Raw genomic sequence first — 44,326 nt, 5'->3', positions numbered from 1 at the left:
ACCCCCGCCCTCGGCACCATATGCGCCCGTAGCTCAATTGGATAGAGCGTTTGACTACGGATCAAGAGGTTAGGGGTTCGACTCCTCTCGGGCGCGCTTTTATTAACGGGAAGTGGCTCAGCTTGGTAGAGCACCTGGTTTGGGACCAGGGGGTCGCAGGTTCAAATCCTGTCTTCCCGATATTACAAAAAACATGGGGCCTTAGCTCAGCTGGGAGAGCGCCTGCCTTGCACGCAGGAGGTCAGCGGTTCGATCCCGCTAGGCTCCACTTTATTTAATATATGTCTCGGAGGTATACCCAAGTTCGGCTGAAGGGATCGGTCTTGAAAACCGACAGGCGGTGAGAATCGCGCGGGGGTTCGAATCCCTCTACCTCCTCCATTTTCTTTTAAATGGTTTAGACATATAATAATAAAATATTTATTTTTCCTTCATGGAGGTATACCCAAGTTCGGCTGGAGGTATACCCAAGTTCGGCTGAAGGGATCGGTCTTGAAAACCGACAGGCGGCGAGAGTCGCGCGGGGGTTCGAATCCCTCTACCTCCTCCATTTTTTAAATTTAATATTGTCGCGGGGTGGAGCAGTACGGTAGCTCGTCGGGCTCATAACCCGAAGGTCGCAGGTTCAAATCCTGTCCCGGCAACCAAATGGTCCCGTGGTGTAGTGGTTAACATGCCTGCCTGTCACGCAGGAGATCGCCGGTTCGACCCCGGTCGGGACCGCCATTTATGTTGGCTCGGTAGCTCAGTCGGTAGAGCAGAGGACTGAAAATCCTCGTGTCGGCGGTTCGATTCCGTCCCGAGCCACCATTTTTTTTATGCCGGCTTAGCTCAATTGGTAGAGCAACTGACTTGTAATCAGTAGGTTGGGGGTTCAAGTCCTCTAGCCGGCATCATTTAGGGGCATAGTTTAAAGGTAGAACTGAGGTCTCCAAAACCTCCAGTGTGGGTTCGATTCCTACTGCCCCTGTAAGTATATGGGCCTATAGCTCAGCTGGTTAGAGCGCACGCCTGATAAGCGTGAGGTCGATGGTTCGAGTCCATTTAGGCCCACCATATATTATTCCGCAGTAGCTCAGTGGTAGAGCTATCGGCTGTTAACCGATCGGTCGTAGGTTCGAGTCCTACCTGCGGAGCCATGGCCCGTTGGTCAAGTGGTTAAGACACCGCCCTTTCACGGCGGTAACACGGGTTCGAATCCCGTACGGGTCATACAAAAAAGAGTCAGCATTATGCTGGCTCTTTTTTATTTTGTTAATCCTTTTTATAATGTTACTTTCCAGAAATAAATAAAGGAATTTTGGAAAAGCTATGGTATGTATAAAAAGGAGGAAATAAATAATGACACAAGTTAGAGACTTAATGAGTACCCATATTGTACATTGTACACCACTAGACAATGTATATGAGGCAGCTGTAAAAATGAAGGAAGAATCGGTTGGATTAATTCCTGTTGTTGAAAATGAGCAAGTTGTTGGGCTTGTTACTGATCGAGATTTAGTTGTTCGAGGGATTGCTGAAAAACATCCTGGATCTAATAAAATTACAAATGTAATGACAACAAATATTATCTCAGTTTCTCCAAATGATTCTATTGAAAAGGCTACAGAGCTAATGGCACAGTATCAAATTAGACGGTTACCAGTAGTTGATAGTGGTCAGCTTATTGGCATGTTAGCACTAGGAGATTTAGCTATAAGGGAATCGGCAGATGATCAAGCTGGATTTGCCTTGAGCGAAATCTCAGAGCATACAGAATAAATTGAAACTTTAATTAACCGAGATTTTAATGGTCACTCATAAAGAGCTAAATTATATATAAAGTTCAGATGCATTATTCTAGTATATATGGATTAAACTAATATATTAGCGTGATGTATCTGAGGCATTATATAATAAGTATATGGTGAATAATTTCGACAGTTTTTTAAAATTTGTTATTCTTAATTTTTAATAAGAGAAAAGATGATATACTGATAGATATAAGTATTATGAGAGATTTTGAATATAACAATATTAATTTTTAATGGTTCGATATTAAATTAATATTTCCTACATAGATGAAAAGGGAAGGGGAATTATATGAAGGCTGTACAGGGCGATCCAAATTGGAATTTGGTTACAGATACATATATAGAACCAAATAATTTCGCTGAATTATTTTCTTTGCTTGTACCTTGTCACCCAAAAGGTGAGGGGAAAGAACGAACTATATTAGTATGGAAAGAGAAAGAATTTTATAAAGAAGAAAATTTAGCGGCATTTATCGTATATGGCATGAATAAAGTAAAGAATTTACCGCAGTTTCATAAAGATGAAATTCCAACTTTAGTGCGTATTCTTCGCTTATGCCAAGAGATTGGTTGGTATGAAGAGGCAAATGCTTTTATGATAGCGCAAGGATTAGCTGAGTTTGTTCATACTTCATTGGAATATGAAACATGGGATCTTTTGACGCAATCAGTTGCTTTAAACTATTTAATTATTAAATATCGTATAGGTGAACTGACAGATAGGGATATTGAAATTTGGGATAGAGTTAAATTTAATGAGAAATGTATAACCGATTGTAAACATTTATTATCTCATAAAGAAGTATTGGAGTTTACATTCTTTTATATGTGCAAGAGAGCGAAATCATTATCAAAAGAGCAATTAAATAGTGATATGATGAGTTTAGCAATGTATTGTAATACTTTCGTATATGATTTATATACACATGATTTATTACGTAAATATCGTAAGTGTACAGATTTCCTATCATATTATGGACCTAGTCAGGCAGTTTTAGCATGTCAAAGAGCTGTATTATCTCAAATTTCCGATCGCTTAGACCCGTTAAAGACAACTCATGTAGATGATTATTTATATGTGATGAAAGAAATGATGGAGCATATGACGCTAGGAGTAATGGATCGATACGGTCATTTTATTGGAAAGCTACTATCTTATGTGCCATTTTTCGAAATGATACAAGTTCCACAGCATGCATATTATTGTGAAGAATTACTGTATATTTGTAAGGGCATTGAATATAAAGAAGAAACACTACGCAATTATATATTTATACAATTACATGATTGTTTACCATCATTCTTTAGGCTATTTCTTAAAAATAAGCGTTACGCAACGATTCATGATATTCTTTTCTATTGGTGCGATGACGAACAACGAATGAGCTTAGAGAAAAAATATAATCTGAGCTTTATTTATGAAAAATATGCTTGTGGATAAACAATATTTTCGATATGAAAAATTAATATAAATTAAAAAGGATCTCCAGTTTATGTGAGATCCTTTTTTGTTAGTAAAACAAGGAGAAAGTGATTAAGACAAGAAACAACATTCCATATAGGAGAAGTTGTGCAGTATAACTTCCTTGTATACCAAAAAAAGTATTGGCTTTCTTATACAAATTCAATATGTATTTTATTGGAGTATCTTTGAAAGATTGGTACACAGTGTCTCCTCTTTCTAAGCTTCTTGTTCTTGTTTTTGGTTATAAGGGACATTAATATATCTAGCTACAAATAATAAAACAGCCATAAAGAATATTGGAAATACAGTAGATAAATAAAAGCCATTACTAATTATATTTGTTATGAGAGCACTCAAAAGAAATATAGCGTTATAAATATGGGCAATTTTTTGTTTTAGTTGCACTTGAAATGATTCCATCATAATTTCTAATGCAACAAAAGCAATAATAATAGATAAAAATACAATGTTTGTATTGTAAATGATTAAACAACAGATTAAACCTAAAAAGGCTACGTATTCAATTATAAGAGGTATATTGCGTGGCATACAACTTACCTAACTAAATATGGCAGTGGATTTACTGCATTTGTTTTTTCAAAATTCCATTCTCCATTATGTAATTCAAAATGAAGATGTTGCCCGTATGAATGACCGGTGTTTCCCATATGACCTACTAATTGTCCAGTTTGTACTTGATCACCAGCTTGTACAGTGCGATCCTTCATATGAGCATAAACAGTTGTATATAATTTCCCATTGATTTGATGCGCAATGAAAACAACATTGCCATAGCTAGCTGAATAATAAGATTTCACAACTTTACCTGCAGCAGCAGCTTGGATAGAGACGTTCCCTGGAGCGGCAATATCTATACCATAATGCATTTGTTCCCAGCGTATATCAAAGGTTGAGCTAATTCTTCCTTGAGCAGGGAATTTGAAAGCAGCTGGAATAGATGAAGGCTGATCTGTTTTGGCTTGTGGTTGATTTTGTACTACATAGTGTTTTGCTACATATCCGTATCCTGTGCCAAAACGAATTTTATACCAAGTTCCTGCAGTTTCTACTACTTGTACTTGTGTACCTTTTTGTAATGAACCGAGTAGAGCGCTACTTGTACTAGTGTTGCTACGTACATTCAGATTAGGTGTTGCAACAGTATATTTTGTATTATTTTGAACGGTGATTCCTTTTACTAAGGGCTGTGAACCATTAGAGATGAATGCTTTTTGTACGTAACCTGTTTGGCCATTATGTGATATTTTATACCATTCGCCTTGATCTTCTTGAACGGTAATGAACTTGCCATTTGGTAATACATCTAAAATGGAAGATTCTAAATTAGGTTCGGAGCGAACGTTCAATGCATTAGCATTGACGATGTATTGATCATTAGATCGAAGTTTGTTTTTTAGTAAAATAGCATCTTTTTGTACATAACCTACTTTATTATGAACAGATACTTTATACCAACCATTAGTTATTTCAAGGATGTTCACTTTTGTATTAAAGCGAATTGTATCAATTGATGTGCTTTTTACGCTATCTTCTGTATGTAATGCTACTTGATCGACTTTGACATACCCAGTTTTAATATTAGATAATTGTTCAGCGTTTGCTTTTTGTACATTTGTTTCACCCATAGAAGGAAGTAAAGAAGCAATCGCTACAGTAGTTGCTGTTAAAGCAGTAGCTTTCATATTCATATAATAGAGACCTCCTCTAGTTGTATAGTTGTAATTTTATTATAGTATAAAGATATAATATAGTGGGTGTATTCACATAAATGTAATATGAAATCAATATAAAAATAAATTTTTTGAGGATAATGATTCCTTATTATCCAATTAATTAGGATAATAATTTCTAAGATAGAATATAAGTATTATATAGTTTTGTTATTTTGTTGACAATTGAGAAAATTAAAACAGTTGATGATGTCTTATTACGATGTTATACTGACAGTGATAATTTCATAGTTTGCTAGGAGAGCTGGTGTTGCCAGCTGAGAGTAGGCCGTAAGCCTTTGATCCTTTTCATTACCTGATCTAGATTATGCTAGCGTAGGGAAGCAATTCGGACACTAATAATAAGTCCCCGTTTCTTTGCGTATAGAAACGGGGCTTTTTTGTTTAAAAATTTCATATTGAAACCACTAGGGGTGCTTGTTGTGCTGAGAGAGGAATAATCCTTAACCCTTACAGACCTGATCTAGGTAATACTAGCGAAGGGAAGTGGAGCAACGAATAAATTATAATTTTATTTGCTGTAACCACTTCTTATTTAGAAGTGGTTTTTTATTTAAATACACATACCGGAAGGGGATAGCGAAATGAAATTTTGCGATAGATTATTAGAAACTGTACAACCAGTTTGGGAGATGAGTCATAATCATCCGTTTGTAGTAGGTATGGGGGATGGCACGTTAGAAAAAGATAAGTTTCAGTATTACATTATTCAAGATTATTTATATTTGTTAGATTATGCAAAGCTATATGCGATTGGTGTTGTAAAAGCAACAAATCCACAAGTAATGGGGAAATTTGCTGAACAAATTGATGGCATATTAAATGGAGAAATGACAATCCATAAACAATATGCAAAAAGACTGGGAATTTCTATAGAGGAGATAGAGTCTGCAAAGCCATCTGCTAAAAATTTGGCTTATACAAATTACATGATGTCTGTATCTCAAAATGGCACACTTGCGGAATTAATAGCAGCACTTCTTCCATGTATGTGGAGCTACTGGGAAATTGGAAAGCGTTTAAATGATATTTCTGGAGCAAGAGATCATGAGTTCTTTGGTGAGTGGATTCAAGGATATAGTTCTGAAGAATACGGTAACCTTTGTATTTGGTTAATCGATTTATTAAATGAAATGGCAGTTGGAAAGTCTGAAAAAGAGCTAGATCAATTAGAGGAGATTTTCCTATATTCCAGTCGATTTGAATATTTATTCTGGGATATGTCCTATCGTAAGGAGATGTGGGGATTTGAGGAGCAAGAACATACTACAGTTTCATAATGTTTCTTTTCATTATGATGAGAAACCAATCATCAATGAATTAAATGCTTCTATACAAGATAAAGAGTTTGTAAGTATTATCGGACCGAGTGGATGCGGGAAAAGTACTCTATTTCGCCTTATTACAGGTTTAGAAGAAGTAAGTACTGGGCAGATAGAGCTGACAGAAACGAAGAGCCATCCTGTAGGGTATATGCCCCAAAAAGATATGCTCCTGCCGTGGCGAACGATTATTGAGAATGCTGCTCTGCCGCTAGAGTGTCAAGGTGTACAGAAGAAAGAAGCACAAATAAAGGCCAAGGAACTGCTACATAAATTTGGCTTACAAGGGTATGAGACAAAATATCCGAAAGATTTATCTGGTGGTATGAGACAACGCGTATCTTTTATTCGGACTTTATTAACAGGTGGGGAGGTATTGTTGTTAGATGAACCGTTTAGCGCGTTGGACGCTTTAACGAAGGCATCTTTGCAAGAATGGCTGTTTGAACAATGGAAAGAGTGGGAAAAAACAATTTTATTTATCACTCATGATGTGGAAGAAGCGTTGTTTCTTTCTAATCGAATTTTAGTAGTAGAGCAGCAACCGATAACTACTTTAACCGAGAGGGTTGTACCGCTTGATTGTAATCGAACAAGAAAAGATTTATATAAACCTGAAGTGTTAGCGCTTAAAGATGAGCTTCTTAGTATGTTACAAAGGCAGGTACTCGTATGATGAACCGGTTGAAGGAGCTATTACCTGCCCTTACACTTTCTAGTATTTTACTTGCCTTTTGGGAAGTAGGCGCAAGGATCGTAGATGAAATGTACATTTTACCGTCACCGTCTGCGATTGTAATGAAGATATGGAAACTAAAAGATATATTATTTACGGTTCATTTGCCGGCAACATTATATGTCGTTTTAATAGGTGTGGCAATTTCTATCGTACTTGGGGTAGGGCTAGCGATGTTAATGAACGCGAGTAATTGGATGGAGAGAGCATTTTATCCATTATTAGTCGCTTCACAAACGATTCCTATTACAGCGCTTGCTCCGCTCTTCGTTTTATGGTTTGGATATACGATTTGGAGTAAAGTCGTTATTACGGTTTTAATTACGTTTTTCCCGATTGCGGTCAATACGTATGATGGACTACGCAGTACGAAAAAAGAATGGGAAGAGCTTTTAGTTACATACGGGGCAACGAAAAAAGATGTTTTTCTTAAATTAAAATTGCCGTCTGCTCTTCCTTATTTTTTCTCAGCTTTAAAAATCGCAGTTCCGCTTAGTGTTATCGGAGCAGCAATTGGCGAATGGCTCGGTGCGCAAGCTGGGTTAGGATATTTCAGTAAAAGAATGATGACGCAGTTAGACGGAGCAGGTGTATTTGCACCCATTGTATTGTTATCATTACTAGCTATTTTCTTCGTCATCCTTATTTCGATATTAGAAAAGAAATTCATTAGTTGGAGGAAGCATTCATGAAATTATTAAAACGCATCTTTGTGTTTACATTATTAGTTGCAATGATTGCTGGATGTTCTAGTAATTCAGCATCAGATAAGAGTAAAAAAGAAAAAGAAATAACGGTCATGCTTGATTGGTACCCAAATGCGGTACATAGCTTTATTTATGCAGCAATTGAAAAAGGCTATTTTAAAGAAGAAGGAGTAAAGGTGAATATTAAATTCCCTTCTAATCCGACTGATCCATTAACTTTAGCAGCTGCAGGAAAAGTAACGGTTGGCTTATATTATCAACCAGATGTTGTTATGGCAAAAGCAAACGAACAAATTCCAGTGAAATCAATTGGAGCTGTCGTACGTTCCCCATTAAATCATGTTGTATCACTGAAGTCAGCAGGCATTCAATCGCCAAAAGATTTAGAGGGGAAAACAGTTGGATATTCTGGAACACCTTTAAGTGAGATGTATTTAAAAACGATGGTAAAAGAAGCTGGTGGTAATCCAGATACAGTGAAAGTAGTCGATGTTGGCTTTGATTTAGTACCAGCATTAATTACGAAAAAAGTGGATGCGGTAACAGGGGCATACATTAACCATGAAGTACCTGTTATGCGTCATGAAGGTCATGAACCAGCGTACTTTAATCCAGCAGATTATGGTGTACCGAATTATCATGAGCTTGTATTTGTAACAGGTGATAAAACGTTGAAAAAAGATAAAGAAGCGTTGCAAGCCTTCTTACGTGGTACGAAAAAAGGCTATGATTTCATGAAGAAAAATCCAGATGAAGCATTAAATATTTTATTAAATCATCAAGAAAAAGAAAACTTCCCGCTTGTGCCAGAAGTTGAAAAAGAAAGTATGAAAATTTTATTAGAGAAGATGGAAACGAAAGATGAGCCATTTTTATCAGATTCAAAAGAATCATGGGAAAAACAAAATAAATGGCTGAAAGACAAAGGAATGACGAAAGAAACCGTCCCAGCCGATGAACTATTCGAAAATATTTTAAAGTAGGCGAATGAATATGAAAAATGAGCTCCACGTAATCTCAAATGGCCATATGCCATTCGAAGAGTTAGTGAATGTAGCGATGCAAATTGAGAGTGAGATTGATTATTTGCATATTCGTGAGCGTGAGAAGAGTACGAAGGAATTATATGAAGGTGTGGAAAGTCTATTAATGGAGGGCTTTCCGGCTTCTAAAATTGTCATAAACGATCGAATTGATATCGCCATTTTATTAAATATTCCTCGTGTTCAACTAGGATATCGAAGTACAGATGTAAAGTCAGTGAAAGAAAAGTTTTCGTATTTGCATGTCGGTTATTCTGTGCATTCGCTAGATGAAGCAATAGTAGCTTTTAAAAATGGAGCGGATTCACTCGTTTATGGCCATGTATTTCCGACAGATTGTAAAAAAGGTGTGCCAGCGAGAGGGCTTGAAGAAATTTCAGACATTGCAAGGTGTTTATCTATACCGATTACAGCAATTGGAGGAATTACTCCTGAGAATACAAAGGATATTCTGGCAAGTGAAGTAAGTGGAATTGCTGTTATGTCTGGAATTTTAAGTAGTAGTAACCCGTATAGCAAAGCGAAGTCTTATAAGGAATCAATAAGAAAGTGGGCGGAAAAACATGTGTGAGAAGTATGATGTAGCGATTATTGGTGGTGGTGTAATTGGTAGTTCAGTTGCACATTTTCTAGCAGAAAGAGGACATAAAGTAGCGATTGTAGAGAAGCAAAAAATTGCATCGGAAGCTTCGAAAGCAGCTGCTGGTTTACTTGGTGTTCAAGCAGAATGGGATGCGTATGATCCGCTATTTGAACTTGCTAGAGAAAGCCGAGCTATATTTCCACAACTTGCAGCAGTTTTACGTGAAAAGACGGGTATTGATATTGGATATGAAGAAAAAGGAATTTATCGTATTGCTCAAAATGAAGATGAGAAGGAAAGAATTCTTCACATTATGGATTGGCAGCAGAAAATAGGTGAAGATTCTTATTTTCTAACGGGAGACCATGTGCGGGAAAAAGAGCCATATCTATCCGAATCTATTATAGGAGCAGTATATTATCCGAAAGACGGTCATGTTATTGCACCAGAGCTTACGAAAGCATTCGCACATTCTGCAGCGATTTCCGGTGCTGATATATATGAACAGACAGAAGTATTTGATATCCGTATTGAAAATAATAAAGTGACTGGAGTTATTACAAGTGAAGGTATTGTCACATGTGAGAAAGTCGTTATTGCAGGAGGTTCATGGAGCACGAAGTTACTCAGTTATTTTCACCGCGATTGGGGTACATATCCAGTTAAAGGAGAAGTGGTTGCGGTAAGAAGTAGAAAACAACTTTTAAAAGCACCTATTTTTCAAGAAAGATTTTACATTACTCCAAAGCGCGGTGGACGTTACGTAATTGGGGCAACAATGAAGCCACATACGTTCAATAAAACTGTGCAGCCAGAAAGTATAACTTCTATATTAGAGCGTGCTTATACAATATTGCCAGCTTTAAAAGAAGCAGAATGGGAAAGCACGTGGGCAGGATTAAGACCACAATCGAATCATGAAGCTCCTTATATGGGAGAGCATGAAGAAATAAAAGGTTTATATGCTTGCACGGGCCATTATCGAAACGGTATTTTATTAAGTCCTGTTTCTGGCCAATATATGGCTGATTTAATAGAAGGAAAGCAAGAGAATCATTTGCTAGATTCATTGCTTTCTAGAAGAGTTTAGAAAGGGGATGGAAGTTTGAATTTAAAAATTAATGGTAACCAAATTGAAGTGCCAGCGAGTGTAAAAACAGTAGCTGAGTTACTTACACATTTAGAGCTAGATAACAGAATTGTTGTAGTAGAGCGTAATAAAGATATTTTACAAAAAGATGATCATACAGATACATCTGTTTTTGATGGAGACCAAATTGAGATTGTAACTTTCGTAGGAGGCGGTTGATTATGTTGAACATTGGACCATTTTCATTTCATTCTAGACTTTTATTAGGAACAGGTAAATTCCCTGATTTTGACGTACAGCAAAAGGCAATTGACGTTTCTGAAGCTGAAATTTTAACGTTTGCAGTACGTCGTATGGATATCTTTGATGCAAAGCAACCTAATTTATTAGAGAAACTTGATGTGAAAAAATATACGTTATTACCAAATACAGCAGGGGCAAAAAATGCTGAAGAGGCTGTTCGCATTGCAAAATTAGCAAAAGCGTCTGGGCTTTGTGACATGATAAAGGTAGAAGTTATTGGTGATGATAGAACGTTATTACCGGATCCGGTAGAAACGTTAAAGGCATCTGAAAAGTTACTGGAAGAAGGATTTATCGTACTTCCGTACACATCTGATGATGTTGTATTAGCACGTAAATTACAAGAGCTTGGCGTGCATGCGATTATGCCAGGAGCATCTCCAATCGGATCAGGACTTGGTATTGTAAATCCATTAAATTTGGGCTTCATTATTGAACAAGCGACAGTACCAGTTATCGTTGATGCTGGTATTGGTAGCCCAGCTGATGCGGCATTTGCAATGGAATTAGGAGCAGATGGTGTGTTATTAAATACAGCTGTATCAGGAGCAAAAGATCCTATTAAAATGGCACAAGCAATGAAATTAAGTATTGAAGCAGGCCGTTTAGGATTTGAAGCAGGTCGTATTGCACGTAAGCGCTGTGCAACTGCAAGTAGTCCTTTAGAAGGAATGAGCGTAGTTGAATAATCGATATTCTCGCCAAGAACTATTTTCTCCAATTGGAGCAGAAGGGCAGCAAAAGATAAGAGAAAAGCATGTACTTATTATCGGTGCAGGTGCATTAGGTAGTGCAAATGCAGAGATGTTTGTAAGAGCGGGTGTGGGCAAGATAACAATTGTTGACCGTGATTATGTAGATTGGAGTAATTTACAAAGACAACAATTGTATGCAGAGAGCGACGTAAAGAATAATCTCCCAAAAGCTATAGCGGCTAAAAAACGTTTAGAAGAGATTAATAGCGATGTAACAATAAAAGCTCTCGTTCAAGATGTAACAGCTGAAGAGCTAGAAGAACTTGTTACAAACGTTGATGTAATTATTGATGCGACTGATAATTTCGAAACACGCTTTATTGTGAATGATATAGCACAAAAATATTCTATTCCATGGATTTACGGTGCATGTGTAGGTAGTTACGGTCTTTCTTACACAATCCTTCCTAGTAAAACACCATGTTTATCATGTTTATTACAGTCGATTCCGCTTGGCGGGGCAACATGTGATACAGCGGGTATTATATCACCTGCTGTATCTCTTGTCGTTTCTCATCAAGTAACAGAAGCTCTTAAACTGTTAGTAGAAGATTACGAATCACTTCGAGATGGGCTTGTATCGTTTGATATGTGGAAGAATGAGTATTTATGTATGAATGTACAAAAGCTTCGCCAGCATAATTGTCCTTCATGTGGAGAGAATGCATTGTATCCATATTTAAATAAAGAGAACACATCAAAAACAGCAGTTTTATGCGGACGAAATACAGTTCAAATTAGACCACCTCATAAAGAAGAAATAAATTTTGAACAATATAAAGAGTTGCTGGAAGGTCGCGTGAATGATTTAAATGTAAATCCATATTTATTATCATTTTCTGTTGAAGACAAGAGGTTAGTCGCCTTTAAAGATGGCCGTGTGCTCGTACATGGAACGAAAGATATAAGCGAAGCAAAAACGATTTATCATCGCTATTTTGGATAGAAAAGGATGAGTGGGATGAAAGTGAATAAAGCTTTAACAATTGCAGGGTCTGATAGCGGCGGTGGTGCTGGAATTCAGGCAGATTTAAAAACATTCCAAGAGCTTGGTGTATACGGAATGACGGCTATTACGGCAATTACTGCTCAAAACACGCTTGGCGTTCAAGGGGTATATCCTGTTCCTTTAGAAGGTATTACAGAACAGCTGAATTCAATTGGTACGGATTTAACACCAGATGCAGTGAAACTAGGAATGTTATTTAGTAGTGAAATAATTCAAATTGTTGCAGAACAAATTAAAAAATTTGGCTGGAATAATATTGTGCTAGATCCCGTTATGATCGCAAAAGGCGGTGCATCATTATTACAGCAAGAAGCAGTTCATGCATTACAAGAATATTTATTACCAGTAGCAACCGTTATAACACCGAATGTTCCAGAAGCAGAAGTGTTAACTGGGATGGAGATTCATAATGTTGAAGATAGTAAGGAAGCTGCAAAAGTATTGCACAAATTAGGTGCTAAATATGTGCTTATGAAGGGCGGACATGCAGAATATCAAGGTAATGAAGTAATTGATTTCCTCTTTGATGGAGAAGAATTTATTGAGTTTAGAAGCGAGCGAATTCCTTCAAAGCAAACGCACGGAAGTGGGTGCACATTTGCTTCAGCGGTTACAGCAGGACTTGCGAAAGGATACTCAATTGAAGATGCTGTTCAAGAAGCAAAACGATTTATTAGTATAGCAATTGAAGAGCCATTGAATATTGGTAGTGGTCATGGACCGACGAATCATTTTGCGTATAAAGTGAATAGAACGCGTGTATAGATAAGTGAAAAGCCAGTTTTATAACTGGCTTTTTTTCTGTTTACTTTTTCAAAATACAGGAGTAATATATCAGCCAGAATATATTTTTTTGTAAACGCTGAGTCCAATTATATGGAGCGGAGGAACCAATTTGTGCGTCTGCACTAGGGGTGAATCTTTCAAATTTGAAAGTAGGGCTACTCTCAAAGTCCGAATCCGACAGCTAACTTCGTAAGCGTCTTGAGAGAGGACGGTGCCATGATGGATACATCACTTCATCGATCTGATTAGTATAGGGGAATATCAATCTATGTTTGATTTCTTTTATACTAAGGAGGATGAGGTACATGGAACTAACACTTATTTGTGTTGGAGAAGAAAGTAAGGTAGATAGTTTAAGAGATCTAGTATCATTTCAACATGAGTTAATTATTTTTACGGCAAATGAAGAGATAGCGGCTGAAGTTAGGAATTGTGGGTTTGATTGGACTTATAGTTGCAGTAAGGAGCAGGACTTTACTAGTATTTTTGAGTGTATTAAGAAGGTGATTTTACTAGGGGATGAGCTTCCAATCGTTAGTTTTTTCACAGAACACATTCGCTTTTCTTTTCAAGCACCTATTACTGTTGTTACAAGGAATAAACGATATCCAGCGAGGCTCTATGAAACAATTGGAGCTAAGTTTGTCGTGTTTACAAATTGTGATAATATTTCTTTTTTATTTTTTGAATAGAGCGGGGGAAGAAATGATGAAGGTACTATTACTTGGAGATATAGCAAATCGTTGGGCAGTATCGGTAGAGCGAGTTCAAGAATTGGTTCAGATCGATCCCCTTTTTCCAGGGCCGTATATTATATTACCATCAAAAGATGCTTTGTATTTAGAGGTGGATATTACCGAATATGAGCAGCTACATGCAGAATTGTCACAGGTTTATATTCGCGGGAGAAATTTACGTGCTTTTTTACGAGGAGAATAAATAGTGAAATAAAAAGAGCGAATGCTAAGTGCAACAAGCTATGCACTTTATGTCATTCGCTCTTTTTATTTCGTATTGAAAAGATCATTTCTGTGAAAATGAAAGAAAAGACGAGTAAATAGATGAAAGAATATTAATAATACTCAATGTAAGCGTTTAAATAGATGGATATTTTCTTATTTTCAGTAATTTACCCCTTTACAAGTGAAATATAGAGGAGTATATTTACTCTCATAAATCATTCATAAAATTTCCAAAAAAACCTAAAATCGCTGAGTTCCAGAAATGGAGCGGGGGAACCAATTTTGTGCATCGTCACTTGGGGTGAATCTTTCAGTTTTGAAAGTAGGGCTACTCTTTAGGCCCGAATCCGACAGCTAACCTCGTAAGCGTTTAGAGAGGAGGTTTACTTTTTGTTGTTCATTTTTTGAACACTGAGTAGAGCTCAGTGTTCTTTTTTAATATTTAAATGGTAAATTTTAACAAAATGAAGAGAGGGATAGTTATGTTAGATGTTGTAATGGTCGGGATTTTTATTTTATTAGTTGCATCGATGGCAAGTCTTGCAAGTTGGTCAGATAAAGTTGTGAAAGAAGGAAAGCAATCATGATGATTGTCTTATCGGTTATAGTCGCAGCAATTACAGTGTATTTAGTGTATGCATTATTAAATCCAGAGAAGTTTTAATTAGGGGGAATCATTCATTATGATTTGGGTTGCAGTCATTATTACAATGCTCTTGTTTATTTTAGTAGCAAAGCCAATGGGGATTTATTTAGAAAAAGCTTTTCAAGGTAGCAAAATGCTAGATAAAGTATTCGGCCCTTTTGAAAAACTTATTTTTAAAATTACGGGTGTAAAAGAATACAATCAAACGTGGAAACAGTACGCATTATCATTAGTTTTACTCAATGGATTTATGATTGTTGTCGTATATTTCATTTTCAGATTACAAGGTGTGTTGCCGCTAAATCCAGCACATATTGAAGGAATGGAGCCTACGCTCGCTTTTAATACAGCAATTAGTTTTATGGCTGATACAAACTTACAGCATTATAGCGGTGAAAATGGTTTATCTTATTTATCACAATTAATCGGAATTACATTTTTAATGTTTGCAGCACCGGCAACGACATTAGCACTCGTTATGGCATTTATAAGAGGGCTCGCTGGAAAAGAACTTGGTAACTTTTTCGTTGATTTTACGAGAGCACTAACGAGAGTGTTTCTTCCTATCGCATTTATTGCGGCGCTAGTCTTTGTCGCACTTGGTGTACCGCAAACGTTAGATGGAGCGGTTACAGCACAAACGATTGATGGGGCAAAACAAAGTATATTACGTGGGCCTGTTGCATCATTCGTTTCCATTAAGGAACTTGGAAATAACGGCGGTGGATTTTTCGGAGCAAACTCTACGCATCCTTTTGAAAACCCAGGACAAATGAGTAATATTTTGCAAATGATGCTTATGATGTTATTGCCAACAGCACTTCCATTTACGTACGGACGAATGGTAGGAAATAAAAAACAAGGTCGTATTCTCTTCGTATCACTATTCATGGTGTTTCTACTAGGATTTATAACAATTACGACATCTGAACTAAACGGGAATCCGGCATTAAATGGAATGGGTATCGAACATGTACAAGGAAGTACAGAAGGGAAAGAAGTACGATTTGGAACAGTATTTTCTTCACTATACGCAACGGTAACGACAGCTGCTGAAACAGGCGCCGTTAATACGATGCATGATACGTTAACACCAATTGGCGGTTTAGTTCCACTTGTAAATATGATGTTAAACACAGTATATGGCGGCGTTGGAGCAGGTTTTGTAAATATTATTATGTATGCAATTATTGCAGTGTTTATATCTGGGTTAATGGTTGGACGGACACCAGAGTTTTTAGGTAAAAAGATTGAAGGTAAGGAAATGAAATTAATTGCGGTCACGATACTATTTCATCCATTGCTCATTTTAGGCTTTTCGGCATTAGCTCTTTCAACAAATTTAGGGACGGATGCTATTTCTCATTCCGGTTTCCACGGTTTAACGCAAGTTGTATATGAATATACATCGTCAGCTGCGAATAACGGATCTGGATTTGAAGGATTAGGAGATAATACACCGTTTTGGAATATTACGACTGGTTTAGTTATGTTTTTAGGACGTTACTTCAGTTTAATTACGATGCTAGCTGTGGCAGCTTCGTTGAAAGAAAAAACGGTAGTGCCAGAAACAGTCGGAACGTTCCGTACAGATAATAGTTTATTTGGTGGTATCTTTATCGGAACAATTGTAATTGTTGGTGCATTAACATTCTTCCCGATGTTAGTACTCGGACCAATTGCAGAATTTCTTACATTGAAGTAATGGAGGGTAAATGATGAGACCGGTAGTAGTAAAAGAAAAACAATTAAATGAGTCACAAATACATGCTGTAGAAGATGAAGTTAGACAAGCGAAAACGATGGATCGTGATATCGTAACACATGCGATGAAGCAATCCATTGCGAAATTGAATCCGAAAGTCATGATAAAGAATCCGATTATGTTCGTTGTGGAAATTGGATTTATCATTACGTTCATTTTATCTTTTCTTCCAAGTAGTTCTAGTAGTATACCAGGTTGGTTTAATATAACAGTTTCTCTCATTCTATTATTTACAGTTTTATTTGCGAATTTTGCAGAAGCATTAGCAGAAGGTCGTGGTAAAGCGCAAGCCGATTCTTTAAAGCAGTCGAAGAAAGATGTGTTTGCAAATGTTGTAAAAGAAAATGGAGACATTGTCCAAGTTTCAGCAACTGATCTGAGAAAAGGTGACGTTGTTATCGTAAAACAAGGAGAAATGATTCCGAATGATGGCGAAGTAATCAAAGGGTTAGCATCTGTAGATGAATCTGCAATTACAGGGGAATCAGCTCCTGTAATAAAAGAAGCGGGCGGCGATTTTTGTTCCGTAACAGGCGGGACGATGGTCGTAAGTGATGAGATTACAATTGTCATTACGAGTAATCCTGGTGAATCATTTATTGATAAAATGATTTCGTTAGTAGAAGGAGCTGCTCGTCAAAAAACGCCGAATGAGATTGCTTTAAATACAGTATTAACGAGTTTAACGCTTATTTTCTTAATCGTTGTTGTGACGTTGCCGATTTTTACAAACTATTTAGGATTTCAAATTGATACAGCTGTACTTGTAGCGTTGTTAGTTTGTTTAATTCCAACGACAATTGGTGGTTTATTATCAGCAATTGGTATTGCCGGGATGGACCGCGTGACAAAGTTCAATGTGTTAGCGATGTCGGGTAAAGCAGTAGAAGCTGCGGGTGATATTAATACAATCATTTTAGATAAAACAGGTACGATTACTTTCGGGAACCGAATGGCACATACATTGCTTCCTGTAGGAAATGAGACGATTGAGCAAGTAGGGAAATGGGCCGCGATTAGTTCAGTTTTAGATGAAACACCAGAAGGTCGATCAGTTATAGAATATGTAAAAACGAAAGCTATATCATATAATCGAGAAATTGCAGAGCAAGGTGATTTTGTTCCGTTCAAAGCAGAAACGAGAATGAGTGGTGTGGATTTACAGGACGGAACGAAAGTGAGAAAAGGTGCTGTAGGTAGCGTAATTGAATGGGTTAGGTCACAAGGTGGAACGATTCCGAAAGATGTAAATCAAAAAGCAGATTCCATTTCCAAAGAGGGCGGGACACCACTTGTAGTTGCAGTGGATAATCGTATTTACGGTTTAATTTATTTAAAGGATACAGTAAAGCCAGGTATGCGTGAGCGTTTTGAACAATTGCGCCAAATGGGGATTAAAACGGTTATGTGTACAGGTGATAACCCGTTAACAGCAGCAACGATTGCAAAAGAAGCAGGGGTAGATGAGTTTGTTGCTGAGTGTAAGCCAGAAGATAAAATTGCGGTTATTAAAGCAGAGCAAGATAAAGGGAAACTTGTAGCGATGACAGGTGATGGTACAAATGATGCGCCGGCATTAGCGCAGGCTGACGTTGGATTAGCGATGAATAGTGGTACGACAGCTGCGAAAGAAGCAGCGAATATGATTGATTTAGATTCGAACCCGACAAAAATTATTGAGGTTGTAGGGATTGGTAAGCAATTGTTAATGACGCGTGGTGCGTTAACGACGTTTAGTATTGCGAACGATATTGCAAAATATTTTGCAATCATTCCAGCGATGTTTACACTTGCGATTCCGCAAATGGAGGCATTAAACATTATGAAACTAACATCACCACTGTCAGCGATTTTATCAGCATTACTATTTAATGCAGTTATTATTCCATTACTCATTCCATTGGCGATGAAAGGTATCGCATATAAACCAATGAGTTCGAATGCACTACTTGGCCGAAACCTACTTATTTATGGACTTGGCGGAGTGATTGTACCATTCATTGGAATTAAAGCAATTGATATAATTGTCGGCTTGTTCATATAAGGAAGAGGGGAAAAAGATGGCGAAGAAACAAAGTATACTATCACCAATTATCCGTATTACTTTTACATTTTTAGTGTTGTGCGGGCTTGTATATCCGCTTATTGTTACTGGTATTGCACAAGCAGTAATGAAGGATAATGCGGATGGAAGTCTAATATATAATGATAAAAATGAAGTGATTGGTTCTAAATTAATTGGTCAAAACTTCACGGATCCACGTTATTTTCAAGGGCGTGTTTCTAGTATTGAATATAAGGCTGAAGCATCTGGTTCAAATAACTATGCACCATCTAATCCAGATTTAGAGAAACGAGTAGAGAAAAGTATTGAAGAGTGGAAGAAACAAAATCGGGCTGTTCCGGTAACAGAAGTGCCGATTGATCTAGTGACGAATTCAGGTTCAGGGCTAGATCCTGATATTAGTCCGCAGGCAGCTTCTGTGCAGGTGGATCGTATCTCTAAATTAACGAATATTCCGAAAGAAACGCTAAATCAGTTGATTAAAGATCAAACAGAAGGTGCTGCACTTGGCTTATTTGGAGAGAACCGCGTAAACGTTTTAAAGTTAAATTTAGAATTGCAGAAACTACTGAAATAGAAACAACGCTACCTCAATCTAACGGATTGAGGTAGCGTTGTTTCGAAAGAAAGGTTGTGAGTGTTTTGTATGCGGATGACTATAAACCAACTTTTCAAAGGCGAACACCAGAAGAGTATTTAGAATATATTCGTCAGCAAAACCGCGGGAAGTTAAAGTTATATGTAGGAGCGGCTCCAGGAGTAGGAAAAAGTTATAAAATGCTCTTTGATGCAAGAGAAATGAAAAAGGATGGTACGGATATTTTAATTGGTTTAATTGAAACGCACGGTAGAAAAGAGACGGAAGAAGCAATTGCTGATTTAGAAAAAGTTCCTTTAAAAGAAATAGAGTATAAAGGGAAAGTATTTTATGAACTCGATGTGGAAGGAATTATAAAACGTGCACCGCAAGTCGTTGTTGTGGATGAACTTGCGCATAGCAATATTCCTGGATCTAAAAATAAGAAACGTTATATGGATGTACAGGAATTGCTAGATGCCGGTATATCCGTCTTATCAGCTTTTAATATTCAACATTTAGAAAGTGTTCATGACATTGTTGCTCAAATTACGAATGTTAAAGTGCGAGAACGTATTCCAGATTTTATTTTACAAAAAGCAAATGAAATTCAGCTCGTTGATGCAACGCCGGAAGTATTAAGGAAGAGGTTAATAGATGGAAAGATATATAAGGAAGAAAAAATAGAGCAAAGCTTACAAAATTTCTTTACGCTTAATAATTTAGGGGCACTAAGAGAATTATCACTTCGGGAAGTGGCAGATGATATGGACGAGAAAATTAGCCAAACAGTAATAGAACCGATTGGTGTAAAAGAAAAAATTCTTGTTTGTGTACAATACAGTTCGACAGCGGAGAAATTAATACGACGGGGATGGCGCATGGCTGATCGGTTAAATGCTGAATTGTACGTATTAAACGTTGAGAGGGAAAATATAGATTCTATTTCAGCTGGGAAAAAGCAGACGATTGAAGAGTGGAAGTCGTTAACGAATCAATTTGATGCGAGTTTTGTTTTAGAAGAGGCAAAAGGAAGAAAGCCAGCGGATGTTATTATTGAAGTTGCGAAAAGACTACAAGTAACGCAAATTTTACTCGGACAATCAGCAAGAACAAGGTGGGAAGAAATTCGAAAAGGTTCAATTGTAAATGAAATTATGAGAGAAACGAAGTATATTGATATTCATATCGTTGCAGATCAAAGAGTTTAGAATAGAGACCATCTATAGGTCTCTATTTTGCTTTTTGTACAGCCTGAAAACGTAGCATTTTCAGTGCGCATAAAATGATAAATAGAAATGTAATTGCACCTAGGAAGAAAATCCAAAAGTAATTTTGATTAAATACAAGAAATCCACCTACAAGTGGCCCTGTGCCCATACCGAGATAGCGTATGAAGTTATACATACCGATGGCTGTTGCGCGTTCTTGTACGAATTCTTCCGTTAATAAAGTAGTGTGAGTTGGCATAGAAAGTCCCATACTAAAACCGTATAAAGATGTAACGATAATGGTGAATGGGATATTGATGCTATATGTGAAAGAGAATAAAGTGACACATATAATATTGAAGAAACTAGTGATGAATAAAGCTTGCTTTGTTGTGAGGCGTTTTTGCAAAAGCTTGTAGCAATAACTTCCTAGCATGATAGAAAGAGACATTGGTACAAACATAAGACCAATTGCATTTGCAGCTAAATGAAATGAATTTGCTAAAATGCTCGGTAAAAAAACGAGAAAGCAAAAGTAAATACAAAATTGAATGAAGCCAATAAGAGTAATAGAAAATCCAGTTTTATTTTTTAAGATAAGAGAGTAATTCTTTTGTTCTTTAGACCGCTTAATTACATTTGGCTTTGTTTCTGGAAGTAGTGAAATGTTTATAATTAATAAGATAATGCCAAGTGTAGATAAAAAGAGAAATACAGATAAGTGACCATGTATACTGCCAAGATAACCACCTATGAGTGGAGCCATTGCAGGTGCGAGAGCAAGTAACATTTGATACAGGCTCATCGCTTCTCCGCGTTCTTTTCCTTCAAATAAATCGCCGATAATCGTTGCTGAAACTACAGGTATAGCCGCTATTCCTATAGCTTGAACAGCTCTAAAAAAGAGAAATAAATAAATGTTTGCCGAAAAAGCACATCCGATTGAACCAATTGTACTAATGACTAAACTAGGGATAAGGACAGATTTTCTCCCTTTTGTATCAATTAAAGGTCCATATACGAGCTGCATAATTGCAAGAACGAATGTGAAAAGTGAAACTGTTACATTTACAAGATAAAGAGAAGTGTGAAAAGAATTTTGAATCATCGGTAAGATAGGTGTGTAAATATTTTGAGCGAAGGAACCGAGTAAGGCACTAATACAGACAACATATAAAATGAAAGTTAGTTTAGATTTTTTCATCTTGTTAACCTCCTTGTATTTTAGTTTCCTTGGAAACTAAAATTATTTTAACATGATTTTCTCACTTGTAAAGATGAAAAAATAATTTTAAAATGGTATATAGTTAAATTGTTTCTTTGGAAACTTAGGAGGCGAATGGATTGAAGCATACAACGAAGCAAATGGAAATACTGTCGGACATTCGTACACTTTTGCATAAAAAAGAAGAACATTTAAAACGACAAAACGAGAAGTTTTTTTATGAGACAGGTGTAAGTAGTATGTCTTTATCTGAGTTACATGTAATCGAATGTATCGGAAAAAATGGTTTGATGAATGTAACGGCAATCACGATAGAAATGGGCATGACGAAGGGAGCGATCTCTAAAATTTGTACAAAGTTGTTTCAAAAGCAATTCGTTGAGAAGATGCAAATGTTAGATAATCAAAAAGAAATCTTCTTCCGCTTAACGGAAAGTGGGAATGAAATATATATAGCTCATGAAAAATTGCATAAGCAAGCTGAAGAAAAGTGGCTGTTACTTTTAGATGGTTATACGAAAGCAGAGCAAGACTTTATTCAAAGGTTTATAAAGGATGTCTCAGATCATTTGGAAATATAATTGGAAGAAAAAACTCCTTTTTCTCAAGTCTTTTGAATATAATTTCTGAAAGAACTCATATATAATAGAAAAAGATACTTAACATGGTGAATAATTAAAGAGTCAATATATATAGAGGAGAGAGTAACATGCTTGAAAATACGGGGTTAGTATTAGAAGGCGGCGGTATGCGTGGTGTATATACGGGCGGGATATTAGAATATTTTATGGAACAAGATTTATATTTTCCATATGTAATCGGTGTATCAGCTGGTGCTTGTCATGCAGCGTCGTATCTTTCCAGACAAAGAAATAGAAATAAAACAGTAAATATTGATTATGCATCACACCCGCAATATTTATCGTATAAAAACTTATGGAGAAAACGCCAATTATTTGATATGGAGTTCATTTTTCATGAGATTCCAGAAAAGCATGTACCGTTTGATTTTGAAACATACTTTAATAGTCCAGAGCGTTTCCTTGTAGGCACAACAGATTGTGAAACAGGACAGTCTGTTTATTTTGAAAAAGAGGGGACAAATGATGATGCACTAAATTTATTACAAGCATCTAGTTCATTACCTTTCATTGCACCTGTAGTAAATTACCGTGGTAAGCAGTTATTAGATGGAGGAATTTCTGATCCGATTCCAGTTCGTAAAGCGCAAGAAGATGGATTTAAAAAATCAGTCGTTATTTTAACGAGAAATCACGGTTACGGGAAGAAAAAATCAAAGTTTGGATGGATTGCAGCGAAAGCGTATAAAAAATATCCGAACCTTGTTAACACGATGCTGAATCGTTATGAAGTGTATAATGAAACACTTCACTACATTGAAAAAGAAGAACAAGCTGGGAATTTATTTGTTATTCGTCCAGAAGTGCCGCTTCAAGTAGATCGTATGGAAAAAGATACAGCAAAACTACAAAATCTATATGAGCAAGGCTATGAAGATGCAAAGAGACAGTTTGCAGATTTGCAGGCGTTTTTGCAAAAATAATAATTAGGCTGTGGAGATGGAGTTCTCTGCAGTCTTTTTATTATTGGTTTCAATACCGAATGTTGGTTATACACGTTTTTAGATTATGGTATAATATGGATAAAAGTATGTGAAGAGGTGATACATATGGAAAATGTATATAAAGGACTTAGACATACTGGATTTATTATGATGTTTATTTTTGGTAGCGTATTTTTACTTCGCTGGTTTATTCATGATGAAATGTTATTAGATCAACTTATTAGTTTTAGTGTGGGCATAGTAATGGTTATTTCATCAGTTTTCATTCAAAAGTATAGTAAAGAATTACAGGTAGAAGAGAAATATTAAAAGGTTATAAGCTCCTTCATATTTTGGAGGGACCGTTATAGTTTGAATGATTGTTATAAAAGAAAAGTAGAGCATCGGATTTCGATGCTCTACTTTTTTAATGTGGTAAGAATATTAATTGATAAGCAAACAAAATTCCAAATACATATACAAGTGGGTGAACAGCACGGAATTTACCTTTTGCCACTTTCATAAGTGGGTATGAAATAAATCCAAGAGCGATACCTGTTGCGATACTTGATGTAAGTGGCATGCTTAAGATTACTAAGAATGCTGGGAATGCTTCATCAAATGCGTCCCAATCGATGTGGCGAACTGATCCCATCATAAGACTACCAACGATAATTAATGATGGTGCAGTAATAGCTGATACACCAGAAACGGCACTTACTAATGGTCCGAAGAATGCTGCTAGTGCGAATAAAACAGCTACTGTAACAGTTGTTAAACCAGTACGACCACCAGCTGCAACACCAGCAGATGATTCAATGTAAGCTGTTGATGGTGTTGTTCCGAACATAGAACCGATTGTTGCTGAGAATGAGTCAGATAGAAGAGCTCGTCCTGCTTTTGGAAGCTTTCCGTCTTTCATAAATCCACCTTGTTGTGCAACGCCAAGTAATGTACCTGTTGTATCAAATAATGTAACAAGGAAGAATGAGAATACAACGCCGTATAATCCGTAGTTAATTACGTCAGATACAGCAGTAATTGGATTTGAAACGATAATTCCTTCTGGTAATCCAGGCATTGATGTAACACCGTTTGAGAATGTTAATTGTCCTGTGAAGAAAGCGATAATACCAGTTAATAGCATACCGATAAATAGTGCGCCATTTACATTTAAAGACATAAGGATAATAGTAATTCCAAGTCCAGCTAATGCTAGTAGAACTGGAGCAGAGTGAAGATCACCAAGTCCAACTAAGTTTGCATCATTTTTTGTAACGATACCTGTTAAACGTAAACCGATAAAGGCGATAAATAGCCCGATACCAGCAGTAATTGCATGTTTTAAGTTTTCAGGAATTGCTTCCATTAATTTTGTACGGAAAGATGTAAATGATAGCAAAATTAAAATCATACCTGCTACGAATACAGCAGAGAATGCAATTGCGAAAGTCATGCCTTCATGCGCTTTTACAACAGAGTAAGAGAAGTAAGCATTTAATCCCATACCTGGTGCAATTGCGATTGGTAAGTTTGTAAAGATCGCCATAAATAATGTTCCGACAACAGCAGCGATAATTGTTGCTGTAAATGCTTGTTCAAATGGAACACCTGCATCCCCAAGGATGACAGGGTTTACGACAATGATATATGCCATTGTTAAGAAGGTAATAATACCTGCCATAATTTCAGTTTTAATAGAAGTTTTATGTTTTGAAAGGTTAAACATATAAACATCCTTTCTGTTTACGAATAATTTTCACAACAGTTATATATAATATTCGTTTTTTAACTATTTTGCAATAGTTTTGTATAAAAAGTTTACAACAATTCATATTTTGTGTCTTAAATTCGAATATTAATCGTAACTTGATGTGTGAATTTCAGTTTTTATTATGCACATTATAAGGAAAAGGAGTTGAAAGAAGCTATGCCACAGCAAAAAAACTTTGTAACAATGCCAGCGCAACATCAAAATAAACAGCCTGGTATTGAATCATTAATGAATCCACTTCCGCAGTTTGAAGATTCAAATTATAAAGGTAGCGAAAAGTTAAAAGGAAAGAATGTATTAATTACAGGGGGAGATAGTGGGATTGGACGAGCTGTTTCCATCGCTTTTGCGAAAGAGGGAGCAAATATTGCGATTGCTTATTTAGATGAGGAAGAAGATGCAAATGAGACGAAACAACGTGTTGAAAAAGAAGGAGTAAAGTGTGTATTGTTGCCGGGTGATTTAAGTGATGAACAGCATTGTAAAGATGTTGTTCAAGAGACCGTCCAGCAGCTAGGTAGTTTACAGGTTTTAGTAAATAATGTCGCGCAGCAATATCCGCAGCAAGGACTAGAGTATATTACAGCAGAACAGCTAGAAAAGACTTTTCGTATTAATATTTTTTCTTATTTTCACGTTACGAAAGCAGTACTTTCTCATTTAAAACAAGGAGATGTCATTATAAATACGGCATCTATCGTTGCATATGAAGGAAATGAAACGTTAATTGATTATTCCGCAACAAAAGGAGCTATTGTTGCTTTTACAAGATCACTTTCTCAATCATTAGTACAAAAAGGAATTCGTGTAAATGGTGTTGCGCCGGGACCGATTTGGACACCGCTTATTCCATCGAGCTTTGATGAGAAGAAAGTCTCTCAGTTTGGGAGCAATGTCCCGATGCAAAGGCCTGGTCAACCATATGAGTTAGCGCCGGCATATGTATATTTAGCGTCTGGTGATTCTTCTTATGTTACGGGACAAATGATACATGTAAATGGGGGCGTTATTGTAAATGGATAGTTTTCATTTATAAGAGCAAAGTAAAGCTAATTACAATTATTATGGTGAGCGCTAGGGGGGATATAGGTGAAAAGGGTATGTTTCGTTTTACTATTATTTTTCTTCCTACCGGTTAGTGCTTTTGCTGATACAGATCATTTAATATTAGTGAATCTTACCACAAACCAGTTGTCTTTTTTTGAGAATGGAAATTACACAAAAACATTTCCAGTAACGACTGGAAGAGATCGTACACCTACGCCTGAAGGTAATTTTTGTATTATAACTAAATTTAAAAATAAAGAATACCATCGAAAAAAAATAGCTGGGGGTGCACCGAATAACCCTCTTGGTACGAGATGGCTTGGGCTAGATAAGAATGAATATGCGATTCACGGGACAAATCGGGAATGGACGATTGGAAGTAGGGAATCAAATGGCTGTATTCGCATGCATGACAGGGATATACAATGGTTATATGACCGAGTACAATTACAAACAAAAGTAATCATTTCTCGTTTTCATACGAGCCCCGAATATGAAGCGAATAAGCTTGGTTATCGCGTTGTGAGCTGGAATGGACGAAAAATAGAAGAAGAACAAATTGGAGTACTTACGTTAGTAGACCGCGCAGATATATATTGGCAAGAACCAAATGGACAGTTAACGAAAGTGAAAACGGTATTGCCGAACGAAAGATATCCAGTGTACTCAAAGCGAAAAGATGGAATATATTATATAGGAAACAATTCGTATATTATAGATGAAACAGGAGAGAAAATTCGTTACGAGCAAATTCCTTCTTCGATCTTAAGTAATATATATAAACGGAAATACAATGTTCCGTAATGGCTACCGTATTACAGACGGTAGCTTATTTATACTTGGAGTTTAACTGCAACTATTGTATTTTGCTGAATATAATACAGTACAGATAGGGGGCGGTTATATTATGAAAAGTGAATTTGCGTTTAAAGTTTTCTTAGTAACGACCTGTTTATTTATCGTGTATTTATATGCGTTTCTCGTCTTTTCTTTTTATGTTCCATATGTTGATTTAATATTATTCTTCGGATTTATTTGGGCGTTTGTGAAAGCGAGGGAAGGAGAGAAGAGTATATATCGGCGCATTACCCTATGCGGGACGGCCGTTCTCGTTATTTTATATTTTTTTATTATGCATGATTTTTGGAGAGGGATGTAAAAAAGCATACGATGAATCGTATGCTTTTTATGTTTAATATTTAGGCTTAAATGTATGACAACAAGTCTCTACACTCGTTGCTACAGAACTTTCTAGCGTCTCGTTTGTTAAAACAGCAGCTGTATATGAATCATTTTCAGTTTGACCAGTTTCATCTGCATCAGGCTGAACGACGATCGCACTTGCTTGACAAAAGTTACCTTGTCCCCAAAAAGAACAGTTGGAAACAGAACATCTTACTTCTGGCATAAAACCCCCTCCTTATACATTAGTGTGGGATTTTACGCCCATTTCATGTGTAGAAGGAGTTTCCTTTTCTCGTTACTTTTTCGTTTGCTCAAGCCATTCTTTTAATTTGTCTTTTGGCTGTTCACCGCTAATACGGCTTACTTCTTTGCCATCTTTAAAATGAATGATTGTTGGTGTACCTTGAATTTTATATTCATCCCAAGGAGCATCTAATTTTTCAATATCCATAACTTTCATATCAACGTTCAAGTCTTTAGCCATCGGCACTACGACAGGAGATAATTTTTGGCAATGAACGCAAGATGTTTGATAAAAGTATACTGTTTCTTCTTTTTTCTCTTTTAAGTTCTTTTGAAGATCTGAAAGAGAGATTTTATTTGTGTAGTAGTCAGAACCGTTTGTCTTACTTTCAGTAGGATTATCAATTTTTTGGCTAGTAGCATTTTTTTCTTCCATTTGTGTTACTGCAAAAATTGCCACGAACAAGGCGATAATAATACCACCAAATATAAGCATTTTTTTCATTCTTTCATCTCCTTATTTGTTTTTGATGACAATAAAGCTACAAACAGCGATTGTAATAAAGCCGATAAGTGCTAAAAACGGGATTGTCACAAAGCCGAACCAGTTTATGTATTCTCCCGTACATGGTACACGTCCACAAGCTGCCCCAGCTGCTGAAAATGCTGCGACTTTTTGAATTGCATAGTGATATAAAGAAATACAAGCGCCAATAGTTGCGATTGGTAAAGAATAACTTGCGATGCGATAGTCTTTCTTTGCTACAGCAATACCAAGCCATAAAACGAATGGATACATAAAAATGCGTTGATACCAACAAAGGACACAAGGCTCAAATTTCATGATTTCGGAAAAGTACAGACTTCCTAGTGTAGCGATAAAAGAAGCTCCCCATGCGGTAAGTAAAGCATATTCTTGCTTTTTTTCTCGTCCCATATTTTATACCTCTCTTATAATAGTTACATACTAAATTATAGTATGAAGTGGTATAGAAAAGAAAGAAAAAATATGTTTATCAATAAAAGTTTTATAAGAGGAAACTTTTATTGGTATTAATATTTTAAAAAAGCGCCATTCTCCTAAAGAGAATAGCGCTATATTTTACATTTGAATTTGCTCTACTTCTTCTACATGCGACTTTTGGGATGCATGGTCAATATATTGAAATAGGAGCTGCAGTTGTTTATCAACTTCTGGTAGTTCTTTGCTGTATTGATAAGCGTGTAAAAAATGCTCAATACGCTTAGAAAATAATTGATCGTTCGTTTGAACCATGAGAACGAGTAATTTATCCCAATTACAGCAATACGTGTAATAGAGAGCTTTATCATAGTCGTTATATGTTTGCACTGTGTACCCTCCTTACCGAGAGTTATATATAGTGTGTGATAAGTAAGGAGAAATACACTTGAAAGAATTTGTTAAGAAAAAAAGAGAATGAAAAGAAAAAACGAGGAATTCCCTCGTTTTTTAAGCTTTTGGCATTGGCGTAGGTGTTGGTTTGCCATAGCCTTCTTTGTATTTATTATCGATATAGTTACGAATTTCAAGCGTTGATTTTCCTTTTTGTTTCATGGAAGCAGATTCAACTGCGATTTCTAGGCAATTGACGCAAGTCGTTGCGTGGGAATCCCAAACAACTTCACCATTCTTTTTAATTTCACGAATAAAGCAGTTTTTATTATTTTTATGTCCTACACTTTCACCGCAACCACAATAGCATGGAATCCAATCTAATAGCTCTGCATTTTGCCCAGCGACGGTGTAAATATCTTTCATTTGTGGATCAAGCTTATCTAGGAAGGTCGGAAGTGTGTCGACTCCTTTTGTTTTCTCTTGAATGTCAGCTTGTTGAGTGTGGGATGCATGGTCATGTTCTTCTTTTTTTGATTCAGAAGATTTTTGGTCATTTGTACCAGTACTTCCGCATCCAGCAAGAATTAAGCTTAGTACTGCAAGTAAAGAAAATACATACTTTTTCATTCGCTTGTCCCCTTTACAAATGTATTAATCAAATTGTATCAGAGATTATGGAGTGTCGGGTGAAGATTTTTTCGACTGATTTTTGAAACGCCATCTTAGCGAATGAAATAGAAATAAAATTGGGATATAAGCGTATACAATATATAAACCCGCTTGAGATAGTACGGTATTTAATGTATTGATACTTTCACGGTTTGTGAAAAGCAGAGAAGCTGAAAATATGATGAAAATAAAAAACGGTAATGTAAATTTAAATGAAATATGAAAGGAACGCTTCATCGTTTGACATGATGACCAAATGGTTAAGCAAAGGTTTGGTAAAATAATTAAAAACCAAACGAAAATAATAATATATTCAAAACGCTGAATAAAAGGAACTTTAATTATTTTTAACATTGTTAAAGTAGGCCAAATAGTACGGTTTAATTGACCCTCACTATAATACATAAAGGATACGATAGCTAAAACTACATAAATTAAGGTGCTAAAAGCAATTCCAGCATGGGCCCATCGTTTTAAAGATTTTCCTTTTTCAATAAAGGGATAAAAGATAAGAATTGTTTCAAACCCCAGAAATTCCAATGCGGAGTGCTTTGCAGATATAAGCATGTCAAAAGGTGAATGCGTAAAAATAGGTAAAATATTACGGAAATGTGCATACTTCATTGGATAAATTAAAAAAAATATCACGAAAATAGGAAGCACAATACCCCAAAAGCATATCCCTGTCACAGAGCGGAAGCCGCCTTTTATAATGTAGTAAGTGACTAATAAAAACATAAGGGTAAGTTTCCATAACTTAATGGTAGGGAAAATCCAAACTTGTATCACTTCCATATATGTACGAAGAACAGTAAGGCAAAATAATAAGCAATAAAGAGTGAAAATTACAGAAAATATAGAGCCAATCCATTTTCCAAAGGTTGTTGTATGAATGCTAATTAAATCTCCGTCTTTTTCAAGCATTTTTAACATACAAACCAGTACAATATGAGTTGCAATTCCCGCAATAATAAGAGAAATCCAGGCATCATAACCAGCGTTTTTTAAAATTACACGTTGATATCCGAGAATTCCTATACCAATCTGGAGAGAATGCAATAAAATAAATGCAAAATATGGAGAGACAGTTTTTGATGTATTCATTGCTCATTTCACCTCACTATTCACCGATTCCAGATTGTACAATATTAAGATCTAAATTTATATCTACTGCTACATTTTTATACATATTTCGAATTTGTTTTATATTCCATTTTCTCGTATGGCTTCTAATTTCATCTCGTATTCCTAAAGGATCAATTTCCTTTTCTTGAAATTGTTTTATTAAATCTTCGCAGTCTTTTTCAACATTTCGTTCAATTTGTTTTCTTATATAGTTGATATTTGTTTTTTTTCTTAAATCAATCCAATTGGGGGAGTTTTTAATTAATCCATTTAATTTTAAATGGATTTTTACTTTTGGTATGTCGCCAGTTTGATCTATATCATACTTGTTTTCTCCAGCTAAGTTTTGTATAACAACCATACCTTTATGCTTATCTTTTTTTATTGCTGCTTCGTAACGTCCATTTTTCGTAGGATTAATAAGTAATTTTGCTAAAACAGAATGTCTTTTATCTGTATACATGACTACTTTATCGCCTTTTAAAAAGGCAAGTCCTTTGACAGCGATAGAATGATTATCGTCCATTTTAATATAAGGAACATAGGCATCACATACAGAAGAGTAATAATTATATAAAAAAATGTTTAATGTGGTTTGTGGAATGTTCTCATTTCGTATATTTTGCTCGAGTAAATCGGCAATATATAAAGACCCATTTTTTTTTCCGTAATTTAAAAGCTCTTCAGCCGATCCATCTACAATTGCTAGTTGTACATCACGCCCGATATTTGGGTCACGTTGTAAGTTAGTAATAATTTCTCCCATTCCGCGTTCTCCTAGCGTTTTTCCAAATAGGACGACACGCATTTGACCTACAACGACATTGTGAGGAGATTTCGCATTTAATCGTGAAGCGATTGTTTCAAGGGAACGAGCAGATGTTGATTGCGTCTCTGGCTTAGACTTTACACCATGTGTGTATTCAGGGAATAAGATAGTTCCTTGGAATCTTTTGTTTTTTGTGATGTCAAATCCAGCAATATGAATAATACGCTGTGTATCCACTATATAGGTTTGTGTACAGCCAGTTTGTAAAATGAAGAAGATAATGATAAGGTGCAATAAAATTTTTTTCATTCATTCTCACCATCACGTTTTTGCTTCGCTTTGTTTGGATTATAGCGCCATTTTGATTTTGGTCTAAGAAAAGAAGGTCTTTGAGCCGTTTGACTAAATGGTAATCGAAGAAAACCTTCTGCTGTACCTAAACCACGAAATGGATATAAAGGTAATAAATAAGGTGATCCAAGTGATTTTAATTTAATTAAATGAGCTAAAATGAATACAAATCCGACAATAAGGCCTAATCCTCCGAATGCACCGGCTAAAAGAATAAGTGGAAAGCGTAATAACCGGATAGTAGAAGACATCTTTACGGTTGGTGTTGTGAAAGATGCAAGAGCGGATAAAGCGACTGCAATTAATAAAATTGTACTTGTCAAAGCCGCCTCCACGGATGCTTGGCCAATTACAATCCCCCCAACAATCCCAATCGTTTGTCCGACTTTCGTTGGTAAACGTGCTCCTGCTTCACGAAGCAATTCGATTGTAATTTCTAAAAAGAGTGCTTCTAGAATAGGAGGGAAAGGTACGTTAGCTCTCGAGAAAATAATAGGACCTAGTAAATCGGCAGGAATCATTTGATAATGATATGTTAAAGCCGCTGTATAAATAGCGGAGGAAAAAAGAGAAAATATAGCCCCAAAAAAACGAATAATACGAAAGAACGATCCAATCATCCACGGTAAATAATAATCTTCTGGTGAAATGAAAAAATCCAGTAACGTTGTTGGTCCTGATAAAGCATATGGAGAGCCATCTGTTAAAATCAAAACTTCCCCGTTAATTAACGCAAATACAGCTCGATCTAATCGTTCTGTAGGTAATAGAACAGGAAAAGGTGAATTGCTATTATCACTAATAAATTGCTCAATCATAGTTGAATCAAATGGGACATCAAAGTCAATGTCTTCTAGCCGTTGTATTGCGGTGTTGATAAATTGTTCATTTGTAACTCCTTCTATATAAGCAACTGCTACTTTCGTTTTTGATATAGATCCGACGGTAACTTCTTTAAAAATGAGTTGCTCCGTTACAATATTTCGGCGTAATAAGTGTATATTTGTATCAAGGTTTTCAACAAAACCGATTTTAGGCCCGATTACGCTATACTCATTTTCTGTATCGTTATATAATCGTGTTCCTAAAACAGTACTTTCAGCACGAATTAAAGCATATTGATCGGGATTCGAATTGTTTTTTAAGCGTATTAAAATATATCCACCTAATAATTTCTCACGAATATCATCAATAGAAGGGGAGGTAATAATATCTTCAATAGAGACGATATTACATAAATCAGAGATATTTTGAATTTGTTCCGATTCTTTTTTTAGAGGAGTTAAAATAAATTGTTTAATAATAAGTGCTTCCACGACAGATTTATAATAAAACAAGCATAACGTTTCATCTTCAAGTACGTTATAAGAAACAAAATCGCTTGATTCTTTCATGGTTTGTATAAATTCTGGGATAGAACAAAGTGTTTTTGTATTAGTCTTTTTTGATTTCTTAGATGATAAACCGAACATTTTCTCACCCCTAACTTACATCATTTACTTGTGTTAGTTTTTGGGAAAGACGGGAATTTATACTTAAAAATTGAAAGTTCATAAAGAAAAGGAAGAGTGGTGAATGGCTCTTCCTTTTTAGCATTTTAATTTGTTTTTTGTTCTTTAATAGACTTCACTAATTTCATCATTTCCGCTCGTATATCTTCTCTTTTTACATTTAATTTTTCGGCAATTTGTTTAATGTCCATTCCATCTTTTTTCATTTTTAATACATCATCAAGAGGGGTATTGCTTTTTTGAGAGATGATTGTTAACACAGTAAGATGACGCAATTTGATGTTATATTCTTTCATTTTTTGCTTTAGCTGATCCGGTGTGGATTTTTGCATAGTTGCTAACTGTTGTAGCAGTGCTTGCTTTGTTTCTTTATTCATATGATGCTTTTTCAGCTTACTTGGATCTACACCGAAATGCTCGGCTGTTTTCTCCCAAGATTTATTTTGCTTATAGTAAGATAAAACATCTTTTATTTCTTGTTTACTGATTCTTGCAATGTGAGCAGCTCTCCAAATTTCATGTTTGTTATAGCCAAGTTTTTCTAGCGATTGCATTTCTTCTTCTGAAATTGGTTTATGATGATGCATTGTTACTTCTTTTGGCGTGGCAGCGGACGTAGGGAAGGTGGATATCCCGCATAATAATGCTGCCATAGTCATACTTACTGCGATTTTTTTGTACATGTAAACTCCTCCTAGATGGATAATGTAGAAAACTGTACACATATCATTTCCATAAAATGTGAAATACTTGTGAACAAGTTAAGTTTTTTTATTCACAGTATGAAATGACGTTTTTAGAAGTTTTCCAACATAAAACATTGATTAATAGTAAAAAACTAAGGTATAATCGAAATTGAAAATCAATATCAATGCCAACAATAAACTTATACATATAGATAAAAATAAGGGAGAGATAAATATGACTACATATACTTCCATCGCTAATGTGATTAAAGAAAGGCGCTCTGTTCGTACATTTACAGACAAAGCGGTAGATAAAGAGTTATTAATTGAACTATTAAACGACGCAACGTGGGCACCGAATCATAAATATCGTGAACCATGGAATTGTAAATTATACATTGGAGAAGGCCGCAAAAAATTAGTAGATGCAGTATTAAACTCTTTCACAGAAGAAGAAAGAGCAAAGCGCGGTAAAATTTTATCAGATCGTTTCTTAAGCACGCCTGCACAAATCGTTGTATATATAAATGAAGATCCGCGTCAAATTCAGCGTGACGAAGATTACGCTGCAACATGTGCATTTATGCAAAACTTCCAGCTTCTTGCTTGGGAACGCGGATTAGGTTGCGTTTGGAAATCAGGCGGATTGAACTACAATCCATTATTTATAGAAGGAATCGGTTTAACAAGAGGACAACGTATCGTTGGAATTCTTCATATCGGCTATTTCGATAAAGCGCCAGAAGGAAAAGCTCGTACTCCGATTACGGAGAAGATGGAGATTATTGAAGGTTAATAGATGAGACATTCTCGTTTTTGCGGGGGTGTCTTTTTATTATGCAATCAATCCTCATGAAAGCTTGTTTTTCATCATACACTTTCTTAAGGGAAAGTGTAAGGAGGGAAAATAATGAGAGCAAGTGACGATAAAGCACTGCAATATGCGATTGCGGAAATTACGGAAATTGCGACGGGATTTGGGCTTGATTTTTATCCGATGCGTTATGAAATATGTCCAGCGGAAATTATTTATACATTTGGTGCATATGGGATGCCAACGCGGTTTTCACATTGGAGTTTTGGAAAACAGTTTTTCAGAATGAAATTACAATACGATTTAGGTCTTAGTAAAATATACGAACTCGTTATTAACTCTGATCCATGTTACGCCTTTTTATTAGATACGAACTCGTTAATTCAAAACAAATTAATTGTAGCGCACGTTTTAGCACACTGTGACTTCTTCAAAAATAATATTCGTTTTTCAAATACGAAGCGAGATATGGTAGAAAGTATGGCGGCAACAGCGGACCGTGTGAAAGCGTATGAGCATAAGTACGGAAAAGCAGAGGTAGAAACATTTTTAGATGCCGTACTTGCCATTCAAGAGCATATTGACCCATCGATTATGCGTCCAAAACTTGCGTGGAGTATTGAAGATTTAGAAGAGGATGTAGAAAAGAAAAAGATATCACAGTACGATGACTTATGGAATTTAGATGATCGAAACAAAAAGAGAGAACGACCTAATATGCATAAAAAGAAGAAAATTCCGCCGCAACCAGAGAAAGATTTACTCCTCTTCATTGAAGAATATAGCCGTGAGCTAGAAGATTGGCAGCGAGATATATTAACGATGATGCGTGAGGAAATGCTATATTTCTGGCCGCAGCTTGAAACAAAAATTATGAATGAAGGCTGGGCATCATACTGGCATCAACGCATACTCCGTGAAATGGACTTAACATCTTCTGAAGCGATTGAATTCGCAAAGCTTAATGCAGGTGTAGTTCAACCATCAAAAACAAGTATTAACCCATACTACCTAGGTATTAAAATGTTTGAAGATATAGAGGAGCGCTACAATAACCCGACAGAAGAAATGAAACGACGCGGTGTAAAACCAGGATCTGGCCGTGACAAAATCTTTGAAGTACGCGAAATCGAATGGGATGTATCATTCTTAAGGAACTACTTAAACAAAGATCTCGTAATGAGAGAAGATATGTACTTATTCCAACGCCAAGGAAAAGAATATAAAGTAATAGATAAAGAGTGGGAACATGTACGTGATCAGCTCGTAAATATGCGTACAAATGGTGGCTTCCCGTACTTAGTAGTAGAAGATGGTGACTACTTAAAGAACGGAGAGTTGTACATTAAACATAGTTACGAAGGAATTGAGCTCGATTTAAAATACTTAGAAAAAGTACTGCCATACATTCATCAGTTATGGGGAAGAACGGTGCATATGGAGTCGATTGTGGAAAGTAAGGGCGTTGTGTTTTCTTATGATGGGAAGATGGTGCATCGGAAGTATGTGTGATGAAAAGAATGGACATAGAATGCTATGTCCGTTCTTTTTTATTTGGGGCAAAGTTAAATATGCTATTCTTGAAGAAAGGGAGTTATATAGAGAAATGGAGCGATTCAAATGAGCAAAATAGGGGTATGCAAGGTAGATATTACGCCGCCTGTCGGTATTGATTTTGTTGGATACCATAGAGAGACAGGAATAAATAATATTGAAGAGCATATTTATGGGACAGTTTTTGTATTTGAAAAAGATGAAATGAAAACTGTGTTTATAAGCATTGATAATATTGGGATGTTAGTAGAAGATACGAATATTATTCGTGAGCGCGTAGCTAGCAGGCTTCATGTGCCATTTGAGCGAATAACAGTTGTTTATACACATACACATTCTGGTCCGGAAACTGTTGGTGAGCAAGCTTTAGTAAAGTCGTATAAAACGAGTTTAGTAAATAATGTAGTGCACGGTGCTGTTACTGCAAATAATAACTTGGGGCTATGTGAAGTTGGCTGGAGTGTTACGACAGGTGATATTGGGATAAACCGAAGAGAGAGAACATCTGATGGAAGAGCAAAGATGGGAACAAATATAGAGGGTGTTGTAGATAAGCGAATTGGCATGTTAGCAATAAGAAATGCTGAAACGAAGGAGCTATCTGGGATTATTGTATTTTGTACTGCGCATCCGAATGTTTTAAAAGGTGATAGCGATGTATTATCAGCGGATTATCCTGGAATGACGAGGGAGATTCTTGAGAAAATCGTAAATTGCCCTGTTATTATTGTGCAAGGAGCTGCTGGTAATGTAAATGCGAAGTATCGCGGTTCAAGGGAAGCAGTAAAGCAAATGGCTTACACACTTAGTGGACATGTATTAACAATATTGCCAATAGTTACATATAGCCCAATTGTAAATTTAAGAACAGTTTCGAGTATGATGCAAATGAAGTTGAAAGATATTCCTGAAATGAATGAGATACGAAGCATGGCTCAATTGGCGGAGAAGCAGTGGGGTGTGAACACGGACGAGTGGCTTACTATCGTTTTAGAGAAATATAAGCAAGGTATTCGGCAGTTACGTATTGATTTAGAAGTTCAACTGTTTCAAGTTAATGATGGAATGTTCTTTGGTATACCGATGGAACCTTTTTCAGAAACCGCGTTAGAAGTGAAAGAGAGTCTTCAAAATGAAATAGCCTTTCTTGGTGGATATACGAATGGATATATTGGTTATTTACCGACAAGGGAAGAGTTTACATATGGTGGATATGAAGTAGAATTAAATCCTGTTGTATATGGGCCTGTTACGAATTTATTGATGCCACCGGAGAAAAATACTGCGGAGCTGATTGTGAAGAAGGTTACGGGCTTATGTAATAAAGTGAAGCTTTAATAAGACAGATTTTTGAAAGCAGAGTAAAGAATATAAATAATTGTTTGAGTTTATTAAGTCAATGTAATTAACAATGATTATCATTGTTAATTACATTGACTTCTAAAAAAAGAAAAACTAGAATTTATAAAGGGATCCTCAATTGTTTGCTATCACTTGTATAGGAGGTAAGTTATGTTGGATAGCTTTATTTCTATAAGATGCAGGTTGGCTCTTTATCGTTTTGGTGTTCTTTTTATATTTTTTTGCATAGTATTTTTGGTGCATCAGAAGGTGTATGCAGAAGATGTACCGTGGACATCGGTCTCAAATGAGGGAGAACGTGAACTGTTTCAAGAACAATCATTGTATAGTAATGATCGAAGGGGAGAAGATCTTGTTTCGCCCTCATTTGAAGGGCGAAAACATGGTGGGGAAGATTGGGGAGCATATTTGGAAAATAGTACGTTAAATTATTCACCTAATATTCTTACCTATTCTGTTATAGGAAGCGATGATCGAATACGGGTTAATGATACAAATTCATATCCGTATAGCGCTATAGTCCATGTTGCGACTCAGTAAAATAGTGGAGAAGTTTATGGGTGTACAGGAGCACTAGTTAGTAAAGATACAGTGCTTACAGCTGGACATTGTATTTACAATAAAGAAATTGGTGGATGGGCGACAAATGTTATTGTGACCCCTGGTAGAAATGGAAACCAAGCACCGTATTTACCTTATAGTTGGACAAAACTCTATTCAGTAAGTGGATGGACTGATAATGAAAATTCAGATTATGATTATGGAACGATTAAATTAAATGGGTCTCCAGGAGATTATATTGGCTGGTTGGGATATAGAACTACCTATGTAGAATCACCAAAAGGTTTACTTGCGGCGATTCCTGGATATCCCGCTGATAAAATAGGAAATGAACGTTACACAATGTGGAGAGACTATGGTCCAATTGAGGGAGTTTCTCCTAGAATGTTAACATACAAGATTGATACTTATGAGGGGCAAAGTGGATCACCTGTATATCAGTATTTCGATACCGGTATCAAAATAATAGCCATTCATACAAGAGGAAATAAAAATATGAATTTGGGAAATCGGATAACAGACGATGTGTTTAATAATATTAAAAAATGGCCTGAATAAATATAGTAATTCTATTTGGATTTTGTATTGTATATTGGTCATAATCATGATGTCTAGTTATATAGTAAATAACGAAGAGAATGTTAGTAAAGTTGTTAATCCTATAACTTTCTATGTTCAAAATAAAGAGAAACAACAGATAAAAGACTTTGAAATTATGCTTATAAAAGATGAATTACCTCAGCCTAGTAAAGAAATCGTGATTTCGATAGGGAAAACTAATCAAGAAGGAAAATTGATTTGGAAGATTCCTAGAAAAGGAAAGTATATAATTTTATTGCCGAATAATGAGAAAAAAGAGATTGTGATTAATGATAGAAATGTAGCTAAATTAATAATGATTAACGTAAATTAATAAAAATAGGCCGAAACCAATCATATGGTTGATTCGGCCTATTTTTATATAATTTAGAAAAATTGTGAAGTAAGTATAAATTTCAGTCTAAAGATTAAAAACTTTACAATATACCCTGAAGGGTATATGATATTATACAAAGTTATAAAGTAATGTATAATATAGTTACAATTACGGAGGTGGTCTATAGTGGAATACAATCAAGATATGAAAAATAGATTGAAACGTATTGAAGGTCAAGTTCGTGGTGTGCTTCGTATGATGGAAGAAGGAAAAGATTGCCGAGAAGTTATTACACAGTTAACGGCATCTCGTTCTGCACTTGATCGTACAATTGGACTTGTTGTTGGAACGAATTTAGAGCATTGTTTACGTGAACAGTTTGAAAGTGGCAATGGTTCAAATGAAGAGTTAATTAAAGAAGCTGTTCAATTACTTGTAAAAAGCCGATAATCTGTCAAACGTAAGTGTTGACAGATTTTCAAAAACATTTTAATATACCCCTACAGGTATATGTATGTAAATTGTGGAGGAATCGATTATGAGTATAAAAGTGGATATGAGTTTAGATTGTAAAGGTTTGGCTTGTCCGATGCCTATTGTGAAAACGAAGAAGGCGATAGAAGGGTTAACACCAGGGCAGGTGATTGAAGTTAAGGCAACAGATAAAGGATCTACGGTAGATATAAAAAGTTGGGCGAGTAAAGTAGGACATCAATATATCGGGACGAAACACGAGGGTGATGTATTGGTGCATTATGTTAGGAAAGCAAACGAGCATGAAGTGAATGAAGCTGTGAAATATCCACATACAATTACGAATGCAGAATTACAGTCTATATTGTCTCATGGGGAAGAGAGCATTGTATTAGATGTTCGCGAAGCAGCGGAATTTACTTTTGGCCATATTCCATCTGCCATTTCGGTGCCATTAGGTGAATTAGACAGCGCAGTGTTAGATCAGACGAAGCAAATTTATGTTATTTGTCGAACTGGTAACCGCAGTGATGTAGCTTGCCAAATGTTGAAAGAGAAAGGTTTTTCAAATGTGAAAAATGTCATTCCTGGTATGTTAGGGTGGCAAGGAAATGTGGAGAAATAAAATTTTTTAAACAAAAATATACCTATGGGGGTAATTAAATGGACATTAAGATGTTACAAGCAAAAGATGTTGCAGAGAAAGTTTTATTCGGAGAGTTATTCATTTTAGATGTTCGTAATGAGACGGATTATGAAGATTGGAAAATTGAAGGGAAACAAGTTTCTTCTATTAATAAACCTTACTTTGACTTGTTAGATGGTGTAGATCATATTGTAAGTGAATTACCTAAAGATAAAGATGTTTTAGTAGTATGTGCAAAAGAAGGGTCTTCTATATTTGTGGCAGAGCAATTAACAGAAGCGGGATTACAAAATATTTATTATTTAGCTGGTGGAATGAAAGCTTGGAGTGAATATGTGAAGCCGTTAAAAGTAGGGGATGTACAGGGCGGAGGGAGTATATATCAATTTAATCGTCTTGGAAAAGGCTGTTTATCTTATATGGTTGTTTCTAACGGTGAAGCAGCAGTTATTGATGCGGTAAGGACAGCCGAGGCATATGAAGAGTTTGCGAAAGAGCATGGCGTTACGATTACGAATGTAATGGATACACATTTACATGCAGACCATATTTCTGGTGGACGTAAGTTAGCTGAAAAGGTAGGTGGTACGTATTGGTTACCGCCAAAAGATGCCGAGGAAGTTGTTTTCTCATACGAACCGCTTGTTGAAGGATCTGTTATTACGGTGGGGGGTACTAAAATTGTAATTGACGCATTATACTCACCAGGGCATACGATTGGAAGTACGTCATTCATTGTTGATGATTCTTATTTATTATCAGGCGATATTTTATTTGTAGATTCAATCGGGCGTCCTGATCTTGCTGGTAAGGCTGAAGATTGGGTGAGTGATTTAAGAAATACGTTATATACACTTTATAAGGAACTGTCTCAAGATTTAATTGTTTTACCAGCCCATTATTCAAAAATAAGTGAAATGGATGAAAGAGGCGTTGTGAGTGCGAGCTTACAAGATTTATTTAAAGAGAATGTAGGGTTAAATATTGCTGATGAAATAGAGTTTCGTAAAGCTGTGACAGAGAACTTACCGCCACAACCAAATGCATATGAAGAAATTCGTCAAACGAATATGGGGAAAATTCATCCGAGTGTGGAAGAAGAGCGAGAAATGGAGATTGGCCCAAATCGTTGTGCAGTGCATGAGTCATTATAAAAATAACAAATTGGAGGAATTGATCATGAATATAAAACAAGTATTAGATGCGAAAGGTTTAGCATGTCCAATGCCGATTGTAAGAACAAAGAGAGCAATGGATGCTTTAGACACTGGAGAAGTGTTAGAAATACATGTAACGGATAAAGGGTCAGTTAAGGATATTCCAGCGTGGGCAAATAAAAGTGGTCATGACATTGTAAAGCATGAAGAAGAAGGCGATGTACTAAAGTTTTGGATTAAGAAGGCGTAGTAAAGAAATAATTTTATAAATATAGAGGGGGAGTTATATGAACACAATATTAAGTACGCTTTTCATTGTACTTGCTGCAGGATTTGTTATTTCACGTTTTTTACCGGTAAAAGGTGTTCGAAATATAAGTGGAAAAGAATTAAAGAGTATAGTGGGGAAAAAGGGGAAGCAATTTATCGATGGTCGTACAGTAGGTGAATATAGAGGGAATCATATGAAGGGATTTCGAAATATCCCGTTAAATGAGTTAGCTAGTAAAGCAAATCAATTAGATAAAAATGCGGAAGTAATCGTTATTTGTCAGAGCGGGATGAGAAGTAAGCAAGCGGCAAAGGTATTAAAGAAATTAGGATTCCAGCACCTTATCAATGTTTCAGGTGGTATGAATGGTTTGTGAGGAGGACTTTAAAATGAAAGAAATGACAGCAAAAGAATTAGAAGAAAAATTATTACGTAAAGAAGCAGTAAATATTGTGGATGTCCGTGAAGTAGAAGAAGTAGCTGAAGGAAAAATTCCAGAAGCATGTAATATTCCGCTAAGGATATTAGAGTTTCGTATGCATGAGTTGAATAAAAAGAAAGAATATATTATCGTTTGTCGCTCTGGCGCGAGAAGTGCAAGAGCCGTTCAATTTTTAGAAGGTTACGGTTTTCGAGCAATCAATATGGTAGGTGGTATGTTAGCTTGGGAAGGTAAAGTCATATAGCATAGAGATAAAAGGTTTGAGCCTTTTTATAAATAATTAAATACCCCTACAGGTAATTTGAAGGAGGAACAATATGGAACAACAGAAGAAAACGACAATCGTGTTATTTAGCGGAGATTACGATAAAGCAATGGCTGCTTATATTATTGCAAATGGTGCAGCGGCGTATGACCAAGAGGTAACTATTTTTCATACTTTCTGGGGATTAAATGCTTTAAGGAAAGATGAACATGTGAATGTAAAGAAAACATTTATAGAAAAAGTATTTGGAAAAATGATGCCACGCGGTGCCGATAAGATGGGATTATCCAAAATGAATTTTGCTGGCATGGGGCCAAAGATGATTAAAGGCATTATGAAAAAACATAACGCAATGCCTTTGCCAGATTTAATTGATTTGGCGAAAGAACAAGGAATTAAACTTGTAGCTTGTCAAATGACAGTAGATTTATTAGGGTTAAAAGAGGAAGAGATTATGGAAGGGGTAGAGTTTGCAGGCGTAGGGGCATATTTAGCAGATGCTTCGGATGGGAATGTAAACTTATTCATTTAAATCACCTTCTTTTTAGAAGGAGGGGGATGTAAGGTGAGTTTAGTATTATTACTTTTTATAATTGGGTTTATAGGATCGTTTATATCAGGAATGGTTGGAATTGGCGGTGCGATTATTAATTATCCGATGATCTTATACATTCCAGTATTGTTAGGATTTACTGGTTATACGTCACATGAAGTGAGTGGTATTACAGCGGTACAAGTATTCTTTGCAACTTTTGCAGGCGCATGGGCTTATCGGAAAAGTAATGATATGGATAAAACGTTAGTTGTGTATATGGGAGCTAGTATTTTAATAGGAAGTTTCATAGGGAGCTTTGGTGCTAACGTATTAGAGGAACATACGGTCAATGTTGTTTATGCAGCGTTAGCAACAATTGCTGCTATTATGATGTTCGTACCGAAACGAAATAATAGTGGTGAAGTGACATATAATAAATGGTTAGCAAGCTTGTTAGCGTTTATTGTAGGAGGAGCATCAGGCATTATAGGTGCTGGCGGTTCTTTCTTATTAGTACCGATTATGTTAGTTATTTTAAAATTGCCGATACGTACAACAATAGCAACATCTATCGCTATTACGTTTATTTCCTCAGTAGGGATTACGACTGGAAAAGTGATAACTGGTCAAGTAGTTGTAATTCCAGCTCTTATTATTGCGGTTGCAAGTATCTTTGCTGCGCCGCTTGGAGTGCGAGTCGGGAAGGGGACCAATCAAAAAGCACTGCAATATATGTTATCGATTTTGATTGTAGGCACTGCTGTTAAAATGTGGATTGATATGATATCGAAATAAAAGGATGGGCTGCTTGTAGCCCATCCTTTTATTTATGCCCAAATAACTTTCATTAAGTTTTTATATTCGTCATTTGCTAATTTATATAGCATTCTCGTATGTTCAAAGACAAGTGCTGGATTAAAGTTTGGTTCTGAGAATGCAAGAGATGCTGAAATATCAATTGCATTTTGCTTGTTTAATGTGAATTTTGCAAAGCGATAAGATGTGTTTAATTCATTAATGACATGTAAAATATCATTTGTTGATGTTGCATCAGGCACGTGAGCAACATTGAAGCAGTATATATCCACCGTAGGATGTTCGTTTTGGAAAGCAGCGATAAGTTGAATTTTTGCGCCAGCTTCTGTCTCTAATCCTACTGAAAAATGAACAGAGCCATCATTTTCATCTATATTTTCTTCCATGTATATATCGTTGGATTTTAAGTAGTCTTTAAAATCTGAGATGTTATGTTTT

General features: G+C 36.0%; 52 protein-coding genes, 13 tRNA genes, 1 pseudogene and 4 riboswitches (1 of these 70 only partly in view). Of the genes and pseudogenes, 52 read left to right on the top strand and 14 right to left on the bottom strand.

Features of this window, described 5'->3' with window-relative positions; all coding sequences use genetic code 11:
* Nucleotides 1–22: 22 nt before the first annotated feature.
* The 15 genes from ASE54_RS33260 to ASE54_RS33190 all read left to right on the top strand — a co-directional run bounded on the left by ASE54_RS33260 (nt 23) and on the right by ASE54_RS33190 (nt 3,234).
* A tRNA-Arg gene (locus ASE54_RS33260) sits at nt 23–96 on the top strand.
* Between the two features lie 10 nt (nt 97–106).
* Nucleotides 107–180, top strand: a tRNA-Pro gene (locus ASE54_RS33255).
* Between the two features lie 15 nt (nt 181–195).
* Nucleotides 196–268: transfer RNA gene (locus tag ASE54_RS33250), tRNA-Ala, on the top strand.
* Between the two features lie 20 nt (nt 269–288).
* Nucleotides 289–381: transfer RNA gene (locus tag ASE54_RS33245), tRNA-Ser, on the top strand.
* Nucleotides 382–457: 76 nt separating this feature from the next.
* Nucleotides 458–550: transfer RNA gene (locus tag ASE54_RS33240), tRNA-Ser, on the top strand.
* A gap of 20 nt (nt 551–570) precedes the next feature.
* Nucleotides 571–647: transfer RNA gene (locus ASE54_RS33235), tRNA-Met, on the top strand.
* A 3-nt stretch (nt 648–650) separates the two neighbouring features.
* Nucleotides 651–726 (top strand) — tRNA-Asp (locus tag ASE54_RS33230).
* 8 nt (nt 727–734) lie between these two features.
* Nucleotides 735–810: transfer RNA gene (locus ASE54_RS33225), tRNA-Phe, on the top strand.
* A 10-nt stretch (nt 811–820) separates the two neighbouring features.
* Nucleotides 821–893 (top strand) — tRNA-Thr (locus ASE54_RS33220).
* A gap of 6 nt (nt 894–899) precedes the next feature.
* A tRNA-Trp gene (locus ASE54_RS33215) sits at nt 900–970 on the top strand.
* A gap of 9 nt (nt 971–979) precedes the next feature.
* Nucleotides 980–1,056, top strand: a tRNA-Ile gene (locus ASE54_RS33210).
* An 8-nt stretch (nt 1,057–1,064) separates the two neighbouring features.
* Nucleotides 1,065–1,139 (top strand) — tRNA-Asn (locus ASE54_RS33205).
* A gap of 1 nt (nt 1,140) precedes the next feature.
* Nucleotides 1,141–1,212, top strand: a tRNA-Glu gene (locus ASE54_RS33200).
* Between the two features lie 129 nt (nt 1,213–1,341).
* Nucleotides 1,342–1,761 (top strand): CBS domain-containing protein, encoded by a 420-nt coding sequence (locus tag ASE54_RS33195; RefSeq protein ID WP_000195542.1) that lies wholly within the window; start codon nt 1,342–1,344, stop codon nt 1,759–1,761.
* 321 nt (nt 1,762–2,082) lie between these two features.
* The gene (locus tag ASE54_RS33190) at nt 2,083–3,234 is read left to right on the top strand and encodes a DUF3965 domain-containing protein (protein WP_000648916.1); all 1,152 of its coding nucleotides are present in this window, start codon (nt 2,083–2,085) and stop codon (nt 3,232–3,234) included.
* A 240-nt stretch (nt 3,235–3,474) separates the two neighbouring features.
* Here the strand turns inward: ASE54_RS33190 and ASE54_RS33185 are convergent, their stop codons facing one another.
* Both ASE54_RS33185 and ASE54_RS33180 read right to left on the bottom strand, forming a co-directional pair.
* A complete protein-coding gene (locus tag ASE54_RS33185; RefSeq protein WP_001137820.1) occupies nt 3,475–3,807 on the bottom strand; it encodes a hypothetical protein in 333 nt (110 codons plus the stop codon).
* 5 nt (nt 3,808–3,812) lie between these two features.
* Complete coding sequence (locus ASE54_RS33180) at nt 3,813–4,967, bottom strand: SH3 domain-containing protein (protein WP_001056038.1); 1,155 nt, start codon at nt 4,965–4,967, stop codon at nt 3,813–3,815.
* 269 nt (nt 4,968–5,236) lie between these two features.
* Nucleotides 5,237–5,348, top strand: a riboswitch (TPP riboswitch).
* A gap of 60 nt (nt 5,349–5,408) precedes the next feature.
* Nucleotides 5,409–5,511, top strand: a riboswitch (TPP riboswitch).
* 82 nt (nt 5,512–5,593) lie between these two features.
* Here ASE54_RS33180 and tenA point away from each other — a divergent pair.
* The 18 genes from tenA to kdpDN all read left to right on the top strand — a co-directional run bounded on the left by tenA (nt 5,594) and on the right by kdpDN (nt 20,569).
* On the top strand, nt 5,594–6,289 hold the full coding sequence (gene tenA, locus ASE54_RS33175) for a thiaminase II (protein WP_000666835.1): 696 nt from the start codon (nt 5,594–5,596) through the stop codon (nt 6,287–6,289).
* Nucleotides 6,258–7,007, top strand: coding sequence for an ABC transporter ATP-binding protein (locus tag ASE54_RS33170; protein ID WP_001256821.1), 750 nt, complete (start codon nt 6,258–6,260; stop codon nt 7,005–7,007). The genes tenA and ASE54_RS33170 overlap by 32 nt, the downstream gene beginning before the upstream one ends.
* A complete protein-coding gene (locus tag ASE54_RS33165) occupies nt 7,007–7,759 on the top strand; it encodes an ABC transporter permease (RefSeq protein ID WP_014895181.1) in 753 nt (250 codons plus the stop codon). The genes ASE54_RS33170 and ASE54_RS33165 overlap by 1 nt, the downstream gene beginning before the upstream one ends.
* The gene (locus ASE54_RS33160; RefSeq protein ID WP_000771336.1) at nt 7,756–8,757 is read left to right on the top strand and encodes an ABC transporter substrate-binding protein; all 1,002 of its coding nucleotides are present in this window, start codon (nt 7,756–7,758) and stop codon (nt 8,755–8,757) included. Before ASE54_RS33165 ends, ASE54_RS33160 begins: the two co-directional genes overlap by 4 nt.
* Before the next feature lie 10 nt (nt 8,758–8,767).
* Nucleotides 8,768–9,388 (top strand): thiazole tautomerase TenI, encoded by a 621-nt coding sequence (gene tenI / locus ASE54_RS33155; RefSeq protein ID WP_000787168.1) that lies wholly within the window; start codon nt 8,768–8,770, stop codon nt 9,386–9,388.
* Nucleotides 9,381–10,490: a glycine oxidase ThiO gene (thiO, locus tag ASE54_RS33150; protein ID WP_000333298.1), complete on the top strand. Its 1,110-nt coding sequence runs from the start codon at nt 9,381–9,383 to the stop codon at nt 10,488–10,490. Before tenI ends, thiO begins: the two co-directional genes overlap by 8 nt.
* Nucleotides 10,491–10,505: 15 nt before the next feature.
* Nucleotides 10,506–10,709: a sulfur carrier protein ThiS gene (thiS, locus tag ASE54_RS33145; RefSeq protein ID WP_001049502.1), complete on the top strand. Its 204-nt coding sequence runs from the start codon at nt 10,506–10,508 to the stop codon at nt 10,707–10,709.
* 2 nt (nt 10,710–10,711) lie between these two features.
* A complete protein-coding gene (thiG, locus tag ASE54_RS33140) occupies nt 10,712–11,482 on the top strand; it encodes a thiazole synthase (protein WP_000931979.1) in 771 nt (256 codons plus the stop codon).
* Nucleotides 11,475–12,494 carry a thiazole biosynthesis adenylyltransferase ThiF gene (gene thiF / locus ASE54_RS33135; RefSeq protein WP_001065410.1) on the top strand — a complete coding sequence of 340 codons (1,020 nt, stop codon included), beginning with the start codon at nt 11,475–11,477 and terminating at the stop codon, nt 12,492–12,494. The genes thiG and thiF overlap by 8 nt, the downstream gene beginning before the upstream one ends.
* A 15-nt stretch (nt 12,495–12,509) precedes the next feature.
* Entirely contained in the window at nt 12,510–13,322 is an 813-nt protein-coding gene (gene thiD, locus ASE54_RS33130; RefSeq protein ID WP_000867373.1) for a bifunctional hydroxymethylpyrimidine kinase/phosphomethylpyrimidine kinase, read from the top strand.
* Between the two features lie 85 nt (nt 13,323–13,407).
* Nucleotides 13,408–13,555, top strand: a riboswitch (cyclic di-AMP (ydaO/yuaA leader).
* A 93-nt stretch (nt 13,556–13,648) separates the two neighbouring features.
* A complete protein-coding gene (locus tag ASE54_RS33125) occupies nt 13,649–14,035 on the top strand; it encodes a hypothetical protein (protein ID WP_000424070.1) in 387 nt (128 codons plus the stop codon).
* A gap of 13 nt (nt 14,036–14,048) precedes the next feature.
* Nucleotides 14,049–14,282 (top strand): hypothetical protein, encoded by a 234-nt coding sequence (locus ASE54_RS33120; protein ID WP_003309103.1) that lies wholly within the window; start codon nt 14,049–14,051, stop codon nt 14,280–14,282.
* Nucleotides 14,283–14,542: 260 nt separating this feature from the next.
* A riboswitch (cyclic di-AMP (ydaO/yuaA leader) is annotated at nt 14,543–14,688 on the top strand.
* A gap of 99 nt (nt 14,689–14,787) precedes the next feature.
* Complete coding sequence (locus tag ASE54_RS33115) at nt 14,788–14,892, top strand: SipW-dependent-type signal peptide-containing protein (protein WP_000887894.1); 105 nt, start codon at nt 14,788–14,790, stop codon at nt 14,890–14,892.
* On the top strand, nt 14,889–14,969 hold the full coding sequence (kdpF, locus tag ASE54_RS33110; protein ID WP_000973728.1) for a K(+)-transporting ATPase subunit F: 81 nt from the start codon (nt 14,889–14,891) through the stop codon (nt 14,967–14,969). The genes ASE54_RS33115 and kdpF overlap by 4 nt, the downstream gene beginning before the upstream one ends.
* A 19-nt stretch (nt 14,970–14,988) precedes the next feature.
* Nucleotides 14,989–16,656: a potassium-transporting ATPase subunit KdpA gene (kdpA, locus tag ASE54_RS33105; protein WP_000638320.1), complete on the top strand. Its 1,668-nt coding sequence runs from the start codon at nt 14,989–14,991 to the stop codon at nt 16,654–16,656.
* Between the two features lie 13 nt (nt 16,657–16,669).
* Entirely contained in the window at nt 16,670–18,760 is a 2,091-nt protein-coding gene (gene kdpB / locus ASE54_RS33100; RefSeq protein WP_001247990.1) for a potassium-transporting ATPase subunit KdpB, read from the top strand.
* 16 nt (nt 18,761–18,776) lie between these two features.
* Nucleotides 18,777–19,358 (top strand): K(+)-transporting ATPase subunit C, encoded by a 582-nt coding sequence (gene kdpC / locus ASE54_RS33095; protein WP_001085562.1) that lies wholly within the window; start codon nt 18,777–18,779, stop codon nt 19,356–19,358.
* 56 nt (nt 19,359–19,414) lie between these two features.
* Nucleotides 19,415–20,569, top strand: coding sequence for a KdpD-like non-kinase potassium sensor (gene kdpDN, locus ASE54_RS33090; protein ID WP_003258310.1), 1,155 nt, complete (start codon nt 19,415–19,417; stop codon nt 20,567–20,569).
* Between the two features lie 22 nt (nt 20,570–20,591).
* On the opposite strand, the gene ASE54_RS33085 is transcribed toward kdpDN, so the two are convergent.
* Entirely contained in the window at nt 20,592–21,773 is a 1,182-nt protein-coding gene (locus ASE54_RS33085; protein WP_000748723.1) for an MFS transporter, read from the bottom strand.
* 140 nt (nt 21,774–21,913) lie between these two features.
* Here ASE54_RS33085 and ASE54_RS33080 point away from each other — a divergent pair, with 140 nt between their 5' ends.
* The 3 genes from ASE54_RS33080 to ASE54_RS33070 all read left to right on the top strand — a co-directional run bounded on the left by ASE54_RS33080 (nt 21,914) and on the right by ASE54_RS33070 (nt 23,688).
* Nucleotides 21,914–22,375, top strand: a complete 462-nt coding sequence (locus tag ASE54_RS33080) for a MarR family transcriptional regulator (protein ID WP_000683325.1) — start codon at nt 21,914–21,916, stop codon at nt 22,373–22,375.
* A gap of 128 nt (nt 22,376–22,503) precedes the next feature.
* The gene (locus ASE54_RS33075) at nt 22,504–23,358 is read left to right on the top strand and encodes a patatin family protein (protein ID WP_000892704.1); all 855 of its coding nucleotides are present in this window, start codon (nt 22,504–22,506) and stop codon (nt 23,356–23,358) included.
* Nucleotides 23,359–23,484: 126 nt separating this feature from the next.
* Nucleotides 23,485–23,688, top strand: coding sequence for a hypothetical protein (locus ASE54_RS33070; RefSeq protein ID WP_000432808.1), 204 nt, complete (start codon nt 23,485–23,487; stop codon nt 23,686–23,688).
* A gap of 97 nt (nt 23,689–23,785) precedes the next feature.
* Here the strand turns inward: ASE54_RS33070 and ASE54_RS33065 are convergent, their stop codons facing one another.
* Nucleotides 23,786–25,087, bottom strand: a complete 1,302-nt coding sequence (locus ASE54_RS33065) for an NCS2 family permease (protein WP_000482710.1) — start codon at nt 25,085–25,087, stop codon at nt 23,786–23,788.
* Nucleotides 25,088–25,288: 201 nt separating this feature from the next.
* Here ASE54_RS33065 and ASE54_RS33060 point away from each other — a divergent pair, with 201 nt between their 5' ends.
* The 3 genes from ASE54_RS33060 (at nt 25,289) to ASE54_RS33050 (ending at nt 27,338) form a co-directional block, all read left to right on the top strand.
* Nucleotides 25,289–26,155: an SDR family oxidoreductase gene (locus ASE54_RS33060; RefSeq protein WP_001136291.1), complete on the top strand. Its 867-nt coding sequence runs from the start codon at nt 25,289–25,291 to the stop codon at nt 26,153–26,155.
* Nucleotides 26,156–26,221: 66 nt separating this feature from the next.
* Entirely contained in the window at nt 26,222–26,983 is a 762-nt protein-coding gene (locus tag ASE54_RS33055) for a L,D-transpeptidase (RefSeq protein WP_000831959.1), read from the top strand.
* Nucleotides 26,984–27,086: 103 nt separating this feature from the next.
* Entirely contained in the window at nt 27,087–27,338 is a 252-nt protein-coding gene (locus ASE54_RS33050) for a hypothetical protein (RefSeq protein ID WP_000834195.1), read from the top strand.
* A gap of 33 nt (nt 27,339–27,371) precedes the next feature.
* Here ASE54_RS33050 and ASE54_RS33045 read toward each other — a convergent pair whose 3' ends face one another.
* The 9 genes from ASE54_RS33045 to ASE54_RS33005 form a co-directional block, all read right to left on the bottom strand.
* On the bottom strand, nt 27,372–27,587 hold the full coding sequence (locus tag ASE54_RS33045) for a DUF1540 domain-containing protein (protein WP_001115488.1): 216 nt from the start codon (nt 27,585–27,587) through the stop codon (nt 27,372–27,374).
* 72 nt (nt 27,588–27,659) lie between these two features.
* The gene (locus tag ASE54_RS33040; RefSeq protein WP_000738451.1) at nt 27,660–28,112 is read right to left on the bottom strand and encodes a thioredoxin family protein; all 453 of its coding nucleotides are present in this window, start codon (nt 28,110–28,112) and stop codon (nt 27,660–27,662) included.
* A 12-nt stretch (nt 28,113–28,124) separates the two neighbouring features.
* Entirely contained in the window at nt 28,125–28,544 is a 420-nt protein-coding gene (locus tag ASE54_RS33035) for a disulfide oxidoreductase (RefSeq protein ID WP_000532265.1), read from the bottom strand.
* Nucleotides 28,545–28,709: 165 nt separating this feature from the next.
* The gene (locus ASE54_RS33030; RefSeq protein ID WP_001195459.1) at nt 28,710–28,958 is read right to left on the bottom strand and encodes a YhdB family protein; all 249 of its coding nucleotides are present in this window, start codon (nt 28,956–28,958) and stop codon (nt 28,710–28,712) included.
* 120 nt (nt 28,959–29,078) lie between these two features.
* Nucleotides 29,079–29,591 carry a PCYCGC domain-containing protein gene (locus ASE54_RS33025; protein WP_000761026.1) on the bottom strand — a complete coding sequence of 171 codons (513 nt, stop codon included), beginning with the start codon at nt 29,589–29,591 and terminating at the stop codon, nt 29,079–29,081.
* 45 nt (nt 29,592–29,636) lie between these two features.
* Entirely contained in the window at nt 29,637–30,737 is a 1,101-nt protein-coding gene (locus ASE54_RS33020) for a GerAB/ArcD/ProY family transporter (RefSeq protein WP_001097950.1), read from the bottom strand.
* 16 nt (nt 30,738–30,753) lie between these two features.
* Nucleotides 30,754–31,836, bottom strand: coding sequence for a Ger(x)C family spore germination protein (locus tag ASE54_RS33015; RefSeq protein WP_000722242.1), 1,083 nt, complete (start codon nt 31,834–31,836; stop codon nt 30,754–30,756).
* Nucleotides 31,833–33,350 (bottom strand): spore germination protein, encoded by a 1,518-nt coding sequence (locus ASE54_RS33010; protein WP_000467500.1) that lies wholly within the window; start codon nt 33,348–33,350, stop codon nt 31,833–31,835. The genes ASE54_RS33015 and ASE54_RS33010 overlap by 4 nt, the downstream gene beginning before the upstream one ends.
* A gap of 125 nt (nt 33,351–33,475) precedes the next feature.
* On the bottom strand, nt 33,476–34,072 hold the full coding sequence (locus ASE54_RS33005; protein WP_000276984.1) for a hypothetical protein: 597 nt from the start codon (nt 34,070–34,072) through the stop codon (nt 33,476–33,478).
* A 238-nt stretch (nt 34,073–34,310) separates the two neighbouring features.
* On the opposite strand from ASE54_RS33005, the gene ASE54_RS33000 reads away from it, so the two are divergent.
* The 13 genes and pseudogenes from ASE54_RS33000 (at nt 34,311) to ASE54_RS32940 (ending at nt 43,867) form a co-directional block, all read left to right on the top strand.
* Complete coding sequence (locus tag ASE54_RS33000; protein ID WP_000214814.1) at nt 34,311–34,871, top strand: nitroreductase; 561 nt, start codon at nt 34,311–34,313, stop codon at nt 34,869–34,871.
* Between the two features lie 114 nt (nt 34,872–34,985).
* Nucleotides 34,986–36,401 (top strand): stage V sporulation protein SpoVR, encoded by a 1,416-nt coding sequence (spoVR, locus tag ASE54_RS32995; protein WP_001202690.1) that lies wholly within the window; start codon nt 34,986–34,988, stop codon nt 36,399–36,401.
* Between the two features lie 108 nt (nt 36,402–36,509).
* Nucleotides 36,510–37,781, top strand: a complete 1,272-nt coding sequence (locus ASE54_RS32990; protein WP_000034541.1) for a neutral/alkaline non-lysosomal ceramidase N-terminal domain-containing protein — start codon at nt 36,510–36,512, stop codon at nt 37,779–37,781.
* 174 nt (nt 37,782–37,955) lie between these two features.
* Nucleotides 37,956–38,924: pseudogene (locus ASE54_RS32985) on the top strand (serine protease).
* Nucleotides 38,890–39,279 (top strand): DUF2606 family protein, encoded by a 390-nt coding sequence (locus ASE54_RS32980; protein ID WP_000335660.1) that lies wholly within the window; start codon nt 38,890–38,892, stop codon nt 39,277–39,279. Before ASE54_RS32985 ends, ASE54_RS32980 begins: the two are co-directional and overlap by 35 nt.
* 189 nt (nt 39,280–39,468) lie before the next feature.
* Complete coding sequence (locus ASE54_RS32975) at nt 39,469–39,732, top strand: metal-sensitive transcriptional regulator (RefSeq protein WP_000456202.1); 264 nt, start codon at nt 39,469–39,471, stop codon at nt 39,730–39,732.
* A gap of 88 nt (nt 39,733–39,820) precedes the next feature.
* Entirely contained in the window at nt 39,821–40,381 is a 561-nt protein-coding gene (locus tag ASE54_RS32970; RefSeq protein ID WP_000023977.1) for a sulfurtransferase TusA family protein, read from the top strand.
* Between the two features lie 38 nt (nt 40,382–40,419).
* Nucleotides 40,420–41,556 carry an MBL fold metallo-hydrolase gene (locus ASE54_RS32965; protein WP_000351932.1) on the top strand — a complete coding sequence of 379 codons (1,137 nt, stop codon included), beginning with the start codon at nt 40,420–40,422 and terminating at the stop codon, nt 41,554–41,556.
* A 25-nt stretch (nt 41,557–41,581) separates the two neighbouring features.
* Nucleotides 41,582–41,809, top strand: coding sequence for a sulfurtransferase TusA family protein (locus ASE54_RS32960; protein WP_001022560.1), 228 nt, complete (start codon nt 41,582–41,584; stop codon nt 41,807–41,809).
* 37 nt (nt 41,810–41,846) lie between these two features.
* Nucleotides 41,847–42,206 carry a rhodanese-like domain-containing protein gene (locus ASE54_RS32955; protein ID WP_001092312.1) on the top strand — a complete coding sequence of 120 codons (360 nt, stop codon included), beginning with the start codon at nt 41,847–41,849 and terminating at the stop codon, nt 42,204–42,206.
* A 13-nt stretch (nt 42,207–42,219) separates the two neighbouring features.
* The gene (locus ASE54_RS32950; protein ID WP_000661799.1) at nt 42,220–42,516 is read left to right on the top strand and encodes a rhodanese-like domain-containing protein; all 297 of its coding nucleotides are present in this window, start codon (nt 42,220–42,222) and stop codon (nt 42,514–42,516) included.
* 73 nt (nt 42,517–42,589) lie between these two features.
* A complete protein-coding gene (locus ASE54_RS32945; RefSeq protein WP_000437741.1) occupies nt 42,590–43,069 on the top strand; it encodes a DsrE/DsrF/DrsH-like family protein in 480 nt (159 codons plus the stop codon).
* 33 nt (nt 43,070–43,102) lie between these two features.
* Entirely contained in the window at nt 43,103–43,867 is a 765-nt protein-coding gene (locus ASE54_RS32940) for a sulfite exporter TauE/SafE family protein (RefSeq protein WP_000060622.1), read from the top strand.
* A gap of 32 nt (nt 43,868–43,899) precedes the next feature.
* Here ASE54_RS32940 and ASE54_RS32935 read toward each other — a convergent pair whose 3' ends face one another.
* Nucleotides 43,900–44,326 carry the 3' portion of a hypothetical protein gene (locus ASE54_RS32935; protein ID WP_000642361.1) on the bottom strand. It continues 14 nt past the right edge of the window, so 427 of the gene's 441 nt are visible here — the last part of the coding sequence; the start codon falls outside the window, past its right edge; its stop codon occupies nt 43,900–43,902.

The sequence above is a fragment of the Bacillus sp. Root131 genome (genome assembly GCF_001429475.1).
In the GTDB taxonomy this organism is placed as follows: Bacteria; Bacillota; Bacilli; order Bacillales; family Bacillaceae_G; genus Bacillus_A; species Bacillus_A thuringiensis_S.
The sequence above is the reverse complement of the archived record's forward strand: the minus strand, read 5'-3'. Positions and strand labels throughout refer to the sequence as shown.

Excerpts from the sequence above, each read along its gene's own strand:
- ASE54_RS33195 (WP_000195542.1), top strand. The coding sequence starts at position 1,342 with ATGACACAAGTTAGAGACTTAATGAGTACCCATATTGTACATTGTACA.
- ASE54_RS33190 (WP_000648916.1), top strand. The coding sequence starts at position 2,083 with ATGAAGGCTGTACAGGGCGATCCAAATTGGAATTTGGTTACAGATACA.
- ASE54_RS33185 (WP_001137820.1), bottom strand. The coding sequence starts at position 3,807 with ATGCCACGCAATATACCTCTTATAATTGAATACGTAGCCTTTTTAGGT.
- ASE54_RS33180 (WP_001056038.1), bottom strand. The coding sequence starts at position 4,967 with ATGAATATGAAAGCTACTGCTTTAACAGCAACTACTGTAGCGATTGCT.
- tenA (WP_000666835.1), top strand. The coding sequence starts at position 5,594 with ATGAAATTTTGCGATAGATTATTAGAAACTGTACAACCAGTTTGGGAG.
- ASE54_RS33165 (WP_014895181.1), top strand. The coding sequence starts at position 7,007 with ATGAACCGGTTGAAGGAGCTATTACCTGCCCTTACACTTTCTAGTATT.
- ASE54_RS33160 (WP_000771336.1), top strand. The coding sequence starts at position 7,756 with ATGAAATTATTAAAACGCATCTTTGTGTTTACATTATTAGTTGCAATG.
- tenI (WP_000787168.1), top strand. The coding sequence starts at position 8,768 with ATGAAAAATGAGCTCCACGTAATCTCAAATGGCCATATGCCATTCGAA.
- thiO (WP_000333298.1), top strand. The coding sequence starts at position 9,381 with ATGTGTGAGAAGTATGATGTAGCGATTATTGGTGGTGGTGTAATTGGT.
- thiG (WP_000931979.1), top strand. The coding sequence starts at position 10,712 with ATGTTGAACATTGGACCATTTTCATTTCATTCTAGACTTTTATTAGGA.
- thiD (WP_000867373.1), top strand. The coding sequence starts at position 12,510 with ATGAAAGTGAATAAAGCTTTAACAATTGCAGGGTCTGATAGCGGCGGT.
- ASE54_RS33125 (WP_000424070.1), top strand. The coding sequence starts at position 13,649 with ATGGAACTAACACTTATTTGTGTTGGAGAAGAAAGTAAGGTAGATAGT.
- ASE54_RS33120 (WP_003309103.1), top strand. The coding sequence starts at position 14,049 with ATGATGAAGGTACTATTACTTGGAGATATAGCAAATCGTTGGGCAGTA.
- ASE54_RS33115 (WP_000887894.1), top strand. The coding sequence starts at position 14,788 with ATGTTAGATGTTGTAATGGTCGGGATTTTTATTTTATTAGTTGCATCG.
- kdpF (WP_000973728.1), top strand. The coding sequence starts at position 14,889 with ATGATGATTGTCTTATCGGTTATAGTCGCAGCAATTACAGTGTATTTA.
- kdpA (WP_000638320.1), top strand. The coding sequence starts at position 14,989 with ATGATTTGGGTTGCAGTCATTATTACAATGCTCTTGTTTATTTTAGTA.
- kdpB (WP_001247990.1), top strand. The coding sequence starts at position 16,670 with ATGAGACCGGTAGTAGTAAAAGAAAAACAATTAAATGAGTCACAAATA.
- kdpC (WP_001085562.1), top strand. The coding sequence starts at position 18,777 with ATGGCGAAGAAACAAAGTATACTATCACCAATTATCCGTATTACTTTT.
- ASE54_RS33085 (WP_000748723.1), bottom strand. The coding sequence starts at position 21,773 with ATGAAAAAATCTAAACTAACTTTCATTTTATATGTTGTCTGTATTAGT.
- ASE54_RS33075 (WP_000892704.1), top strand. The coding sequence starts at position 22,504 with ATGCTTGAAAATACGGGGTTAGTATTAGAAGGCGGCGGTATGCGTGGT.
- ASE54_RS33070 (WP_000432808.1), top strand. The coding sequence starts at position 23,485 with ATGGAAAATGTATATAAAGGACTTAGACATACTGGATTTATTATGATG.
- ASE54_RS33065 (WP_000482710.1), bottom strand. The coding sequence starts at position 25,087 with ATGTTTAACCTTTCAAAACATAAAACTTCTATTAAAACTGAAATTATG.
- ASE54_RS33060 (WP_001136291.1), top strand. The coding sequence starts at position 25,289 with ATGCCACAGCAAAAAAACTTTGTAACAATGCCAGCGCAACATCAAAAT.
- ASE54_RS33050 (WP_000834195.1), top strand. The coding sequence starts at position 27,087 with ATGAAAAGTGAATTTGCGTTTAAAGTTTTCTTAGTAACGACCTGTTTA.
- ASE54_RS33045 (WP_001115488.1), bottom strand. The coding sequence starts at position 27,587 with ATGCCAGAAGTAAGATGTTCTGTTTCCAACTGTTCTTTTTGGGGACAA.
- ASE54_RS33040 (WP_000738451.1), bottom strand. The coding sequence starts at position 28,112 with ATGAAAAAAATGCTTATATTTGGTGGTATTATTATCGCCTTGTTCGTG.
- ASE54_RS33035 (WP_000532265.1), bottom strand. The coding sequence starts at position 28,544 with ATGGGACGAGAAAAAAAGCAAGAATATGCTTTACTTACCGCATGGGGA.
- ASE54_RS33025 (WP_000761026.1), bottom strand. The coding sequence starts at position 29,591 with ATGAAAAAGTATGTATTTTCTTTACTTGCAGTACTAAGCTTAATTCTT.
- ASE54_RS33020 (WP_001097950.1), bottom strand. The coding sequence starts at position 30,737 with ATGAATACATCAAAAACTGTCTCTCCATATTTTGCATTTATTTTATTG.
- ASE54_RS33015 (WP_000722242.1), bottom strand. The coding sequence starts at position 31,836 with ATGAAAAAAATTTTATTGCACCTTATCATTATCTTCTTCATTTTACAA.
- ASE54_RS33010 (WP_000467500.1), bottom strand. The coding sequence starts at position 33,350 with ATGTTCGGTTTATCATCTAAGAAATCAAAAAAGACTAATACAAAAACA.
- ASE54_RS33005 (WP_000276984.1), bottom strand. The coding sequence starts at position 34,072 with ATGTACAAAAAAATCGCAGTAAGTATGACTATGGCAGCATTATTATGC.
- ASE54_RS33000 (WP_000214814.1), top strand. The coding sequence starts at position 34,311 with ATGACTACATATACTTCCATCGCTAATGTGATTAAAGAAAGGCGCTCT.
- spoVR (WP_001202690.1), top strand. The coding sequence starts at position 34,986 with ATGAGAGCAAGTGACGATAAAGCACTGCAATATGCGATTGCGGAAATT.
- ASE54_RS32990 (WP_000034541.1), top strand. The coding sequence starts at position 36,510 with ATGAGCAAAATAGGGGTATGCAAGGTAGATATTACGCCGCCTGTCGGT.
- ASE54_RS32980 (WP_000335660.1), top strand. The coding sequence starts at position 38,890 with ATGTGTTTAATAATATTAAAAAATGGCCTGAATAAATATAGTAATTCT.
- ASE54_RS32970 (WP_000023977.1), top strand. The coding sequence starts at position 39,821 with ATGAGTATAAAAGTGGATATGAGTTTAGATTGTAAAGGTTTGGCTTGT.
- ASE54_RS32965 (WP_000351932.1), top strand. The coding sequence starts at position 40,420 with ATGGACATTAAGATGTTACAAGCAAAAGATGTTGCAGAGAAAGTTTTA.
- ASE54_RS32960 (WP_001022560.1), top strand. The coding sequence starts at position 41,582 with ATGAATATAAAACAAGTATTAGATGCGAAAGGTTTAGCATGTCCAATG.
- ASE54_RS32955 (WP_001092312.1), top strand. The coding sequence starts at position 41,847 with ATGAACACAATATTAAGTACGCTTTTCATTGTACTTGCTGCAGGATTT.
- ASE54_RS32950 (WP_000661799.1), top strand. The coding sequence starts at position 42,220 with ATGAAAGAAATGACAGCAAAAGAATTAGAAGAAAAATTATTACGTAAA.
- ASE54_RS32945 (WP_000437741.1), top strand. The coding sequence starts at position 42,590 with ATGGAACAACAGAAGAAAACGACAATCGTGTTATTTAGCGGAGATTAC.